Annotated in this window: 49 protein-coding genes (1 of these 49 running past the window's edge); 19 read left to right on the forward strand and 30 right to left on the reverse strand. The window is 73.3% G+C overall.

Annotation, left to right across the window (positions count from 1 at the left end; translation table 11 throughout):
• The 5 genes from AB0M99_RS13445 to AB0M99_RS13465 form a co-directional block, all read right to left on the reverse strand.
• Positions 1-126 carry the 5' portion of an ATP-dependent DNA helicase gene (locus tag AB0M99_RS13445; protein WP_365919705.1) on the reverse strand. Its footprint begins 1,845 nt before the window's first position, so the window shows 126 of its 1,971 coding nt (coding positions 1-126); the start codon lies at positions 124-126; its stop codon lies beyond the left edge, outside the window.
• Between the two features lie 52 nt (positions 127-178).
• A complete protein-coding gene (locus AB0M99_RS13450) occupies positions 179-2,020 on the reverse strand; it encodes an IucA/IucC family siderophore biosynthesis protein (RefSeq protein WP_365919813.1) in 1,842 nt (613 codons plus the stop codon).
• 208 nt (positions 2,021-2,228) lie between these two features.
• Positions 2,229-2,915 (reverse strand): GNAT family N-acetyltransferase, encoded by a 687-nt coding sequence (locus tag AB0M99_RS13455; protein WP_365919707.1) that lies wholly within the window; start codon positions 2,913-2,915, stop codon positions 2,229-2,231.
• A gap of 31 nt (positions 2,916-2,946) precedes the next feature.
• Positions 2,947-4,980, reverse strand: a complete 2,034-nt coding sequence (locus AB0M99_RS13460; RefSeq protein WP_365919815.1) for an IucA/IucC family protein — start codon at positions 4,978-4,980, stop codon at positions 2,947-2,949.
• Between the two features lie 444 nt (positions 4,981-5,424).
• Positions 5,425-6,831, reverse strand: coding sequence for a diaminobutyrate--2-oxoglutarate transaminase family protein (locus tag AB0M99_RS13465; RefSeq protein ID WP_365919709.1), 1,407 nt, complete (start codon positions 6,829-6,831; stop codon positions 5,425-5,427).
• Positions 6,832-7,074: 243 nt separating this feature from the next.
• Here AB0M99_RS13465 and AB0M99_RS13470 point away from each other — a divergent pair, with 243 nt between their 5' ends.
• On the forward strand, positions 7,075-8,241 hold the full coding sequence (locus tag AB0M99_RS13470; protein ID WP_365919711.1) for a hypothetical protein: 1,167 nt from the start codon (positions 7,075-7,077) through the stop codon (positions 8,239-8,241).
• A gap of 87 nt (positions 8,242-8,328) precedes the next feature.
• Here the strand turns inward: AB0M99_RS13470 and hflX are convergent, their stop codons facing one another.
• The 6 genes from hflX to miaA form a co-directional block, all read right to left on the reverse strand.
• Positions 8,329-9,834: a GTPase HflX gene (gene hflX, locus AB0M99_RS13475; RefSeq protein WP_365919713.1), complete on the reverse strand. Its 1,506-nt coding sequence runs from the start codon at positions 9,832-9,834 to the stop codon at positions 8,329-8,331.
• A 188-nt stretch (positions 9,835-10,022) separates the two neighbouring features.
• Positions 10,023-11,504 carry a M1 family metallopeptidase gene (locus AB0M99_RS13480; RefSeq protein WP_365919715.1) on the reverse strand — a complete coding sequence of 494 codons (1,482 nt, stop codon included), beginning with the start codon at positions 11,502-11,504 and terminating at the stop codon, positions 10,023-10,025.
• Between the two features lie 84 nt (positions 11,505-11,588).
• Complete coding sequence (locus tag AB0M99_RS13485) at positions 11,589-13,739, reverse strand: HD domain-containing protein (RefSeq protein ID WP_365919717.1); 2,151 nt, start codon at positions 13,737-13,739, stop codon at positions 11,589-11,591.
• A gap of 140 nt (positions 13,740-13,879) precedes the next feature.
• Positions 13,880-14,755 (reverse strand): diaminopimelate epimerase, encoded by an 876-nt coding sequence (gene dapF / locus AB0M99_RS13490; protein WP_365919719.1) that lies wholly within the window; start codon positions 14,753-14,755, stop codon positions 13,880-13,882.
• A gap of 84 nt (positions 14,756-14,839) precedes the next feature.
• Positions 14,840-15,394 (reverse strand): hypothetical protein, encoded by a 555-nt coding sequence (locus AB0M99_RS13495; RefSeq protein ID WP_365919817.1) that lies wholly within the window; start codon positions 15,392-15,394, stop codon positions 14,840-14,842.
• Positions 15,395-15,526: 132 nt separating this feature from the next.
• Positions 15,527-16,465 carry a tRNA (adenosine(37)-N6)-dimethylallyltransferase MiaA gene (miaA, locus tag AB0M99_RS13500; RefSeq protein ID WP_365919720.1) on the reverse strand — a complete coding sequence of 313 codons (939 nt, stop codon included), beginning with the start codon at positions 16,463-16,465 and terminating at the stop codon, positions 15,527-15,529.
• A 195-nt stretch (positions 16,466-16,660) separates the two neighbouring features.
• Between miaA and AB0M99_RS13505 the strand changes: the two genes are divergently transcribed.
• On the forward strand, positions 16,661-16,876 hold the full coding sequence (locus tag AB0M99_RS13505; protein WP_365919722.1) for a gliding motility protein: 216 nt from the start codon (positions 16,661-16,663) through the stop codon (positions 16,874-16,876).
• Positions 16,877-16,899: 23 nt separating this feature from the next.
• Positions 16,900-17,145 carry an antitoxin gene (locus AB0M99_RS13510; protein ID WP_365919724.1) on the forward strand — a complete coding sequence of 82 codons (246 nt, stop codon included), beginning with the start codon at positions 16,900-16,902 and terminating at the stop codon, positions 17,143-17,145.
• 76 nt (positions 17,146-17,221) lie between these two features.
• Here AB0M99_RS13510 and AB0M99_RS13515 read toward each other — a convergent pair whose 3' ends face one another.
• The gene (locus AB0M99_RS13515) at positions 17,222-17,929 is read right to left on the reverse strand and encodes a class III extradiol dioxygenase subunit B-like domain-containing protein (protein WP_365919726.1); all 708 of its coding nucleotides are present in this window, start codon (positions 17,927-17,929) and stop codon (positions 17,222-17,224) included.
• 34 nt (positions 17,930-17,963) lie between these two features.
• Complete coding sequence (miaB, locus tag AB0M99_RS13520; RefSeq protein WP_365919728.1) at positions 17,964-19,469, reverse strand: tRNA (N6-isopentenyl adenosine(37)-C2)-methylthiotransferase MiaB; 1,506 nt, start codon at positions 19,467-19,469, stop codon at positions 17,964-17,966.
• Positions 19,470-19,561: 92 nt separating this feature from the next.
• Between miaB and AB0M99_RS13525 the strand changes: the two genes are divergently transcribed.
• Positions 19,562-20,557, forward strand: a complete 996-nt coding sequence (locus tag AB0M99_RS13525; protein WP_365919730.1) for a TAXI family TRAP transporter solute-binding subunit — start codon at positions 19,562-19,564, stop codon at positions 20,555-20,557.
• Here the strand turns inward: AB0M99_RS13525 and AB0M99_RS13530 are convergent.
• From AB0M99_RS13530 to AB0M99_RS13540, 3 genes are all read right to left on the reverse strand, one after another.
• Entirely contained in the window at positions 20,547-21,491 is a 945-nt protein-coding gene (locus tag AB0M99_RS13530) for an ROK family protein (RefSeq protein WP_365919819.1), read from the reverse strand. The genes AB0M99_RS13525 and AB0M99_RS13530 overlap by 11 nt on opposite strands.
• An 89-nt stretch (positions 21,492-21,580) precedes the next feature.
• Positions 21,581-22,615, reverse strand: a complete 1,035-nt coding sequence (locus AB0M99_RS13535; RefSeq protein WP_365919732.1) for a LacI family DNA-binding transcriptional regulator — start codon at positions 22,613-22,615, stop codon at positions 21,581-21,583.
• 8 nt (positions 22,616-22,623) lie between these two features.
• Positions 22,624-22,836, reverse strand: coding sequence for a hypothetical protein (locus tag AB0M99_RS13540; RefSeq protein WP_365919734.1), 213 nt, complete (start codon positions 22,834-22,836; stop codon positions 22,624-22,626).
• Between the two features lie 163 nt (positions 22,837-22,999).
• On the opposite strand from AB0M99_RS13540, the gene AB0M99_RS13545 reads away from it, so the two are divergent.
• Positions 23,000-24,259 carry a glycosyl hydrolase gene (locus AB0M99_RS13545; RefSeq protein WP_365919736.1) on the forward strand — a complete coding sequence of 420 codons (1,260 nt, stop codon included), beginning with the start codon at positions 23,000-23,002 and terminating at the stop codon, positions 24,257-24,259.
• Between the two features lie 150 nt (positions 24,260-24,409).
• Positions 24,410-26,524 (forward strand): endo-beta-N-acetylglucosaminidase, encoded by a 2,115-nt coding sequence (locus AB0M99_RS13550; RefSeq protein WP_365919821.1) that lies wholly within the window; start codon positions 24,410-24,412, stop codon positions 26,522-26,524.
• Between the two features lie 56 nt (positions 26,525-26,580).
• Here AB0M99_RS13550 and AB0M99_RS13555 read toward each other — a convergent pair whose 3' ends face one another.
• Together AB0M99_RS13555 and AB0M99_RS13560 are read right to left on the reverse strand one after the other, a co-directional pair.
• Positions 26,581-27,993 carry a HAMP domain-containing sensor histidine kinase gene (locus AB0M99_RS13555; protein WP_365919738.1) on the reverse strand — a complete coding sequence of 471 codons (1,413 nt, stop codon included), beginning with the start codon at positions 27,991-27,993 and terminating at the stop codon, positions 26,581-26,583.
• Between the two features lie 11 nt (positions 27,994-28,004).
• Positions 28,005-28,724: a response regulator transcription factor gene (locus AB0M99_RS13560; protein ID WP_365919740.1), complete on the reverse strand. Its 720-nt coding sequence runs from the start codon at positions 28,722-28,724 to the stop codon at positions 28,005-28,007.
• Between the two features lie 308 nt (positions 28,725-29,032).
• Between AB0M99_RS13560 and AB0M99_RS13565 the strand changes: the two genes are divergently transcribed.
• From AB0M99_RS13565 to AB0M99_RS13580, 4 genes are all read left to right on the forward strand, one after another.
• Complete coding sequence (locus tag AB0M99_RS13565) at positions 29,033-29,818, forward strand: amino acid ABC transporter ATP-binding protein (protein ID WP_365919742.1); 786 nt, start codon at positions 29,033-29,035, stop codon at positions 29,816-29,818.
• A 126-nt stretch (positions 29,819-29,944) separates the two neighbouring features.
• Positions 29,945-30,868 carry a glutamate ABC transporter substrate-binding protein gene (locus AB0M99_RS13570; protein WP_365919744.1) on the forward strand — a complete coding sequence of 308 codons (924 nt, stop codon included), beginning with the start codon at positions 29,945-29,947 and terminating at the stop codon, positions 30,866-30,868.
• Between the two features lie 95 nt (positions 30,869-30,963).
• A complete protein-coding gene (locus AB0M99_RS13575; protein ID WP_365919746.1) occupies positions 30,964-31,611 on the forward strand; it encodes an amino acid ABC transporter permease in 648 nt (215 codons plus the stop codon).
• On the forward strand, positions 31,608-32,450 hold the full coding sequence (locus AB0M99_RS13580; RefSeq protein ID WP_365919748.1) for an amino acid ABC transporter permease: 843 nt from the start codon (positions 31,608-31,610) through the stop codon (positions 32,448-32,450). Before AB0M99_RS13575 ends, AB0M99_RS13580 begins: the two co-directional genes overlap by 4 nt.
• Positions 32,451-32,675: 225 nt before the next feature.
• Here the strand turns inward: AB0M99_RS13580 and AB0M99_RS13585 are convergent, their stop codons facing one another.
• Complete coding sequence (locus AB0M99_RS13585; RefSeq protein ID WP_365919750.1) at positions 32,676-32,993, reverse strand: hypothetical protein; 318 nt, start codon at positions 32,991-32,993, stop codon at positions 32,676-32,678.
• Between the two features lie 1,389 nt (positions 32,994-34,382).
• Between AB0M99_RS13585 and AB0M99_RS13590 the strand changes: the two genes are divergently transcribed.
• From AB0M99_RS13590 to AB0M99_RS13605, 4 genes are read left to right on the forward strand one after another with little or no spacing between them, the layout of a single operon-like run.
• Positions 34,383-35,981, forward strand: a complete 1,599-nt coding sequence (locus AB0M99_RS13590) for an FAD-dependent monooxygenase (RefSeq protein ID WP_365919752.1) — start codon at positions 34,383-34,385, stop codon at positions 35,979-35,981.
• A gap of 32 nt (positions 35,982-36,013) precedes the next feature.
• Positions 36,014-36,100, forward strand: a complete 87-nt coding sequence (locus tag AB0M99_RS13595; RefSeq protein ID WP_311318651.1) for a putative leader peptide — start codon at positions 36,014-36,016, stop codon at positions 36,098-36,100.
• A gap of 56 nt (positions 36,101-36,156) precedes the next feature.
• Positions 36,157-36,738: a cysteine dioxygenase gene (locus AB0M99_RS13600; RefSeq protein ID WP_365919754.1), complete on the forward strand. Its 582-nt coding sequence runs from the start codon at positions 36,157-36,159 to the stop codon at positions 36,736-36,738.
• Positions 36,735-37,145 (forward strand): rhodanese-like domain-containing protein, encoded by a 411-nt coding sequence (locus AB0M99_RS13605; protein WP_365919756.1) that lies wholly within the window; start codon positions 36,735-36,737, stop codon positions 37,143-37,145. Before AB0M99_RS13600 ends, AB0M99_RS13605 begins: the two co-directional genes overlap by 4 nt.
• A 66-nt stretch (positions 37,146-37,211) precedes the next feature.
• Here the strand turns inward: AB0M99_RS13605 and AB0M99_RS13610 are convergent, their stop codons facing one another.
• The 5 genes from AB0M99_RS13610 to AB0M99_RS13630 all read right to left on the reverse strand — a co-directional run bounded on the left by AB0M99_RS13610 (position 37,212) and on the right by AB0M99_RS13630 (position 43,147).
• The gene (locus AB0M99_RS13610) at positions 37,212-39,764 is read right to left on the reverse strand and encodes an ABC transporter permease (protein ID WP_365919758.1); all 2,553 of its coding nucleotides are present in this window, start codon (positions 39,762-39,764) and stop codon (positions 37,212-37,214) included.
• A gap of 81 nt (positions 39,765-39,845) precedes the next feature.
• Positions 39,846-40,403, reverse strand: a complete 558-nt coding sequence (recX, locus tag AB0M99_RS13615) for a recombination regulator RecX (RefSeq protein WP_365919760.1) — start codon at positions 40,401-40,403, stop codon at positions 39,846-39,848.
• Between the two features lie 3 nt (positions 40,404-40,406).
• Entirely contained in the window at positions 40,407-41,516 is a 1,110-nt protein-coding gene (gene recA / locus AB0M99_RS13620; protein ID WP_365919762.1) for a recombinase RecA, read from the reverse strand.
• A gap of 177 nt (positions 41,517-41,693) precedes the next feature.
• Complete coding sequence (locus AB0M99_RS13625; protein WP_365919764.1) at positions 41,694-42,278, reverse strand: hypothetical protein; 585 nt, start codon at positions 42,276-42,278, stop codon at positions 41,694-41,696.
• Between the two features lie 188 nt (positions 42,279-42,466).
• Positions 42,467-43,147, reverse strand: a complete 681-nt coding sequence (locus tag AB0M99_RS13630; RefSeq protein ID WP_365919766.1) for an MBL fold metallo-hydrolase — start codon at positions 43,145-43,147, stop codon at positions 42,467-42,469.
• 139 nt (positions 43,148-43,286) lie between these two features.
• Here AB0M99_RS13630 and AB0M99_RS13635 point away from each other — a divergent pair, with 139 nt between their 5' ends.
• Both AB0M99_RS13635 and AB0M99_RS13640 read left to right on the forward strand, forming a co-directional pair.
• The gene (locus tag AB0M99_RS13635) at positions 43,287-44,195 is read left to right on the forward strand and encodes a helix-turn-helix domain-containing protein (protein WP_365919823.1); all 909 of its coding nucleotides are present in this window, start codon (positions 43,287-43,289) and stop codon (positions 44,193-44,195) included.
• Positions 44,196-44,251: 56 nt separating this feature from the next.
• Positions 44,252-45,163, forward strand: a complete 912-nt coding sequence (locus AB0M99_RS13640; RefSeq protein ID WP_365919768.1) for a TIGR04222 domain-containing membrane protein — start codon at positions 44,252-44,254, stop codon at positions 45,161-45,163.
• 49 nt (positions 45,164-45,212) lie between these two features.
• Here the strand turns inward: AB0M99_RS13640 and AB0M99_RS13645 are convergent, their stop codons facing one another.
• On the reverse strand, positions 45,213-45,755 hold the full coding sequence (locus AB0M99_RS13645; RefSeq protein WP_365919769.1) for an HPP family protein: 543 nt from the start codon (positions 45,753-45,755) through the stop codon (positions 45,213-45,215).
• 94 nt (positions 45,756-45,849) lie between these two features.
• Here AB0M99_RS13645 and AB0M99_RS13650 point away from each other — a divergent pair, with 94 nt between their 5' ends.
• Complete coding sequence (locus AB0M99_RS13650; RefSeq protein ID WP_365919771.1) at positions 45,850-46,599, forward strand: Clp protease N-terminal domain-containing protein; 750 nt, start codon at positions 45,850-45,852, stop codon at positions 46,597-46,599.
• Here the strand turns inward: AB0M99_RS13650 and AB0M99_RS13655 are convergent.
• The gene (locus AB0M99_RS13655; RefSeq protein WP_365919825.1) at positions 46,559-47,653 is read right to left on the reverse strand and encodes an AI-2E family transporter; all 1,095 of its coding nucleotides are present in this window, start codon (positions 47,651-47,653) and stop codon (positions 46,559-46,561) included. The genes AB0M99_RS13650 and AB0M99_RS13655 overlap by 41 nt on opposite strands.
• Positions 47,654-47,862: 209 nt before the next feature.
• The gene (locus AB0M99_RS13660; RefSeq protein WP_365919773.1) at positions 47,863-48,057 is read right to left on the reverse strand and encodes a DUF3046 domain-containing protein; all 195 of its coding nucleotides are present in this window, start codon (positions 48,055-48,057) and stop codon (positions 47,863-47,865) included.
• Between the two features lie 80 nt (positions 48,058-48,137).
• Here AB0M99_RS13660 and AB0M99_RS13665 point away from each other — a divergent pair, with 80 nt between their 5' ends.
• The gene (locus tag AB0M99_RS13665) at positions 48,138-49,157 is read left to right on the forward strand and encodes a hypothetical protein (RefSeq protein ID WP_365919775.1); all 1,020 of its coding nucleotides are present in this window, start codon (positions 48,138-48,140) and stop codon (positions 49,155-49,157) included.
• Here AB0M99_RS13665 and AB0M99_RS13670 read toward each other — a convergent pair.
• The 3 genes from AB0M99_RS13670 to AB0M99_RS13680 form a co-directional block, all read right to left on the reverse strand.
• Positions 49,126-49,434: an AzlD domain-containing protein gene (locus tag AB0M99_RS13670; protein WP_365919777.1), complete on the reverse strand. Its 309-nt coding sequence runs from the start codon at positions 49,432-49,434 to the stop codon at positions 49,126-49,128. The two genes, AB0M99_RS13665 and AB0M99_RS13670, sit on opposite strands and share 32 nt — an antisense overlap.
• Positions 49,431-50,132, reverse strand: a complete 702-nt coding sequence (locus tag AB0M99_RS13675) for an AzlC family ABC transporter permease (protein ID WP_365919779.1) — start codon at positions 50,130-50,132, stop codon at positions 49,431-49,433. The genes AB0M99_RS13670 and AB0M99_RS13675 overlap by 4 nt, the downstream gene beginning before the upstream one ends.
• 158 nt (positions 50,133-50,290) lie before the next feature.
• Positions 50,291-51,124: an AraC family transcriptional regulator gene (locus tag AB0M99_RS13680; protein WP_365919781.1), complete on the reverse strand. Its 834-nt coding sequence runs from the start codon at positions 51,122-51,124 to the stop codon at positions 50,291-50,293.
• A gap of 80 nt (positions 51,125-51,204) precedes the next feature.
• On the opposite strand from AB0M99_RS13680, the gene AB0M99_RS13685 reads away from it, so the two are divergent.
• A complete protein-coding gene (locus AB0M99_RS13685; RefSeq protein ID WP_365919783.1) occupies positions 51,205-55,794 on the forward strand; it encodes an ATP-dependent helicase in 4,590 nt (1,529 codons plus the stop codon).
• The last annotated feature ends 445 nt before the right edge of the window (positions 55,795-56,239 follow it).

Below are 56,239 nucleotides of genomic sequence, written 5' to 3' on the forward strand. Positions count from 1 at the left end.
CCGGTGGGAGTTGTCGTCGATCGCTTCGGCGACGGCTTCGGCCATGGCCACCTGGCCGGGGCGCTCCGTGCCGCCGACGGCGGATACGGCGGCGTGCAGCAGGTCGGGGAGGGAGGGCTTCGTCATAGCACTGCCAACCCTACGGGGCGCCACCGACAGCGACCGCACCGACGAGGCGTCACGGCCGGTACAGGGGGTTGGGCACGGTGCCGTACTGCACGGCGTGCGGGCGGTCGGGGCGGTCCCGGTAGCCGTCCTCGTAGAGCCGGTTCCGGTTCAGGCAGAGCCGGCCGATGCGCTCGCCGAGCAGGTCGAAGAGCTCGTAGCGGTCCTTGAGCTCGGGGAACCGGGCCTGGTGGCGGACGATCTCCGCGCGTACGAGGGACCAGAACTCGTCCTCCGCGACGCCGAGGCGGTCCTCGCAGAGGGCGGACAGGTAGCGGAAGACGCCGACGAAGAGACCTGAGTGGATGAACTGGGGCAGGAAGTCGGCCGGCTCGGTGAGGAGCACGGCCCGGACCTCTGCGGGCATCGCGGCCAGCTCGGGCAGCGGCTCGTCGCTGATGTTGACGTCGTCCACGAAGTCCTTGACCGCGAGCCTGACCGGGACGTCGTGCTCGTCGAAGATCACGATCGCGTTCTCGCCGTGCGGGGAGAAGACGGTGCCGTAGCGGTAGAGGAAGTGGAGCAGTGGGGGCAGTAGGGCCGCGAAGAGCCGCTGGAGCCAGACGGCGGGAGCGAGACCGGAGCGGGCGACGAGTTCGGCGGTGAAGGACCGCCCGCGGGGGTCGGTGTGGAGGAGGGAGGCGAGCGTGCGGGCGCGTTCGCCGGGGGCGAGGCGGCCGGTCAGGGGCTCGCGCCAGATCGCTCCCAGGAGCTCCTTGTACTGGTAGGGGACTTCGGGGAGCTGGTCGTAGACGGGGTGGCGGACGGTGACGGAGGCGACCTCGCCGAGCAGGATCACCCCGCATTCGTCGCGGAGGAAGGGGTCGGAGTCCCGGATGGAGTGGATCCACGCGGTGACGGCGGGCGCGGCGAGCGCCAGGTCGGAGGGCAGCCCGCGCCAGACCATGGTGTTGAGGACGGAGAGCGGCAGCTTGACGCTGTGCCGCTCGGGGTGGGTGAGGTTCAGGAAGGTGCGGATCGACTGCTGCGGGAGGCGTACGTCGGGGTCCGCGGGGAGCGGGACCAGTGCACCGGAGGCGAGGGCCGGGGCGAAGAGGGGGAGTACGACCTCGTCCCACTGCCAGGGGTGGAGGGGGAGGTAGAGGTAGCCGCGCGGGTCGAGGCCGCGCTCGCGCAGGGCCCGGTCGAAGGCGGCGCGGGTGGCGGGGTCGAGCTCGGCCGAGTAGAGGCGTGCGGGGTCTTCGAGGCCGGACGTGCCGCGATAGGTCGCGAGGGCGGTGTGGGCGGCGAGCCAGGGCAGGCGCTGCGGGGTGCGGGCCTCGGGCGCCCAGGCGGCGGTGTCGGAGGCGGACAGTCCGATGCGGCCCTTGTTGAGGACGAGCCAGGGGTGGCCGGTCTGGTGGCCTTCGAGGGAGGCGTAGTCGAGGTCGGCGAGGACGTCTGCCGTGAGGGCGGTGTGCTCGATGCGGGCGTCCGCGGCGAGGGTCGCGCTGAGCTCGCGGACCAGGTGGCCCAGGGTCGCGCCGTCGATGCCGAGGAGGCGGCGGGTCCGGACGAGGAAGGCGTACGGGTCCCCGAAGGCGGTCGGGGGATCCGGGGAGGGGTGCGGCGGTGTGAGGGTGATGGTGTCGGGTGTGACGTGCCAGCTGCCGTACGAGCGGCGGCGGGCCCGGAAGCCGAGGCTGCTGCCGTCGTCGAGGGTCAGGGTCCAGGCGTCACCGGCGGCGGCCGGGGCCGGCACGGGGCTGATGATCTCCTCGTACGCGAACTCGCCGAGCAGCTTGGCGAGCAGTCGGGCGGAGGCGGATTCCCAGGTCGCGCGGTTGATCTCGGGCGGTGTGCAGGGGTGCGAGGGGTGCGAGGGGTGCGGGTGGTGCTGGGACGGCGGCGGCACGGGGGGCGCGGCGGAGCCGGGGCCCGTGGCGTCGGGGACGGCGGGGAAATTCGGCACGGCACTCCTCGGAGATCGGGAACTTTGCTGCGCGACGCAGAGTTTTCGAGGTGAGAGGCGTGAAGCGGTGAGGAATGGAGGGGACGCGGGACGCGGGACACGGAAGACGGGACGCGAGCGTGGAGGTGGGATGCGGGATGCGGGGCGGCACTCAGAGGAGATTGCGCAGCGCCCGCTCGCGGATCATCAGAGCGGCTCGCTTCTCGGGCAGGTCGATTTCCGCGGAGCAGCGGAAGCCGGAGTTCAGGAAGGCTGATACGGAGGGGGTGTTGCGAATGTCCGGTTCGGCGATGACGCGTGTGCAGCGAGGACGGTTGTCGAACACCAGATGGGTGACGGCGCGCAGCAGTGCGGTGCCCAGACCCCTGCCGCGGTTCGTGCCGTCTCCGATGAGCAGGTGGATACCCGTGTCGTGGGGGCGCGCCGGGTAGTGGCGGGCGATCGGGTCGAGGTCGGCCCGGTAGATCTCCCAGTAGCCCATCGGAGCGCCGTCGAGGATGCCGAGGCAGGGGATGCTGCTGCTGTCCCCGTCCAGTTGCGCCCGCAGGTGGGCGGCGGTCACGGCGGCGGGGCCGGCGAGTTCCCAATAGGCGGCCACCTCCGGGTCGTTCATCCAGCCGGTGAGGAGCTCCAGGTCCCGGTCGAGCCGTACGGGTTCCAGGCGGAAGGCGCCCGCATGTGTGGTGACGGAGCCCCAGCCCGCCGGGGAGTCGAGGAGGTCCGCCTCGGCGAGCAGCGGCAACAGCTCGGCGTTGAGGCGCAATTCGCCGTTGGCGTCCGGGACGCCGGCTGCCCGGCCGGCGGCATCGGTGTGGGATTCGGTGGAAGTGGAGGGCATCGGGGCTCTTCTCCGCGTCCGTGCGGACGCGTCAATCGTGAAGGGGGTTGGTGATGGTGACGTAGACGGACTGGGTATCGACGGGACCGACGAGTTCGTCGAGGCCGCCCAGGCGGGTGAGCAGATTCGCCTTGCAGCGCAGGGTGGGTGAGTCGAGCAGCTGCGCGGGGAGCGGGCCGAGGCCCGCGGCCTTGCCGAGGAAGCGGCGGAAGGCGGCGAGCAGGACGCGTTCGTCGGCGAGCCGTTGGGATCCGAAGGCGCCGATGAGGCCGAGCACGTTGTTGATGCCGAGGTAGTAGGCGAAGCGTTCGTTGGTGACGGCGTCGGGGACGAAGGTGTCGCTGACGCTGCCGATGCCCGGGAGCCGGCGCTCCAGTTCCGCGCGGTGGGAGTCGCGGAAGTAGTAGCCCTGGTTGTCGCGGTAGCGGCCGCCGACCGGCCAGCCGGCCGGGTCGAGGAGGACCAGCGTGTTCTGTTGGTGCGCCTCGAGGGCGATGCCGGCGAGCGCGTCGAAGGCGAGGACCGGCAGGACGACGTGGTCGAGGTAGCGCAGGAACCACTCGGCGGAGACCGCTGCGGTCGTACGTCCGGTGGCGGCGGCCAGCCGCGAGACGGTCTCGGCCAGGCGGGAGCGCATGGCGGTCCGGCCGGGCCACGGGCAGGGTGCGGTGAGTGCGGCGATGCACAGGGCGTCGTCGCCCGAGCGGAAGGGGTTGTGGCGCAGCATGACGTCGAGTCCGGGGACGGGGCCCCCGTCCGGGGCGTCGACGGCGAGCCAGGCGGGGTCGCGGACGATGTCGAAGCCGGGGTAGGACGCCTGCCACTGCTCGGCGAGGCCGGTGCGGAGCAGCCGGTGCACCTCGACGCCTCGGTGGAGCTCCTTGCGGAGGTTCTCGCGGCGGGAGTTGGTGATGCGCAGGCCCAGGGACAGCTTGAGCATCGCGGGGGCGCCGGGTCGGTGGGCGGTGCGGATGGAGGAGGTCGGATACCAGGGCTCGCCGTACGGGCCCAGATCGTGCAGGAGTCCCGCGTCGCGGAGGGCGGCGACGGCGGGGCGCTCAAGGAGGTCGCGGGCCTGCCAGGGGTGCAGGGGAAGGGGGGTGGTGCCGGTGGGCAGCGGGAGGCCGGGGGCGAGCCGCCCGAGCAGTTGGGCGGCGGGGATCGGGCGGCCGCGCTCGGTCCAGGCCGAGTCGGTGGCGAGAACGGAGGGCGCGATGGCCATCCAGTGCAGGGGGAAGGAGCCGTGGAGTTCGGGTGAGTAGCGGCGCACTTCGGCCGCGGAGAGTTCCTCGCGGCTCTTCGGGGTCGGGTGCAGCGGGTGACCGAGGAGGAGGGACTGTTCGGCGCTGAGGAAGCGGTCCAGGGCGATGGGGACGGGGGTGGTCGGGCGCCGGCGTCGGTCGGCGATGAACTCGGCGGTGCGGTGGACCGAGTCGGCGACCCGGCCTACGAGGTCGCAGGCACCGGTGGCGGTGGCGGCGGTGCCTGCGCTTGTGCCGGTGCCCTCGCGGGAGATCAGTGCGGCGAGGGTGACGGCGTCGACGGCCGGAGCGTCGGCGGGGGTGCCTTCGAGGCGTACCTGGGCGAAACGGTGCCAGCCCGCGGGAGACCAGTAGCGGACGGCGACGAGCAGGGCCGCGCCGGATGCGGGAAGGGCGATGCGGAGCACGGGCCCGGCGGGTTGACCGAGTCCGGTCTCGCGGACCCAGCACCGCAACAGGTTCTCCACGGCCGCGGCCTCGGCGGCGACCTCGGGGTCGGGATGGTCCAGCGGGTCGGGCAGTCCGGCGCCCTCCGCCGCGGCTGTCCGCGGTCTGGCGGTGCCGTCCTTCTGCCGCGGCACGGTGGCCGCCTCCGGCTGCGGCGCGCTGCCTGCGGGTGCGGCGTGGGCGGGCGGATCCGCCGGGGACGGCTCGGCGGCTGCCCGGGCGGGGCCGGCCGGTGACACGTCGGCGGCCGGGTCGCAGCCCGAGTCCGGCCGAACCGGGCTGCCCGCCTGCGGGTCCGGGGGGACGTGGCCGGAGCCCGTCGGATCCGTCGGGCACGCCGCGCCGACCAGAGGCACGGGCCCCGCCGCCTGCGGCGCCGCCGCAGGGCTGACCGGCGCGACGAAGTCGAGCGCGGGTGACGAGGCGGGCGGCTGGGGGTGAGCGGGCCTCGGGGCAAGCCCCGCGACCGGTACGGGACCCGGGTCCGCGACAACGCCGGCCCGCAGGGCCCCAGCCCCCTCCGGGGAGGCGGCGGCCGCGGCGCCCGCGGAGGCAGCAACGGGCAGCGGCGAGGCGCCGGACCCCGGCGCGGGGGAAGGCGACGGCGGGGAGGCGATGGGGGCCGGGCCGAGGGGAGACGGCGGCGGGGAGGCGGCGGAGCCCGGTGCCAGGGACGACGGCGGGGGCGAGGCGGCGGAGCCCGGTGTGGGGGACGGCGGTGGGGTGGGGGCGGGGTGCGGGGCGAGGGGCGGCGGGGTGGGGCCCGGGGTGGGGGGGTGCGGGTCGGGCATCGGGGGTCCTTAGCGGCGGGTGGCGGCGGGGATGGCGTCGGCCAGGCGGTCCAGGACGGCCGCGGCCTGTTCGTCGGTCAGGGTCAGCGGGGGGAGCAGGCGGATGACGCTGGCGTGGCGGCCGCCGAGCTCGACGATCAGGCCGCGGTCCAGGCATTCCTGGCGGACGGCCGCCGCGAGGGCGGGATCGGCGCCGCCGGTGTCGGGGTCGACCAGTTCGACGCCGATCATCAGGCCGCGGCCGCGGACGTCGCCGATGCAGGGGTGGTCGGGGACCAGGCCGCGCAGGGAGGCGAGCATGCGCGCGCCCAGTTCGGCCGCGCGCTGCGCGAGCCGGTTCTCCCGGACGTAGGCCAGCGTGGCGGTGCCCGCCGCCATGGCCAGCTGGTTGCCGCGGAAGGTGCCGGCGTGGGCTCCGGGGGCCCACAGGTCCAGCCCGGCGCGGTACACGATCACCGCGAGCGGCAGGCTGCCGCCGATGGCCTTGGACAGGACCATCACGTCGGGCACCACCCCGGCGTGGTCGACGCCCCAGAAGGCACCGGTGCGGCCCACCCCCGTCTGGACCTCGTCGGCGATCAGCGGGATGCCCCGGGCCTCGGTGATCTCCCGCATCCGGCGCAGCCAGGCGTCCGGCGCCGGGTTCACCCCGCCTTCGCCCTGCACGGACTCGACGATCATCGCGGCCGGCGCCGCCACCCCGCCCTTGGGGTCGTCGAGCAGGCTCTCCGTCCACCGCGCGGCGAGCCGGGCGCCCTCCGCGCCGCCGACGCCGAACGGGCAGCGGTAGTCCTGCGGGTAGGGCAGCCGGGTCACGCGCACGTCCGAGGCTCCGCCCGAGGCCTCCAGCGCCCCGGCGGTCATCCCGTGGTACGCCCCGGTGAAGGCGAGCAGCCCCGAGCGGCCGGTGGCGGTGCGTACCAGCTTGAGCGCGGCCTCGACGGCGTCCGTCCCGGCCGGACCGCAGAACTGGATCCGGGCGTCCGCCGCCAGCCCCGGGGGCAGGCTGGCGAACAGCTCGGTGGTGAAGGCGTCCTTGACGGGGGTCGCGAGGTCGAGGACGTGCAGCGGAGCTCCTGAGTCGAGCACTCCCCTGATCGCTTCCAGCACCACCGGGTGGTTGTGCCCCAGGGCGAGGGTGCCGGCGCCGGAGAGGCAGTCGAGGTAGCGCCGCCCGTCCGCGCCCTCGATGGTCAACCCCCGGGCGCGCACCGGCACGATGGGCAGGGAGCGGGCGTACGTCCGGGCGGCGGACTCCCGTTGGGCCTGCCTGCGCAGGATCGCTTCGCCGCCCGCTGCGGATCCCCGGCCCGTTTGCGGCGGGACGTGCGTCGCAGCCGCCGCGGCCTGCTCGGTCAAAGCCACGAGTGTCGGTCCTCCCGCACGGATTGCTCCTTCGGAGTGCGCCTCGAACATGAACGCTGCTCCCCCATCCCCCGTACGTACCAACGACGGTGACGGCGGCGGATCACGGGTGGGCCCAAGATCCTTGCCCCGGCGGGACTTCGGCCCGGCGGCGACTTGGGGCTCTCCGCCCTGGAACCGGCGCCCCGGGCTGCGCCGTCCACCACGACAGCGGCATAGTGGGGGGCTGCAACCGGCGCCACGTACCACCACTTCACACGCGTCATTTCCAGAACCACCAGGGGGATTCACGACATGCGACCGATCCGACCGGTCATCGCGACCCTGTGCGCGGCCGCCCTCTCGCTGACCGCCGCGGCCTGCGGACCCGGCGACGGGGAGGCCGACGCCAAGCCGACCGTGGCGGCGAGCCTCCCCGGCGGGGTGGACGGGATCAAGATCCCGGACCAGCTCAAGGACAAGCTCAAGCAGCACGGCATCGACCTGGAGAAGTGGAAGGGGGGTGCGTGGAAGAACTGGAAGAAGGAGGACTGGCTCCGCGAGGCGGGCGACTACATCAACCCGATCATCGAGGGCCTCTGGGACCCGGACCGGATGCGTGACGCCGAGACCCCGCAGCCCCCGGCCGTCGACCCGGATGCCGGCAAGGACCAGGGGGTCACGGACCCGACCCCGGCACCGGTGACGGCCAAGCCCGCGAGCGCGCCGTACCACCAGAGCGTTCCGGCGTCCGGCAAGGTCTTCTTCGACGGCCCCGAGGGTTCGATGGTCTGCTCGGCGACCGTCGTCAAGGACCCGGCCCACCCCGGCAAGTCCAACATGGTCTGGACGGCGGGCCACTGCGTGCACGCGGGCAAGGCCGGCGGCTGGTACCGCAACATCGCCTTCGTCCCGTCGTACAACAACGCGGGCAAGCCGGCGGCGCAGCTCAAGGGCGCGCCCCGGGCGGAGGTGGCCCCGTACGGCGTGTGGTGGAGCGACTGGGCGCAGACTTCCGACCAGTGGATCTCGACCGGCGGTCCGACCGGCGGCGCGGGTGCCCCGTACGACTTCGCGGTGCTGCACGTGACGCCCGAGGGGGGCGGCGGCAAGTCGCTGGAGGAGACGGTCGGTACGGCGCTTCCGGTGGAGTTCAACGCGCCGGTGGTGGCGAAGGTGTCGAGCATGACGGCCACGGGATACCCGGCGGCGGCGCCGTTCGACGGCCAGAAGGCGTACCAGTGCACGGACAAGCCGGGGCGGCTGGCGCTGAACCAGACGGACCCGGTGCTGTACCGCATCGGCTGCACGATGACGGGTGGTTCGTCCGGCGGCGGCTGGGTCGCGGCGGGTGCGGACGGCAAGCCGGCGCTGGTCTCGAACACCTCGATCGGCCCGGCCAAGGCGGGCTGGCTGGCCGGGCCCCGGCTGGGACCCGAGGCCAAGGGGATCTTCGACGCGGTGAGCGGCAAGTTCAAGTAGCGGTCGGCCCCGGCTGGTTCCGGGAACCGTGACCGCATGAGTGAGGGCCCCCTGCACCGCAGGGGGCCCTCACTCGTGTGTCGCGCGTTACCGCTTGGCGGGTACGTACGGGGCCAGGTCCGCCGCGAGTTCCTGGTGGACCCGCGCCTTGAGCAGGGTGCCCTCCGGGGTGTGCTCCTCGGAGATGACCTCGCCCTCGGCGTGCGCCCGTGCGATGAGGGAGCCGCGCGTGTACGGCACCAGGGCCTCCACCTCGACCTCGGGCCGGGGCAGTTCGGTGTCGATGAGCGCGAGGAGTTCCTCGATGCCCATGCCCGTGCGCGCCGAGACGGCGATGGAGTGCCGTTCGATGCGCAGCAGGCGCTGCAGTACCAGCGGGTCGGCCGCGTCCGCCTTGTTGATCACCACGATCTCGGGCACGTTGACCGCGCCGACCTCGCGGATGACCTCGCGTACGGCGGCCAGCTGCTCCTCCGGCGCCGGGTGCGAGCCGTCCACGATGTGCAGGATGAGGTCGGAGTCGCCGACCTCCTCCATCGTGGAGCGGAACGCCTCGACGAGGTGGTGGGGCAGGTGCCGGACGAAGCCGACGGTGTCGGCCAGGGTGTAGATCCGGCCGGACGGCGTCTCGGCCCGGCGCACGGTCGGGTCGAGGGTGGCGAACAGGGCGTTCTCCACCAGGACGCCCGCGCCCGTGAGGCGGTTGAGCAGCGAGGACTTGCCCGCGTTGGTGTAGCCGGCGATGGCGACCGAGGGCACCTTGTTGCGGCGCCGTTCCTGCCGCTTGATGTCGCGGCCGGTCTTCATCTCCGCGATCTCCCGGCGCATCTTCGCCATCTTCTCGCGGATCCGTCGCCGGTCGGTCTCGATCTTGGTCTCACCGGGGCCGCGGGTGGCCATGCCGCCACCGCCGCCGCCACCCATCTGCCGGGACAGCGAGGCACCCCAGCCGCGCAGTCGCGGCAGCATGTACTGCATCTGCGCGAGCGCGACCTGTGCCTTGCCCTCTCGGGACTTGGCGTGCTGGGCGAAGATGTCGAGGATGAGGGCGGTCCGGTCGACCACCTTCACCTTGACGACGTCTTCGAGGGCGATGAGCTGGCCGGGGCTGAGCTCGCCGTCGCAGACGACGGTGTCGGCGCCGGTCTCCATGACGATGTCGCGCAGCTCGCGCGCCTTGCCGGAACCGATGAAGGTGGCCGGGTCGGGCTTGTCGCGGCGCTGGATGACGCCGTCGAGCACGAGGGCGCCGGCGGTCTCGGCGAGGGCGGCGAGCTCCGCGAGGGAGTTCTCGGCGTCGTTCACCGTGCCGGAGGTCCAGACGCCGACGAGGACCACGCGCTCCAGGCGGAGCTGGCGGTACTCGACCTCGGTGACGTCTTCGAGCTCGGTGGAGAGTCCGGCCACGCGGCGCAGGGCCGCGCGCTCGGAGCGTTCGAACTGCTCGCCGTCCCGGTCTCCGTCGATCGCGTGGCTCCAGGCGACGTCCTCTTCCATCAGGGCGTCGGCCCGAAGGCTCTCGGTGAAGCTCTGCGGGTCCGGCACGTCCTGTGCGTCCCGCGCGTCCTGGGAAGGGGAAGAAGAGGAGGTCATTGGATCCTTACGTCGATTCGATTCGATTCGTTCCGTTTGTGTCCGCGTCGGCGTCGGCCGGGCGGAGCCAAGGCCAAAACTACTGCCACGCGTGACATCACACTGTCACGTCCAACGTGTGGCACAGCCGGACGATTCCCGGAACCCGGAACGGCCTCGTCGATGGTGGCATGCCCGTTCCCTGCCCGTCACACCCTTTTCCCGGCCCCCGAGCCCTTCTTCGCCGCGCCGGCCGGCGCGCCGCCCCATTCCGGGTGGCCCGGCATCGCCGGGGTCGTCTTCCCGTACAGCCACGGCTGCAGGAAGGCCGTCAGGTCCCTGCCCGCCTCCTGCGAAGCCAGGCGTACGAAGTCCTCCGTGCCCGCGACCGCGTCCCGGTGCTCGCTCACCCAGCGCCGCTCCACCCGGTCGAAGGCCGCGGCGCCGATCTCCTGGCGCAGGGCGTAGAGGATCAGCGCGGCCCCGTCGTAGACCACCGGCCGGAACAGCCCGATCTTCTCCCCGGGCGCGGCCGCCTTCGGCGCTGCCGGGGGCCCGCCGGCCGCCCGCCACTGGTCCGAGCGCTGGTACGCCTCGCGCATGCGCCGCTCCAGGGAGTACTTGCCGAGGCCGTCGGCGTACAGGGCCTCGTACCAGGTGGCGTGCCCCTCGTTGAGCCAGAGGTCCGACCAGGTGCGCGGGCTCACGCTGTCGCCGAACCACTGGTGGGCGAGCTCGTGCACCATTACGGACTCGACGTACCACTCCGGGTAGCCCTGGCCGGAGAACAGGCCGCTTTCGAACAGCGAAAGCGTCTGCGTCTCCAGCTCGAAACCGGTCCTGGCGCGCGCGATCAGCACCCCGTAGTTCTCGAAGGGGTAGCGGCCGACGCGCTGCTCCATCCACTCGATGTGCCCCGCGGTCTTCTTCAGCCAGGGGTCCAGCTTCTCCCGGTCCGCGGTCGGGACCACGTCGCGCAGCGGCAGCCCGTGCGGTCCGGTGCCGTGCACCACGGTCGAGGCGCCGATCGAGACCTGTGCGAGCTCGGTGGCCATCGGGTGCAGCGTCCGGTACGTCCATGTCGTGGCGGCGCCCGCCCGGGGTGCGGGAAGCGCGCCCGGCACGCCGTTGGCGACGGCCGTCAGCCCGGTCGGAGCGGTGATCCGGAAGGTGAAGAACGCCTTGTCGGCGGGATGGTCGTTGCACGGGAAGACCCGGTGCGCGGCGTCGGCCTGGTTGGCCATGGCGAGGCCGTCGTCGGTGGGCACCCAGCCGCCGTCGCCGGCGGCGCGCGGGTCACTGGTGTGCCGGACGGTGATGTGCAGGGGCGAGTCGCCGGTCAGGGGCCGGGCGGGCGTCAGCACGAGGTCCTCCCCGGCGCTCTCGAACCGGGCCGGCTCCCCGTTCATTTCGACCGACGCCACCGTTCCGCGGGCGAAGTCCAGGTTGACGCGGTCCAGCGGCTGCCGGGTGCGGGCGTCGATGGCGGTGACCGCGTCGAGCGGGGTGCGGTTGTCCTTGTAGGTGAAGGACAGGTCGTACGAGAGCACGTCGTAGCCGGGGTTCCCCAGCTCGGGGAACAGCCGGTCGCCGATGCCCAGCGCCGTCGGCGGGGGCAGCACGGCGGCGACGAGGGAGAGGGAGGCCGCGGCCAGCAGGGCGGCGCGCAGGCGCGGGGAGGTGAGCTGCATCCACCACCGCTTACCAGCGCCCGCCGCGCCGCGGCGAACGGCGCGCGACGGGTCCACCCGAACGGGGACACCGCGCGCGGTCGGCTACGCCCGGCTGACGTCGTACACGCCGGGTACGTCGCGCATGGCGCGCATCAGCGCCGGCAGCCCGGTGGCGTCGGGCAGCTGGAGGGTGTAGGTGTGCCGGACGCGCTGCTCGACGGGCGGTTCCACGGTCGCGGAGACGACCTCGACCCCCTCGCGGGCGATGGCCTCGGTCAGGTCGGCCAGCAGGTGGGGACGGCCGAACGATTCGGCGAGCAGCGTGACCCGGCAGTCCGCGGTCGCCCGCCAGTGCACGGCGACGGAGGTACGGCCCACCGCGCGCATCTGGGCCACCGTCGTGCAGTGGATGCGGTGCACGGTGACGGCCCCGCCCCGTACGACGAACCCCGCGACCGCGTCCGGCGGCACCGGGGTGCAGCACCCGGCCAGCCGCACGGTGGCGTCCGGGAGGTCGGCGACGGCGTTGCCCCCGCCGCCGCGGGCCCCGATCACGGACAGCGGCGCCCGGGGCACCGCCGCGGCGGGCCCGGCACCGTCGGGATGGGACTCCAGCCAGCTGCCGATGGCGATGCGGGCGGCGGGGGTCCGGGCGTGCTCCAGCCAGTCGGCGGCGGGCCCGGAGGAGGCGTCGTGCGCGAGGAGGAGCTGGACGGTGTCCCCGTCGGAGAGCGGGGAGGACAGGGAGGTGAGGCGCCCGTTGACCCGGGCGCCGATACAGCCGTGGGCCGCCTCGCCGTGCTGCGCGTAGGCGGCGTCGATGCAGCTGGCGCCGGCCGGCAGGCCCAGCGTCCCGCCGTCGGCGCGGAAGACGGTGATCTCCCGGTCCTGCGCCAGTTCCGAACGCAGCACGTTCCAGAAGGTGTCGGGGTCGGGCGCCGACTGCTGCCAGTCGAGCAGCCTCGAAAGCCAGCCGGGCCGCGTGGGGTCCACGCGCTCCTCGTCGCACTCGGCGGGCACACCCGGCTCACCCGCCGCGACGGCGCCCGCGGCAGCCCCGCCGGCAGCGCCCGCGGCGGTGGCGGCGCCCGTGGCCGTGGCCGTGACGTACGGATTGCCCAGCGCCACCACCCCGGCCTCCGCGACCCGGTGCATCTGCCGGGTCCGCACGATCACCTCGGCGACGTACCCCTCGGGCGAGGCGACGGCGGTGTGCAGGGACTGGTAGAGGTTGAACTTCGGGGCGGCGATGAAGTCCTTGAACTCCGAGACGACCGGGGTGAAGCAGGTGTGCAGCTCCCCCAGCACCCCGTAGCAGTCGGCGTTCTCGCCGACGAGGACGAGGATGCGCCCGAAGTCGGAGCCGCGCAGTTCGCCGCGCTTGAGGGCGATCCGGTGTACGGAGACGAAGTGCCGGGGCCGTACCTGCACCTCGGCGACGATGCCGGAGTCGCGCAGGACGGCGCGTACGGAGTCGGCGATGGCGGGCAACGGGTCGCGCTCGCCCGCGTGGGCGGCGATGAGGGCGCGGGTGTGCTCGTACTCCTCGGGGTGCAGGATCGCGAAGACGAGGTCTTCCAGCTCGGTCTTCAGGGCCTGGACGCCGAGCCGTTCGGCGAGCGGGATGAGGACGTCGCGGGTGACCATGGCGATGCGGGCCTGTTTCTCGGGGCGCATCACGCCCAGGGTGCGCATGTTGTGCAGCCGGTCGGCGAGTTTGATGGACATCACGCGGACGTCGTTGCCGGTGGCGACGAGCATCTTGCGGAAGGTCTCGGGTTCGGCGGCGGCGCCGTAGTCGATCTTCTCGACCTTGGTGACGCCGTCCACGATGAAGCAGACCTCGTCGCCGAACTCCTCGCGGACCTGATCGAGGGTCACGTCGGTGTCCTCGACGGTGTCGTGGAGGAGAGAAGCCGTCAGGGTGGTGGTCTCGGCCCCGAGTTCGGCCAGGATGAGGGTGACGGCGAGCGGATGTGTGATGTACGGCTCACCGCTTTTTCGCATCTGACCGCGGTGCGAGGTCTCCGCGAGCAGGTACGCGCGCCGCAGGACGGACAGATCGGCGTCCGGATGGTGGGCGCGGTGCGCCTCGGCGACATGGCCGATGGCGTCCGGAAGCCGGTCGCGGGACGCGGGTCCGAGCAGGGCGGCGCGCCCGATCCGGCGCAGATCCAGCCTGGTCCGGCCACGTCTGCGGAGTTCAGGACGCGCTTCGGGGTGTGCTTCGGGGTTCGTGGCCTCTGCACTCATGGGCACCTCCGGCGGCTTCGACCGGCGGTGGTGGGCATGGGGTGAGCCCTCAGGGCCGGTGCCTGATGCTACCGACCCCACCACGTGGCGCAGTCCACCTCTCGCTCAGCGTGAAATGGATCACCCATTAGAGGGAAGCTTCAGGCGAAAGCCGTTTCGGTGAGCCAGGCCGGATCGAACTCGCCCGTGGCGACGATGACGGCCGGTCCGGTCATGTCGATCTGCCCGTCGGGGTGTTCGGTGATGACGAGGGTGCCGCCGGGTACGTCCACGGTGTAGGTGACCGGCTCGCCGCCGAGCGCCGGGTCGGCGCCGTCGCGCCGGATGGCGGCCACGGCGACGGCGCAGGCGCCGGTGCCGCAGGAGCGGGTCTCGCCCGAACCGCGCTCGTGGACGCGCATGGCGACGTGCCGGGGGCCGCGGTCGACGACGAACTCGACATTGACACCCGTCGGGTAGGCGGATGCCGGGCTGTACGGGGGCGGGGTGTACAGGTTGCCGGCATCGTCCAGGCTGTCAACGAAGGCGACCGCGTGCGGGTTCCCCATGTTGACGTTGCGGGCGGGCCAGGAGCGCTCGCCCACGGAGACGGTGACCTCGCCCTCCGGGAACGCGGCGCGCCCCATGGACACCGTGACGTTGCCCGCCTTGTCGAGGTGGACGCGCTTGACGCCCCCGCGGGTGGCGACGGCCAGGTCGCCGGGCTCGACGTGCCCGGCGTACTGGAGGTAGCGGGCGAAGACGCGGACGCCGTTGCCGCACATCTCGGCGACGGAGCCGTCGCTGTTGCGGTAGTCCATGAACCACTCGGCCTCGTCGGCCATGTGCGCCGCGTCGGCGTGCGCGGCGGTCCGCACCACGTGCAGCACTCCGTCCGCGCCGATCCCCGCCCGCCGGTCGCAGAGCTTCGCGACCGCGGACGCGGGCAGCTCGATGGCGTTGTCCGGGTCCGGGACGATCACGAAGTCGTTCTCGGTGCCGTGGCCCTTGAGGAAGAAGATGCTGGTCTGCGTCACGAGGCCATGGTAACGAGGGGGCGCCGGGCCCGACCGGCGCGACTGACCCGTGAGACGCCCGGGGCGCCCCCGCGCCCCGTCGGCCTACCGGAGCCGGGCCACCCGGTACACGGCGAGCGCTACGACGGCCAGCGCGACCAGCGCGTACAGCGCCGCCACCCGCCAGTCGGGGCGCAGCCCGGAGCCGCGGGCCGGGAGTCCGGGCAGGGCGTAGCCGACGCGGCGCGCGGCCATCATGCCCCAGCCGCCGGCGCAGCAGCAGATGAGGAAGCCGAGCATGGCGACCACCGCGCCGCCGTCGCCGAACTCGAAGGCGAGCGGGAAGGCGAACATGAGGGAGCCGGAGGCGGCGAGCACCACGATGGGGGCGATCTGCCACAGCCGCAGTCGGCGCTGCGGGCGCAGCTCCACTTCGAACTCGGGACCCGAGGCGGCCTGCGCCTCGGCGGGGTCCGGTACGTCGGGGCCGTCGGGGCTCAGCCGCGTCGGCTCGGCGGGCAGTCCCAGCCCGTCGGCGGCGCCGTGGGCGTCGCGCAGCGCGGGACCGCCGTCCGGGCCGGACGCTGGCCCGCCCAGAACCATCGGGTCCGTTTCCCGCCGGGTCTCGTCCCGCCCGGTGTCTCGAGGGCCGGCCTCCATCGCCACGCGCCCTCCCCACTCGGACTTCGTACGCCGCCGTTCACCGCCGGTGACCGCACCGGCTGGAGTTTGATGATGGCACGCCGTCGGGCCCCGAACGGGCGCCCGGGGCGTCCCGATGCCATCACGTGATCAGGCTGTGACCGCTCGTTCGACCAACGACTGCGCGAGTCCGGCGAGTTCCGGCCGGTCCGCGAGGGCGCCGCTCAGCCAGTGCACGCGCGGGTCGCGGCGGAACCAGGAGTCCTGCCTGCGGGCGAACCGTTTCGTTGCGCGGACCGTCTCGGCGCGGGCCTCGTCCTCGGTGCACTCCCCGGCCAGCGCGGCCAGCACCTGCTGGTAGCCGAGCGCCCTGGAGGCGGTGATTCCGTCGCGCAGTCCCCGGGCCTCCAGCGCGCGGACCTCGTCCACCAGTCCGGCCTCCCACATCCGGTCCACCCGCAGCGCGATCCGCTCGTCGAGTTCGGGCCGGGCCACGTCGACGCCGATCTGCACGGTGTCGTAGACCGACTCGTGACCGGGGAGGTTGGCGGTGAAGGGGCGCCCGGTGATCTCGATGACCTCCAGGGCGCGCACGATGCGGCGGCCGTTGCTGGGCAGGATCGCCTGGGCCGCGGCCGGGTCGGCGGCGGCGAGGCGGGCGTGCAGGGCGCCGGGGCCGCGGAGGGTGAGCTCGTGCTCCAGCCGGGCCCGTACCTCGGGGTCGGTGCCGGGGAACTCCATCGCGTCGAGCGCGCCGCGCACGTAGAGGCCGGATCCGCCGACGAGGACGGGTGTGCGGCCCTGCGCGAGCAGCTTGTCGATCTCGATGCGGGCGAGGCGCTGGTACTCGGCGACGTTGGCGGTGTCGGTGACGTCCCAGATGTCGAGGAGGTGGTGCGGTACGCCGCCGCGTTCCTCCGTCGTCAGTTTGGCGGTGCCGATGTCCATCCCCCGATACAGCTGCATCGAGTCGGCGTTGACGACTTCGCCGTCGAAATGGCGGGCCAGGGCTACGCCCAGGTCGGACTTTCCGGCGGCGGTGGGACCGACGACGGCGATGACCCGCGGGGCGGGGGCTGCTTTCCTCACCGCCCCAGTCTCGCAGCCCCCGGTCAAGACACCGCCATGTACCCGATCGAGTTACGTGACGGGCCACGGACGGAGTCGTTGCCCTTGCGAGGTTCCGGCTGGCGTGCGCTCGGCGCACGGTCGGCGCGTATGTGGCGGACGCCGGTCCGGCCAACGCGGAACTTCACTCACACGAGTAACGTTACGGGAGTAGACATGGGCATTTTTGACCGGTTTTTTCGCAACAAGGATGAGGTCGCGCAGGAGCAGGACGCGGCCGAGCCCCTGACGGCGGAGTCCGAGGCGGCCGAGGAGGCCGAGGCCGGGCCGGCTGTGGCCGAGGCACCCGCGGCGGAGGCCGTGGAGATCCCGAAGCAGCAGTCGGCGGAAGCCGCCGCGGACAGCGAGGCCGGTGAGAGCGCCCGTACGTAGCCACCGCCAATGGAAGGTGACCCATGGGCCTGCTGGACAATCTGAAGGCCAAGCTCGCGCCGGCGAAGGACAAGGTCGGAGACCTCGCGCAGCAGCACGAGGGCAGGATCGGCCAGGGTCTGGACAAGATGGCGAAGGCCGTGGACTCCAAGACCAAGGGCAAGTACCACGGCCAGATCTCGAGCGGCACGGACAAGGCGAAGGACGCCCTGGGCAAGATCGCCCACAAGGACACCCCCGGCGGGCCGACTCCGCCGGCCGCCTCCTGAGGCGATCCCGTAGAACAGGAAGGGGGCGCGGGACCACACGGTCCCGCGCCCCCTTTCCCGTACGCACGGAAACCGCTCAGGACCAGGCGGCGACGAAGTACCCGACCCCGTACGGGGCGTCCTCGTACAGCAGCCGCCCGTCCAGCCCGGCGCCCTCCGCGGCGCCCGCGAGGACCTGCCAGGGGGCCCGTCCGGCGGCCTTGAGCTCGTGCGCCAGCCCGGCGTCCAGGGCACCGAGGGCGGCCACGTCGGCGGCGCCGAGGGCCCGGCCGGTCGCCGCGTCGAAGGCGGCGGCGCGCTCGTCGAGGTAGCCGGGGGCCTTCAGGGTGCGGCAGGCGCTGCCGTCGCCCATGACGAGGAGGGCGACCCGCGCGTCGCGGGCGGCGAGCTCCCGGCCGACGTACAGGCACCGGGCGGTCTCCAGCAGCTCGGCGACCCCGAGCCCCTCCACGGGTGCGGCGCCCCAGCCTGCGCGGCCGAGCAGCCAGGCCCCCACGGCCAGCGAGGTGGGCAGCAGGCGCGGCCCCTCCTCGCCCGGACCCAGTTGTACGTCGGCCCCGACCCCGAACCCGCGGAAGCTGCCGCGCGCTCCCTGGGGGTAGGGCCCGGAGTGCTCCAGATCGGCGGCTCCGACGACCACGAGCAGGTCCGGCCGTGAGGCGGCCAGCACGGCGAGCGCGTCGGAGCATGCGGTGCGGGCATCGCCGAGTTCGGCGGCGGCCCCCGCGGCGACCTCGGGCACGAGCATCGGCGGGGCGGGACAGACGGCGGCGGCTACGAGCATGATCCGCAGCCTAGCCGCCGCGGTCCTCCGGCGGTCAGTCGATCGCGCAGCCCGAGGTGGCGACGGGCAGCGGCGCGGGCACGCCCAGGGTGGGGATGCCCAGCATGACGCCCGCCGGCTGGGCCGGGGCGGCGTTGCGCTTCTCCCAGGCGTCGCCCGCACGGGTGCGGCGCACCTCCTGGGTGGGGCCCTCGGCCAGCAGGTGGTGCGGGGCGGCGTAGGTGATCTCCACGGTCACCACGTCACCCGGACGGACCTCCGCGTCGGGCTTGGTGAAGTGCACCAGGCGGTTGTCGGGCGCGCGGCCGGAGAGGCGGTGGGTGGTGCCGTCCTTGCGGCCCTCGCCCTCCGCGACCATGACCTCAAGGGTGCGGCCGACCTGCTTCTTGTTCTCCTCCCAGGAGATCTCCTCCTGCAGGGCGACCAGGCGCATGTAGCGGTCCTGGACGACCTCCTTGGGGATCTGCCCCTCCATGTCCGCGGCGGGCGTGCCGGGGCGCTTGGAGTACTGGAAGGTGAAGGCGTTCGCGAAGCGGGCCTCGCGCACGGTGTGCATCGTCTGCTGGAAGTCCTCCTCGGTCTCGCCGGGGAAGCCCACGATGATGTCGGTGGAGATCGCCGCGTGCGGGATCGAGGCGCGGACCTTCTCGATGATGCCGAGGAAGCGCTCCTGGCGGTACGAGCGGCGCATCGCCTTGAGGATGGTGTCCGAGCCGGACTGGAGGGGCATGTGCAGCTGCGGCATCACGTTCGGGGTCTCGGCCATCGCCGCGATCACGTCGTCCGTGAAGTCGCGCGGGTGCGGGGAGGTGAACCGGACCCGCTCGAGGCCCTCGATGGCTCCGCAGGCGCGCAGCAGCTTGCTGAACGCCTCGCGGTCGCCGAGGTCGGAGCCGTACGCGTTCACGTTCTGGCCGAGCAGGGTGATCTCCGAGACGCCCTCGGCGACCAGGGCCTCCACCTCGGCGAGGATGTCGCCGGGGCGGCGGTCCTCCTCCTTGCCGCGCAGGGCCGGGACGATGCAGAAGGTGCAGGTGTTGTTGCAGCCGACGGAGATCGAGACCCAGGCGGCGTAGGCGGACTCGCGGCGGGTCGGCAGCGTGGAGGGGAAGGCCTCCAGCGACTCGGCGATCTCGATCTGCGCCTCTTCCTGGATGCGGGCGCGCTCCAGCAGGACGGGCAGCTTGCCGATGTTGTGCGTGCCGAAGACGACGTCGACCCAGGGGGCCCGCTTGACGATGGTCTCGCGGTCCTTCTGGGCCAGGCAGCCGCCGACGGCGATCTGCATGCCCGGGCGCTTCGTCTTCATCGGGGCGAGCCGGCCGAGGTTGCCGTACAGCTTGTTGTCGGCGTTCTCCCGCACGGCGCAGGTGTTGAACACGACGACGTCGGCGTCGCCGTCCGCGCCCTCGGGGGCCCGGACGTACCCCGCGCCCTCCAGCAGACCGGAAAGTCGCTCGGAGTCGTGCACGTTCATCTGGCACCCGTAGGTGCGCACCTCGTACGTCTTCAAAACAGCAGCCTCGCCCTCGACACTCACCCGACAAGGGTAAGGCTTGGCCCCGGGCCCCGGTCTCGGCCGCCGTCGGGCGGCCCGTGACAGGACGGCGGGCGGGTGGCAGGATCGCGGACATGCCTCTCGTACCGCCCCGGATCAGCAGGCGCCACGCCCTGCGGGCCCTGGTGGCCGTACTCGTCGTGCTCGGAGCGCTGGTGTGGTGGCTGCGGCCCTTCGGGGAGCCGGAGCTGAAGGGCGACCTGGTGTTCAGCACCGGTGTCCGTACGGGCGTGTACCACCGCTACGGCCAGCTCCTGCAGCCCGAGCTGGCGCGCGACATGCCAGGGGTGGACGTCCGGCTGGAGACCAGCGAGGGCTCCCAGCAGAACCTCCAGCGGGTGGCGGCCGGGGAGGCGGACTTCACGGTGGCGACGGCGGACGCGGTCGCCAAGTACCGGCTCGACGGGAAGCCGGGCGCGGAGCGGCTGCGCGGTTGCGCTCGGCTGTACGACGACTACGTGCAGCTGGTGGTGCCCGCCGGGTCTCCGGTGCAGTCGGCGCAGGACCTGCGCGGCAAGCGGGTCGCGGTCGGGCAGGACGGTTCGGGGGTGCGGCTGATCTCGGAACGGCTGCTGACGGCGGCGAAGCTGGACCCGCACCGGGACGTCGTCCCGGTGTCCATCGGCATCGACACCATGCCGACGGAGCTCCAGGCCGGCCGGATCGACGCGTTCTTCTGGTCCGGGGGCCTGCCCACCAACGCGGTGCGGGAGCTGTCGGAGCGGTTCGAGATCCGGCTCGTCCAGCTCGGGGACCTGGTGGAGCAGCTCCAGGCCGGCGGGAGCCCGGCGCGGTACTACCGGGCCGCGGTGATGCCGCAGGACGCGTACGCGCGGGCCCGCAACACCTCGTCGGTGGCCACGCTGGCCGTACCGAACCTGCTGGTGACCCGGGAGGACACGGGCGCCGAGCTGACCGAGCAGTTCACCCGCACCGTGATCCTCAGCCGTGACCGGATCGGGCACGAGGTGCACGCGGCGCAGCTGGTGGACCTGCGGACGGCGATCTACACCGATCCGCTGGACCTGCACGAGGGCGCGATGCGCTACTACCGCTCGGTCAAGCCGTAGCCGCGGACTCCGCGGGCAGCAGCATCAGGGCCGCGGCGGCCGCGCCGATCAGGCCCGCGTGGGTGCCGAGGCTCGCCGGGACCACCCGCAGGTCCTGGACGAAGGACAGGGTCGCGTACGAGGCCAGGTGCCGCCGGACCGGTTCGAAGAGGGTGTCTCCGCTGGCGGCGACCCCGCCGCCGATGACCGCGATGTCGGTCTCCACGAGGGTCGCGGTGCCCGCGATGGCGGCGGCCAGGGCGCGGCCCGCGCGGTCGTAGGCGGCCAGCGCGACCGGGTCGCCCGCCTCGGCGGAGGCCGCGACGCCGGCGGCCGTGGGGTCGGGGCCGGTCCACCCCTGGGCGAGGGCCCAGCCGGCGATGGCGGTGCCGGAGGCGATGGACTCGACGCAGCCGCGGCCGCCGCAGACGCACGGCTCCCCGTCGAAGGCGACGCTCATGTGGCCGATGTGGCCGGCGTTGCCGGTGGGGCCGGGGTGGAGCTGGTTGTTCAGGATCAGTCCGCCGCCCACACCGGTGGAGACCACCATGCACAGCGCGTTCGCGTGCCCGCGGGCCGCGCCCAGCCAGTGCTCGGCGGCGGTCATCGCCACCCCGTCGCCGGCCAGGACGGTGGGGAGCTTCGCCCCGTGGCGTGCCAGCTCCGCCTCGACGCGGGCCCGCACCGGGAACTGGCGCCAGGCCCCGATGTTCACCGGGCTGACGGTGCCCCGGGCGGTGTCCACCGGGCCCGCGCTGCCGATGCCGCAGCGCACTGCCGAGGACCACAGGGGGCTCGCGGCGAGTTCCCCGACGACCTCGGCGACGGCCGCGAAGACGGTGTCGCCGTCCGCGCCGCGCGGGGTCGGGCGGCGGGTGGTGGCCGTCATCGTGCCGTCCGGGTGCACCAGCGCACCGGCGACCTTCGTGCCGCCGATGTCGATCGCCACCGTCAGGCCCCCGGCCGGGGCGGCGGCTCGCGGTGCGGGGAAGGCGGAGGTGGGGGCGGGCGTGGTCACGGTGGCGGCTCCAGGAAGGGTTGATCTCAGTATGCCGCCGCCGATGGCGGAGCCGTACTCTCGCGGGGCTCCAGCCGGGGCCGCTCGCTCTCCCGGGACCGCGGCGGGCCGCCGGCCAGAGCCGCGAGGAGTTCCTCGGCGGCGAGCCGGCCGAAGCCCGCGGTGTCCCGGACCAGGGCGGTCAGCCGGGGGTGGGTGACCCGGCAGAGCGCGGAGTCGTCCCAGGCCACGATCGACAGCCGGCCCGGCACCGGGATGCCCAGCTCGGCGGCGACGGCGATGCCGGCCACCGCCATCACGTCGTTGTCGTAGACCAGCGCGGTCGGCGGCTCGGGTTCGGCGAGGATCCGCCGGGTGGCGGCCGCGCCCTCGGCGTCGGAGTAGTCGGTGAGCACCGAGCGGACCCGGTCCGGGCCGAGTCCGCGCCGCTCGGCCTGCGTGCGCAGCGACTCGATCCGCCGGGCGGTGTGGGCGAGGCCGGGCAGTCCGGCGACGTGGGCGATCCGGCGGTGGCCGAGCCCGTACAGGTGGTCCAGGACCTGGGCCATGGCGCCGGCGTCGTCCGCCCATACCGAGGTCAGGGCGGAGGGCGGGTCGCTCTGCCCCACCGTGACCGCGGGCAGGCCCAGCTGTTCGAGGAGGGCCGGGCGCGGGTCGTCCGTACGCGGGTCCACGACGAGGACCCCGTCCACGCGCCGTTCGGCCCACCACCGGCGGTAGACGGCGCATTCGGCGTCGAGGTCCGGGGCGACCTGGAAGAGCAGGGCGGTGCGTTCGGCGGCCAGGACCTCCTGTATGCCCGAGACGAGCTGGAGGAAGAAGGACTCGACGCCGAGGGTGTGCGCGGGCCGGGCGAGGACCAGGCCGACGGCGCCGGAGCGTTCGCCGGAGAGGGCGCGGGCGGCGCTGTTGGGCTGCCAGCCGAGCTCCTCGGCGACGCGGCGGATCCGGGCGCGGGTGTCCTGGGACACCCCCGGCCGGTCGTTGAGCGCGAAGGAGACGGCGCTCTCCGACACCCCGGCCCGGCGGGCGATGTCCTTGATGGTGGGTCTGCGGGCCATGGCCTGCCTCAACCTCCGGTGATGCGAACGGCGTTGGCCGGACCGTACGCGATATCGCCCTGACGCATCGCCCTGACCTCCGCCATGGCCACCGCCTTGACCACCGCCTTGACCACCGCCTCGACCACCGCCCGGTACTCCCGGGTGAAGCGGCCGGGGGAGCCCGGGAAGTGGTGGCCGGCGTGACCGAAATACCACTGTCCATTTCTGTGCAGTTCCAAGAACTAAACCGCATTAGCTCTATCAGCCTCGGCAATCAGAACCCTTCTGTCAACGGGACTGAAGCGCATAAGTAGCCACTCCCCCGAGGCCCTGTTGACTTCCCCCGGCGGGCGGTGCAGGTTAGCCGCGTCCGGCGAATTCCCCTGAACTCCAGGACCTTTCATGCACCACGCCCCCAGAACCCTCCGCTTCGGCGCGAATTACACCCCGACCCGGGGCTGGTTCCACCACTGGCTGGACTTCGACCTCGACGAGGTCAGGGCCGATCTGGACTCGATCGCGGCGCTCGGCCTCGACCACGTCCGGGTGTTCCCGCTGTGGCCCGTCTTCCAGCCGAACCGGACGCTGATCCGCCCGCGCGCCGTCGAGCAGCTCGTCGCGCTCGCCGACGCCGCCGCCGAGCGCGGGCTCGACGTCAACGTCGACGGACTGCAAGGGCACTTGTCGAGCTTCGACTTCCTGCCTGCGTGGACCGGGACCTGGCACCGGCGCAGCATCTTCGGCGACCCGGACGTCGTGGCCGGGCAGGAGGAGTACCTGCGCACGCTGGCCGCCGCCCTCGCCGACCGGCCGAACTTCCTGGGCATGACGGTGGGCAACGAGGTCAACCAGTTCTCCGACGACCCGCACCCCTCCCCCGACCGGATCACGCAGGAGCAGGCGGGCCGTTGGCTGGAGCGGATGCTCGCCGCCTGCGAGGCGGGCGCGCCCGGGCGGTTCCACGTGCACGCCGAGTACGACGCCGCCTGGTACCGGGACGGGCACCCCTTCACCGTGGCCCAGGCCGCCCGGCTGGGCGCGGCCACCGCCGTGCACTCCTGGGTGTTCAACGGCACCGCGCAGCGCCACGGGCCGACCGGGACGGCCACCGAGCACCATGCCGCGTACCTGGTCGAGCTGTCCAAGGCCTGGGCCCGTGACCCGCACCGCCCGGTGTGGCTCCAGGAGGTCGGCGCCCCGGCGCCGCTGATCCGGCCGGAGCGGGCGGCGCGGTTCACCGAGGCCACGGTGGCGAACGCGCTGGACTGCCCCGACCTGTGGGGCGTGACCTGGTGGTGCTCGCACGACGTGTCCCGGGAGCTGGCGGACTTCCCGGAGCTGGAGTACGGCCTCGGCCTGCTCACCAACGACCGCGAGACCAAGCCCGCCGGCGAGGCCATCGCCCGCATCGCCGAGCAGTGGCGGGGCCGGGAGCACCGCCCGGCCGTACGGTCCACCGCGCTCGCGGTGGACGTGGGCGGGGCCGAGGCGGCGCCGAGGCGCTCGGTGTGTGCGCCGGGCGGGGCGTTCTTCGAGGCCTGGGCCGCGCTCACCGCGGCCGGGGTGCGGCCGGCGGTGGTGCTGGCCGAGCTGGCCGAGGACCCGGCGCACCTGTCCGCGCGCGGCATCACCGAGGTGCTGCGCGTATCCGAGGTCACCTGACCGTCCGTACCGAAGGAGCCCTGCGTGTCCGAGCCCGGCAGCGAGACCCGTAATGAGACCCGCAACGAGACCGGCAACGGCGTCGACCCCCGTCCGTCCGCCTCCGCCGCGGCCCCCGCCGCCCACGCGGCAGGACCGACCCGGCGCGGGCTGCTGCTCGCGGCGGCCGGGGGCGCGGCCGTCACCGCGCTGCCGGGGGCGCCCGCCCACGCCGCGGCCCCGGCCGCCGCCGTGCGGCCGACTCGCCCGGCCGTTCCGGCCGACCTGGCCCCGTACGCCTCCTACTGGTTCCCGGACTCGCTGCCCGGCGGCTCCCCGGGGCCGGGGATCACCTGGCGTTCGCTCCAGCAGTGGGCCCCCGAGTCCGATCCGGACCTCGCCCACAACACCGCGACGGTGCCGCTCGCCGAACGGTTCACGCCGGTCCCGCCGAACGCTTCCGCGCGCGCCGGGCAGGCCCGGATCTCCTCGCTCGTGTCGTTCGGTCCGACCGCCGGGAACCCGTCCCAGGGCTCCGCGACCGCCGACTACTACGCCCTCGGCCACTGGGCGTACATCGACGAGCTGGTGTTCTGGGGCGGCTCCGCCGGCGAGGGCATCGTGCTCGCCCCGAACGCGCCCGTGGTCGACGCCGCCCACCGCAACGGCGTGCGGGTGCTGGGCAACGTGTTCCTGCCGCCCGTGGCCTACGGCGGCGACCTCCAGTGGACCCGGGACCTGGTCCAGCGTGACGCCCTCGGCCGCTTCCCGATCGCCGAGCAGCTGGTCCGGGTGGCGACCGCGTACGGCTTCGACGGCTGGTTCGTCAACGCCGAGACCGACGGCGGGGACAGCGGACTCGCCGCCCGGATGCGGGAGTTCCTGCGCGCCTTGCGCGCCGCCGGGGAGCCGCACGGCCTGCGGATCACCTGGTACGACGCGATGGACTCCACCGGCCGGGTCCGCTGGCAGGGCGCCCTCAACGAGCTCAACCAGGAGTTCTTCGAGGACCGCCGGGGCCCGGTCGCGGACACGATGTTCGTGGACTTCCGCTGGACTCCTCGGACCCTGGCCGAGTCGGGTGCGCTCGCGGACCGGCTGGGCCGCTCCCGGTACGAGCTGTGGGCGGCCGTGGACACGGAGTCGCGTGGCTGGGATTCACCCGTCGACTGGGAGGCGATCATTCCGCGCGACCCCGGGCGCGACCACGTCGTCGGTTACGGCTTCTACCGGCCCGAATGGACCCGCAACCACCTCGCCGACCGCTCCCCCGGCGCCTTCCACCGCGCCGACGACCGGTTCTGGACCGGCGAATCCCTGGACCCCGCCCGTCCGGCCGACCCCGCCCGTCCGGCCGGCGCGGCCCGTCCGGCCCCCGCATCCGGCTGGCGCGCACCGGCCACCGCCGTCGCCGACCGCTCCACCGTGACCGCGCTGCCCTTCGCCTGCTCCTTCAACACCGGGCACGGCGAACGCTGGTACGAGCAGGGCAGGGCCGTCTCGGACACCCCGTGGAACCACCTCGGCCTACAGGACCGGCTGCCGGGCCGCCGCTGGGTCGTGGAAACTGCCGGCGAACGCCCCGAGGTCGCCCTCGACTTCGCCGCCGCCTGGCGCGGCGGTTCCAGCCTGCTCGTCTCGGGCCGCCTCACCGCCCCGGCCGCGGTCGGGCTGCACTGCACCCGCCTGCCGCTCACGCGCTCCACGGTGCTGGAACTGGTCCACGCGACCGAGTCGGGCACGGTCACGGTGGAGGTCGGCGTGGCCACACGTGAACCGGCCGCCCCGGGCGAACCGGTGCCGTACACCTGGCTGAGGGGCAAGACGCTCGCCGCCGGGCAGGGCTGGCGCACGACCCGGGTCCGGCTGTCGACGCCGGCGGGCGCGACCGCCCACGGCCTTGCCGTACGGATCACCGGGCGCGGTACGAAACCGGTGCGCTGGCGGCTCGGAGCCGTGACGGTGCGCGACGCGTCCCCGGGGCGGCGGCCGGGTGCTCCGGGCACGCCCGCCGTGGACGCCTCGGCCCAGCACGCCGGCCGGGCGGCGCTGCGGCTGTCGTGGCGCCGGGCAGCCGGGCCGGTCCGCCACTACGAGGTGTCGCGGGTGCTCCCCGACGGCACCCGCCGCTTCCTGGCCGGCACCTGCGGTACCGCGGTCCACCTCCCCGACGTGGCCCGCGCCGGGCGGGAGCGGGAGGCCGTCTTCGAGGTGCGGGCGGTGGACGAGCTCTACGCCGTCTCCGGCCCGGCCCGGACCACCCTGACCTGGGCCGAAGCCCCGTAGACCCCGGGCGGCACCCACGGCCGGGGCCTCGGCCCCGGCCGCCGGCCCCGCGTCCGTCAGGAGGTGTGCGGGTCCGTGCGCGGAACCGTCACCGTCACGCGCAGCCCGTGCGGCGGGTTCGCCTCGTAGGAGAGCGACCCGCCGCCCGCGGCGAGCAGCGCGCGGGAGATGGAGAGGCCGAGCCCGGAGCCCTTGATGTTCTGGTGGCGGCCGCTGCGCCAGAACCGGTCGCCGATCCGCAGGAGTTCCTCGTCGGTGAGGCCGGGCCCCCGGTCCGCGACGACGACGCGTACCGTGCGCCCCTCCACGGAGACCGAGACTTCGACCTCCTCACCCTCAGGGGTGAACTTCAGGGCGTTGTCGATGACGGCATCGAGGGCGCTGGACAGCGCGATGGGGTCCGCCCAGCCCGTGACGGCGGAGCGGCCCGTGCCGGTGATCCGGACGCCCTTCTCCTCGGCGTAGGGCCGCCAGGCCATGACCCGCTCGGCGGCCAGGGCCCCGATGTCGGTCAGGCTGATCTCCGCGGAGGCGTGCTCGGCCAGCGCCAGATCCAGCAGGTCGTCCAGGACCTGGGTCAGGCGCTTGCCCTCGGTGCGGACGGAGGCGATCTCCTCGTTCCCCTCGGGCAGTTCGAGGGCGAGCAGCTCGATCCGCAGGAGCAGTGCCGCGAGCGGGTTGCGCAGTTGGTGGGAGGCGTCGGCGACGAACGCCCGCTGCTGCTCCAGTACGTCTTCGACGTTGTCGGCCATCTCGTTGAACGAGTGGGCAAGCCGCCTGAGTTCCGGCGGTCCGCCGGCTGCCGCGACCCGGGAGTTCATCCGCCCGGTGGCGATGCCGTGGGCGGCCGCGTCCAGGGTCCGGACGGGCTTGAGTACCCAGCTGGTGAGCCGCAGCGCGGCGCCGAAGGCGACGAGCATGGCGGCCGCCAGCCCGGCGAGGATGAGCAGCCAGCCGCGCAGGATCCGGGCCCGCATCTGGTCGGTGGGCGATTCCGTGGCGACGACGGCGACGACGTCCCCGTCCAGGACGACCGGGGAGACGACGAGGAGTTTGCCGTGGGTCTGCCAGGGCCAGACCTGGCCGGGGTCGTGGCTGCGCCGCCCGGCGAGGGCGTCCGCGAAGGCACGGGAGCCCTCTCCCGACTTCGGGAGCTCCCACCAGCCGGGGGCCCGGGCCATCGCGTTGTCGTCGCGGTTGAAGATGCCGACCCGGATGCCGTACAGCTCCTGGTAGCGGGCGAGGTCGTGCTGGAGGGTCTCGCGGCGCTCGTCCGCGCCGGTGGCGTTGGAGCCCTCGGCGTCGATGACGAACTGGGCGAGGGCGGCGAAGCGGGCGCTGTCGTCGATCCGGTCGACCACCACACGCTGCTGCTGTCCGGCGGCCAGGCTCACGGCGAGCGGGAAGCCGAGCGCGAGCAGCGTGCCCGCCATGAGGATGACGAGCAGCGGGAGCAGCCGGGCGCGCACGGCGGGGTCCGCTAGGGGGCGGCGGGGGTGACGAGCCGGTAGCCCACCCCGCGGACGGTCTCGATGAGGGCGGGCATGCGCAGTTTGGACCGCAGCGAGGCGACGTGGACTTCGAGGGTCCGGCCGGTCCCCTCCCAGCTGGTGCGCCACACCTCGCTGATGATCTGTTCGCGGCGGAAGACGACGCCGGGGCGCTGCGCGAGCAGGGCCAGCAGGTCGAACTCCTTGCGGGTGAGCGGCACATCGGCGCCGTCGACGGTGACGCGGCGGGTGGGCAGCTCGACGCTGACGGGCCCGAGGCGGACGACGGACGGCGCTCCGGTCCCGGTGGCGGCGGCTTCCTCCGCCGGGGCTCCGGTGCGCCGGGCGACGGCGTGGATGCGGGCGAGGAGTTCGCCGGTGTCGTAGGGCTTGACGACGTAGTCGTCGGCGCCCATGTTCAGGCCGTGGATGCGGGAGCGCACGTCGGCCCGCGCGGTCACCATGATGACGGGCGTGGCGGTGCGCTTGCGGATCTTGCCGCAGACCTCGTACCCGTCCTGGTCGGGCAGCCCGAGGTCGAGCAGGATCACCCCGTACGGAGTGACGTGGGGCGGCGCTCCGGCGGGCAGCAGGGCCTGGAGGGCCTCCTCGCCGCTGCGGGCGTGGGTCACCTGGAAGCCGTGCCGGGACAGGATTGCGGACAGGGCGGCGGCGACGTGGTCGTCGTCCTCGACGAGCAGCAGTCTCATGGCGTCCCCCACTCCTGTTCCCGACATCCCGGCGTCCGGGCGATCCCGAACGTCCTGACGTCCCGGCATCCTGATCCGGGCCACCATGCATCCACGCCGATGGGGACGCCCACGTCAAGCGGGTTCCGCCGCGGCGCGTCTTCCGTTATGCACCCGGTACGAGCAATGGGGCCGATGCTCCCGTGCCCGTACGGAGCGTATCCGGGCGAGGCCGGATCGTTATGCTCAATTCTCCCTCAGATGTGATGACGGTGTGCGCACCTCGTCACTACTGTCCTCCCAACCGAGGAGGACGGAGCAAGAAGCCGATGAGCGGAGTATCAGTGACCAAGGACGTGCAGGACGCGGCCGGTGCCGCGGACGACCTGGTCGTACTGAGCAACGTCAACAAGCACTTCGGCGCGCTGCACGTGCTTCAGGAGATCGATCTGAGCATTGCCCGCGGTGAGGTCGTCGTGGTGATCGGCCCTTCGGGGTCGGGCAAGTCCACGCTGTGCCGGACCATCAACCGCCTGGAGACGATCGACTCGGGCACCATCACGCTCGACGGTAATCCGCTGCCCTCCGAGGGCAAGGAGCTGGCACGGCTGCGCGCCGATGTCGGGATGGTCTTCCAGTCGTTCAATCTCTTCGCGCACAAGACGGTGCTGCAGAACGTCATGCTGGGCCAGCTCAAGGTCCGCGGGACGGAATCGGGCGTCGCCCACACCAAGGCGATGGCACTCCTGGAGCGGGTCGGGGTCGCCTCGCAGGCGGACAAGTACCCGGCGCAGCTCTCGGGCGGCCAGCAGCAGCGCGTGGCGATCGCCCGCGCGCTGGCGATGGACCCGAAGGTGATGCTGTTCGACGAGCCGACCTCGGCGCTCGACCCCGAGATGATCAACGAGGTGCTGGAAGTCATGCAGCAGCTCGCAGCCGAGGGCATGACGATGGTGGTCGTCACGCACGAGATGGGCTTCGCCCGCTCCGCGGCCAACCGCGTCGTCTTCATGGCCGACGGAAAGATCGTCGAAGAGGCCACGCCCGAGCAGTTCTTCAGCAACCCGCGCAGCGACCGCGCCAAGGACTTCCTGTCGAAGATCCTGCACCACTGACCTTCGTGGTGATAGTGATCCGGTGACGGATCACCAGGTCGGCCCTACGGGCCGGCCCGTCCGGCCGGCGGTGCGTCGCACACGTCGCTCGTCGTTCAACAACGTCTCATCCGAGGGAAGTTCACCATGAAGCTCATCAAGGCCGGTGCGGCCGTGGCCATCGCCGTCACCCTTGCCCTGACCGCGACCGCTTGCGGTGGCAAGGAAGGCTCCGCAGGAGACCCCCAGGCGGTGAAGCCGGGTCAGTCCAACGCTCCGACCCTCCCCACTTATACAGTCGCGAGCAACGTCACGTTGGACTCGCCGGTCTTCGCGGAGGCCAAGAAGCGCGGCAAGGTCATCATCGGGTCCAAGGCGGACCAGCCGTACCTCGGCTTCGAGGACCAGGCCACGAAGAAGCGTTCCGGCTTCGACATCGAGATCGCCAAAATGATCGCCGCGGACCTCGGTTTCGGTGAAGACAAAATCGAGTGGAAGACCGTCGACTCGGGCGTCCGCGAGACGGCCATCTCGACGGGACAGGTCGACCTCTACGTCGGCACCTACACGATCAACGACAAGCGCAAGCAGCTCGTGGGCTTCGCCGGCCCCTACTACAAGGCCGGCGCCGACCTGCTCGTACGCAAGGACGAGACCGCGATCACCGGCCCTGACACCCTCCAGGGCAAGAACGTCTGCTCGATCGTCGGTTCCACGCCCCTGCAGGAGATCAAGAAGCCCCAGTACGGCGCCAAGACCACTGAGCTCGCCAAGTACTCGGACTGCGTACAGCAACTGCTGACGAACCAGGTCGACGCGGTGACGACGGACGACTCGATCCTCAAGGGCTACGCCGCGTCGAACCCCGGCAAGCTGAAGGTGATCGGCAAGCCCTTCACCCAGGAGCCTTACGGCGTCGGCATGAACAAGGACGACAAGGCTCTCCGGGACTTCGTGAACAGCTCCCTCGAGAAGCATGTCTCGGACGGCACCTACCAGAAGATCTACGAGGGCACGCTCGGCCTGTCCGGTTCCGCGTACGTCGCCCCGCCGGCCGTGGTGCGCTACTGACCCGCGCACCAAGGGCGTCCCGCTGATACGCGTGCGGGACGCCCGCCAGGCGCGCTCATTTCGATGAACAAAGACCCTGCCGCCGCGGAGACTTCATGAATGTACTGCTCGATAACTTCCCAGCCTTTCGCGACGGCTTTCTCGGGACGTTGTCGATCACCGCAGTCAGCAGCATCATCGCCTTGCTGCTCGGCTTGCTGATCGCCAGCTTCCGGGTGTCACCTGTACCTCCCTTGAGGTTCATAGGGGCGGCCTGGATCACGCTGCTCCGCAACACCCCGCTGACACTGCTGTTCCTTGTCTCGTTCTTCGTCATTCCAGAGATCCTCGTCCCGGGCATGAGCCCCTTCGTTCTCGGATCGCTCGCCCTGGGCTTCTACACGTCCAGCTTCGTCTGCGAGGCCGTACGGTCGGGAATCAACACCGTTCCGCTCGGGCAGGCAGAAGCCGCTCGGTCACTCGGTCTCACGTTCGTCCAGACGCTGCGGCTCGTCATCCTGCCGCAGGCCACTCGGACCGTGCTCCCGCCCCTCAGCTCCATCTTCATCGCGCTGACCAAGAACTCTGCAATCGCCGGCGCCTTCAGCGTTTCCGAATTGTTCGGATGGCAGAAACTGATGAGCGATCAAGGGTACGACATCGCGCCCGTCTTCATCTGGGTCGCTCTCGGCTACTTGGTGATCACGTTTGCCGTCAGCGCCGTCTTCAAGCTGCTTGAGCGCCGCATGGAGGTGGCCCGATGAGCGCGAACGTCCTCTTCGACGCACCGGGACCGAAAGCGATCCTTCGCAACCGCATCTACGCCGTTGTCGGCACCGTGGTTCTGATCTGCCTGATCGTTGCCAGTGTCGTCCGGCTCTCCGACAAGGGGCACCTGGCCCCCGAGATGTGGGACATCTTCAACTACTCGGGGATCCGCCAGAACATCCTCGACGGCCTGATCGCCACTCTGAAGGCTTTCGGTATCGCCGCGGTGGGCTCGCTCGTCCTCGGCGTGGTCCTGGCCTTGGGAAAGCTCTCCGACATCCGCCCGGTGAGGTGGACCGCGACGGCATTCGTCGAGATCTTCCGATCGATCCCGCTGCTGATCACGATCTACGCGGTGTGGGTCGGCTTCCTCACCGACTACTCGATGTGGGCACTCGCGCTCGGATTGTCGATCTACAACGGCTGCGTCCAAGCTGAGATCCTGCGTGCCGGCGTCAACTCCGTGCCTCGCGGGCAGCGCGAGGCAGCCTATTCACTGGGTATGACGAAAAGTCAGGTCATGGCGTACGTACTGCTTCCTCAGGCAGTGCGTGCGATGCTCCCGACCATCATCAGTCAGCTGGTCGTCACCCTCAAGGACACCTCGCTCGGCTTCATCATCCTCTATCCGGAGCTTCTCCAGACGGCCCGGCTCATCGCCGGCAATACCCAGGTCAACGGGCAGTACCCGTACGTCTCCACCATCGTGGTGATCGGTGCGATCTACATCCTGCTCTGCCTCGCGCTGTCGGGCCTGGCGACCTGGGTCGAGAAGCGCGGTCGCCGCGTGTCCAAGAGCGTCGAGCCGGAGACAGCCGCCCTTACCGCCGCGTGATCCCTCCGGACAGACTGAAGAGGGCTGCTGGTCTATGACCGGCAGCCCTCTTTTCGGCATCATGGCCGCTCACCTCTCGGCCCGTCATGCCCGGCGGATGCGGCGTCCCGTCCGGGAGACCCGATCGGACGCGGCAATCACCGGACCGCCCGCAGACGGTCGGCGTTCGATCCTGCACGTCCGCGGGGGCGCGGGCGAGCGGCTCGGCCCCACCTACAGGGCGGGCTAGTAGGACCGCGTCCAGAAGGAGCCGCCCACGACATCAGTCATCGGCGGGCAGTAGGCGACGGAGTAGCCGCTGCTGTTCCAGGCCACCGCATCGTGCTGGATGACCGGGGAACCGTTCCAGGGTGCGCACTTGGCGGACGCCTTCCACCTCCCGCCATTGCCGTTGTGGCAGATGGCCGTCCAGCCGTTGCCCGCCGGAGCCCTGAAGCTCTGGCAGTCCTCCGGCCAGCCCGTGGGGGACGCGGTGGCCGTGCCCTGGAGTCCGAGACCTGCCATCGCCGTAGCGGCGAGCAGCGTCACAAATGCCTTCTTCATTTTCCATTGGCCTCTCTGAGTCGATTCGACCGCGGTCAGGTGTTGTTGCGGGAGGACGAATCAATTCCCGCAGATGTGGCCCGGAAGGATCCCTGGCAGTATGCGGTGGAGATTCCCCGCTGCTTCCAGGGTCCGTAGAACCACTCCACCGCCCCGGACTCCGCTTCCTTGCATACGGCGACCGCCCGGTAGGAGCCGCCGTTGTGACTACTGCAGCTGGCGACCGACCCCCAACTGCCGGGAACCTCGTACCTGCAGCCGCTGGGGTGCGCCTGGGCGGCCGCCGATGCGGTGGATCCGGCCCCGAGCGAGAAGATGCCGGCCAGCAGGAGTCCAACCGCCGGAGTGGCGACAGCGCGAAGGCGAGTGCGCTTCAGCAACTTTCTTCACCTACTTCATCAGTGGAAAACACTTTATAGCGTCGATCAGAAACCACAGAGATTCCGACACCAGCTCTAGTGCCACGCCTCTCCATGCCCCCCCCTTGCGTACCGAGGACTTCCAACCCCGCCACGTCCATGACAATTCCATGCCCCCTCGACACAGGCAAGCCAATATTAATGTTCTGAGGTTTTTTTGAGGATGGAGATTCAAATAGATTGATCCTGGTCGAACTGACTGAATTTCGAAAGGAGAATTCTGGCCACTCTGACTGGAATTCACGCAATTGCCTGTGGGATCAGGTTCACCCCGGCTGCAATCCGACACCGCGTTCACCTACGGCGTGCCGCCGGCGCCCGGACCGGCCCAGTGCCGCAGCGGCATACCGCGTGGCCGCCGAAGGAGGGAACCGCGTCGGTCGGAGCCGCCCGGCAGCACCGCGGAGCGACCGGGTGGCGTGCGCAATGGCCGAGCCACGGAGATGCCGGCCTACGCCGCGCCGGCGGGCCCCACCCTCATCGACCGCAGCCTCCACCTGGCCGCCGCCCGAACCCGAGGACCGGCCGCGGCACCGACCGGCGGGGCTTCCTCCACCACGAACACCAGTCCCGCACGCTCGCCGCCCCTACGACCTGCCGCTGGTCGGCCCGCCCGGCAGCCCCGCCCCCGGAGCGAAGCCGATGCAGCGCATTGACCACCCGCCAGCGGACTGAGGAGGACGACGACGGCGAAGCAACTCGCCGGTCCACCTGAGCATCACGCTCGAACTCACGTCCAAGACACTGGAAGTGTCCGCCGTTGACCATGAGCCGGAGGCGTGCCGGTGCGCAGCCGACGGGCCGTTCCACGGTTCGGCGGTCCGTGCCTGTGGGGCAGCGCTGGGGGTAGGATCCCCACCAGGAGCCCTGGTTGCCGTCACCTCATAGCGGACCGGCGTCACTTGACGCAGGCACCTCCAGTGGGTTGCATACGTTCTGTGATCACATACCGGACACCGGGAGCCACATCATGGACCCGGTGATCGTCGTCGGCGCGGGGCCCGTGGGACTGTCCATGTCCCTCGCCCTGGCCGGCCAGGGCGTGCCCTGCGTCGTGCTCGACGAGGGACCCGGCAAGGACGAGGCCAGAACCGCCCGGACCGTGGTCCTGCACTCCGACACCGCGGCCATGGTCCAGCGGCTGGGCTGTACGACCCTGCGCTACGAGAGCGCCTACTTCGCGGCCTGGCGCACGATGCGGCGCGGGCGCGAGCACCGGCGGATCACCTTCGAGGACCGGCCCGCCCCCCTCCACCTGCCGCAGCACGCCCTGACGCGCGGGCTGCGCGACGCGGCCGTCGTCCACCCGCTGATCCAGCTCGTCACCGACAGCCGGCTCGACTCCCTGGAGCAGGACGACCACGCGGTCACCGTCCACACCCGCGGCGCCGAAACCACCTGGTGGCGCGGGAGTTACCTGGTCGGCTGCGACGGGGCCCGCTCCACAGTGCGCAAGCTCCTCGGCATCCGCTTCCCCGGCCGCACCGCCGTGGAACGGCACGCCGTGGCCGCCCTGCGCACCGAACTGCCCTGGCCCGGCGAGGCACTGCTGCACCGCGGCCAGGCGGGCGGCGTCGGCGAGGTCACCGCCCGGCCGCTGCCCGACGGCGTGTGGCGGCTGGACTGGCTGCTCCCGCCGCGCGGCGAACTCGTCACCCCCGACGCGCTCGTCGCCCTCATCCGCGACACCCTCGGCCTGTGGTGCGGGGGCACGACTCCCCCGTACGACCTCCTCGACACCGGCGTCCACACCCTGCACCACCGGCTCGCCAGGCGCTGGCGCGAGGGCCGGGCCTTCCTCGCCGGGGACGCGGCGCACCTGCTGGGGGCGCTCGGGACCCAGGGCGTCGAGGAGGGGCTCCGGGACGCGGAGAACCTCGCCTGGAAGCTGGCCCTCGCCTGGCACCAGGGGGCCTCCGAGGCCCTGCTCGACAGCTACGAGGGCGAGCGCCGCAGGGCGGTGGCGTCCCGGCTGCGCGCCGCCGACCAGGCGATGCCCGCGCTGCGCGCCGGCGGGGGCCTGCGCACGTACCTGCCCGGAGCGGCCCGTTCCGGCGAACTCCGGATCACCGACGGGCACTTGGGCCGGGGCCCGCTGGGCGCGGAGCCGACGTACGCCCCGCCCGTGGCCGTACGCGAGGTCCCGACGGACACCGAGCCGGGCGGCCCGGTGGCGAACGTCCCCGTGACCGCGCCCGACGGTGCGACCGTGCCGCTGCGCGACCAGTTGGGGCGGGGCCGGCTGCTGGTCGTCCTCGTCGCCCCCGGCACCGGGGTCTGGGACCGGCGGCACTGGCTGGGCGCCGGCCTGATGCCCCGCCTCGCGGCGGCCGTGAGCGCGCTCCCGGTCCGGACGGACCTGCTGGTCGCGGACGGCTACCCGGGGGCTCCCGCGCACACCGTGCTCCTCGTACGACCGGACGGGCACCTGGCCGCGACCTTCGCGGGGGTCCGTCCGGCGGAGCTGTACGAGGCCGCGGACGCCGTTCGGCACGGCCCGCCGCTGGCGGCCCTCTCGGGCGTGCCGGCGCCGGCTCCGACGCCGACGCCTGCACCAGTGATCGATTGACCCTCCAGTCGAGTCGTGGTTCACTCGCCGACATGACCGGCAACGACGTGCGCCTGTGGCGGAGGGTCCATATGGACCTGCTCCGCTATGCGGGCTGCGTGTGTCGCCCTTCCTGCTGATTCGCCTCCCTCCGCGCTCCGCGCGCACTTTCGCGAACCCCAGGACGGTCATCTCCATGTCTGCATCGACGCATGCCCCTGCGCACGCGCACGCTCCAGCACCTACGTCGGCGCCCACGCCTGCGCCCGCTCCCTCCCCCTCCGCTCCCGTGACGGCCGCCGAGCTCCTCGACTTCACGCGGCGCGTCGCCTCCGACGCCGAGCTCGTCGCCTCCCTCCCCCTCGATCCGGAGGGCCGCACCTGGGTCCGGCTGGACGGGCCGGGCGGCAGTGAGGCCTGGCTGATCGGCTGGCCCCCGGGCACCGGGACCGGCTGGCACGACCACGCCGAGTCGCGGGGCGCGTTCACCACCGCGCGGGGCCGCCTCACCGAACACTCGCTCGCGGTGCGCCTCCCCGCGGAGGGCTGGCAGTCCCTGGAACTGGCCCCCGACGTGGACCGCACGCGCAGCCTGGGAGCGGGCACCGGCCGGGCCTTCGGCGAGCACCACGTGCACGAGGTGCTGAACGCCTCCGGGTCCGAACACGCCGTCTCGGTGCACGCGTACTACCCGCCGCTCCCGCTGATCCGCCGCTTCAGCCGCACCGGCCCGCTGCTCCGGCTGGAGCACGTCGAGCGCCCGGCGGACTGGCAGTGAGCGCCCCGATCGGCATCGACGACCTGCTGGAGCGGATCCGCGCCACCTACACCCGCCTGGAACCGGAGCAGGCCGAGGCGGCCTCCCGGGCGGGCGCGGTCCTGGTGGACATCCGCTACCAGGCCCTGCGCGAGCGCGACGGCCTGATCCCGGGCGCGCTGGTGATCGAGCGCAACGAACTGGAATGGCGCCTCGACCCGCAGGGCTCGCACCGCGTCCCGCAGGCCACCGGCCACGACCTCCAGGTGGTGGTGATCTGCAACGAGGGCTACGCCTCCTCCCTGGCCGCGGTCTCCCTCCACAGCCTGGGTCTGCGCAACGCCACGGACCTCGCGGGCGGTTTCCAGGCCTGGAGGGCCGCGGGCCTCCCGACCACCGCAGCCACCGGAACCGCCGGAACCACCTGAGAGACGGGTACGGGGCACGGAGCCGCGCCCCGTACCCCGTACCCCGCGCCTCCTGCCGGCCCGCCCCTACGCCTTCGACGTCGCGACCTCCACCGGAGGCACCCGCAGCGCGACCCGCCCCGGCAGGGCGGTGGCCACCAGGGCCAGCAGCCCCGCGACCCCGACGACCAGCGCGTACGCGACCGGCATCACGGCCGGCGCGGCCGTCCCCGTCATCCCGACGCTGAAGGCGGTCAGGACCGCCAGCGCGATCCCCGACCCCAGCACCGTGCCCATCAGCAGCACCGACACCGCCTCGGTGCGCAGCATCCCGCGCACCTGGCGCCGCGTCGCACCGGCCAGCCGCAGCATCGCGAACTCCCGGAGACGCTCGGCCGTGGACATGGCCAGCGTGTTGGCCACCGCAATGGCGGTGAACGCGAGCACCAGTCCCATCGCCAGCAGGTTGATCTCCGCCCCAGCGGCCTGGCGTTCGGCCCGCACCCGGTCCGCGTCCTGCGCGCTCAGCACCCGGACCCCGGGGAAGCCCTGCACCGCGGCGGCCAGCTCCTCGCGCCCGGTGCCCGGTTCGGCCGCCACCAGCACGCTGCTCGCCAGCGGATTGTCGACGTGCGCGGCGACCAGGGCGTGCGGCAGGGTCAGGTCACCGAAGCCCAGCCCCCGCGCGTACACGGCCGATACGGTCAGCGTCACCGGAGTCCCGTCGCCCAGGGTCAGCTTCAGCGGGCTGCCGGGCCCGAGCCCCAGCTGGTCGGCGGCGAGCTCGCTCACCGCCGCGCTGCGGTCCCCGAAGTCCGCCAGGCTCCCGCCGGTCACCGCCGGGTCCCACGTCCGGGTCAGGCCGGCCGGGGTCACACCCTGCGCGGCGTACTTGGTCAGCCCCACCCGTACCGAGGTGTGCACGACCTCGGTGGCCGCCGTGACCCCGGGGGTGCGCCGGATCCGCTCGGCGGCGCCCCCGGTCACCCCGGGCCCCTGCCCGGCCAGGACCCAGCCGGCCTTGACCCCCTCGCGGGCCTGCGCCCGGGCCGCGTCGCCGAGCGTCGGCGTGGCGAGGAGCACGGTGCAGGTCATCCCGATCAGCAGCGCGAGCGGGGTGACGGCGGAGGCCATCCGGGTCGCGTTGCCGCGCAGGTTGGCGGTGGCCAGGTGGCCGCCCGTACCGGCCAGCTTCAGCGGCCCGGCGAGCAGCGCGGCAGCGCCGCGTACGACCAGCGGGCCCAGCAGGGAGACCGCCCCGGCCAGGACCACCACGGCCAGGAAGGTCACCGGGGTGGAGGCGGGCTCGGTGCGCAGCGTGCTCAGGACGGCGACCAGCACCGCCCCGGCGGCCAGCAGCAGTACGCCGGTGCCGATCCGGGCCCAGGCGGGCCGGGCCCGCTCGACGGCGGCTTCGGCGAGCGCCTCGGCGGGGCGGATCCGGGCGATCCGGCGGCCGGTGATCCGGGCCGCGGCCCAGGCCCCGAACAGGCTGGCGCCGACGGCGGCGAACATCGGGAAGATCCCGGCGGTGCGCTCCAGGTTGGCGGGCACGACCCCGCCGTCCACGAACCGCCCGTACAGCCAGGCGGCGAGGGGCAGTCCGGCGAACGCTCCGGCGACACCGGCGGCCAGGCCCACGAGCAGCGCCTCGCGGCCGATCATTCGGCGCAGCTGCTTGGGGGTGGCGGCGATGGCCCGCAGGAGGGCGAGCTCGCGGTAGCGCTGCTGGACCGACAGGGCGAAGGTGCCGACGACCACCAGGATCGCCACGAGGAGCGAGGTCCCGCCCATCGCGCCACCCATGGAGACGAGCTTGACCCGGGCGCCGGCCGCGTCGAGGAACTCGGCCGGTCCCCGCTCGTCGCCGGTGTTCACCTGTGCGGTGGTGCCCTTGAGGGCCTGCGCGACCTGCCCGGCCAGGCGGCCCGCGTCGACCCCGGGAGCGGGCAGCACGCCGATGGCGCTGACCTGGCCGTCGCGGGCGGCGAGCCGCTGCGCCTCGGCGTCGCTGAAGAAGAGCGCGCCCTGCCGGACGAGGTCGCCGCCGGGGGTCTTCGCGACGCCTCTGACGGTGTAGCTCTTCGGCTCGCCGGTGGCCTGCACGGTCAGTTCGGAGCCGGTCCTCAGCCCGGCCCGGGCGGCCAGTCCTCGGTCGATGACGACCTCGCCGGCGCCCTGGGGGGCGCGGCCCTCGGCGAGCGTGAAGGGGGTGAGCGCGGCGGAGGTCCAGGAGTGCCCGTACGAGGGGACCTCGGCGGCGCTGCCCTTGACGAGCGGGACGGCCTGGAAGGTGAGCTCGGGCACGGCCCGCTCGACGCCGGGCACGGTCCGGACCGCGTCCACGGTGGAGGCGGGGAGCCAGGCCCGCTCGGCGACGGGCTTGGCCTTGTGCTTCGTCTTGGTCTTCTGCGGATCGCCCTTCTTCTCCTTGACCGTGGTCTGGTGCACGTTCTGGTCGGCGGAGACGAGGACCGGTGTGGCCGCGTAGCGCTCGGTGCCGATCTTTCCGCGCAGGCCTGTTTCCAGGAGCGTGCCGCAGGCGGTGACGAGGGCCGCCGCGCACAGGAGGGCGACGAAGGCGCCGAGGAAACCGGCTTTGCGGTCCCGGACGGTCTGGAGGGCGTAACGCAGCATCATGTGGTCAACTCTGCCGCCGGGCCCGCTCGTTGACATTGGAGCGCCCCGGCGTCACCGCCGGGGGGCTACCCCCACCTCCGGCTACCCCGGGTACCCCAGGTCGTCGGCGTCCTCGCCCTCCGCCTCCAGTGCGCGGCGGACCACCCGCAGGGCCATGCCCTCGGGGTATCCCTTGCGGGCGAGCATCCCGGCGAGCCGCCGGATGCGCTTCTCCCGCTCCAGGCCCCGGGTGGAGCGGAGCTTGCGCTCCACGAGTTCGCGGGCGGTCTGCTCCTCCTGCTCGGAGTCCAGCTGTTCCAGGGCCTCCTCCACGAGGGTGGCGTGCACCCCCTTGGTGCGCAGCTCCTGCGCGAGCGCCCGGCGGGCCAGGCCCCGGCCGCGGTGCCGGGACTCGACCCAGGCCCCGGCGAACGCGGCGTCGTCGATGAGGCCCACCTCCTCGTACCGGGAGAGGACCGCCTGCGACACCTCCTCGGGGATGCCCCGCTTGTGCAGGGCGTCCGCGAGCTGCCGCCGGGTGCGCGGCATCCCGGTGAGCAGGCGCAGGCAGATCGCCCGCGCCTGCTCCTCGGGGCTCTGGGGCGGCAGCTCCTGGCGGCCTTCACGGCCGCCTCCGCCGCCCCGTTCCTGCTCGCGCACGGGTCAGCTCTTGGCCACGGCGGCCTTGGCCGTCGTCTTGGCCTTCGACGCGGGGGCGGGAACTGCTGCGGTCTCGGCGGGCGCAGCGGCGGCGGCCTCGTCCGCGGCGGCGTCCTTGCGGACGCCCACGCCCAGCTTCTCCTTGATCTTCCGCTCGATCTCGTCGGAGAGGGCGGGGTTGTCGCAGAGGAACTTCCGCGCGTTCTCCTTGCCCTGGCCGAGCTGGTCGCCCTCGTACGTGTACCAGGCGCCGGCCTTGCGTACGAAGCCGTGCTCGACGCCCATGTCGATCAGGCCGCCCTCGCGACTGATGCCCTGGCCGTAGAGGATGTCGAACTCGGCCTGCTTGAAGGGCGGCGCGACCTTGTTCTTGACGACTTTGACGCGGGTGCGGTTGCCGACCGCGTCCGTGCCGTCCTTGAGGGTCTCGATGCGGCGGATGTCGAGGCGCACCGAGGCGTAGAACTTCAGCGCGCGGCCACCGGTGGTGGTCTCCGGCGAGCCGAACATCACGCCGATCTTCTCGCGGAGCTGGTTGATGAAGATCGCGGTGGTCTTGGACTGGTTGAGCGCACCGGTGATCTTCCGGAGCGCCTGGCTCATCAGGCGGGCCTGGAGACCCACGTGCGAGTCGCCCATCTCGCCCTCGATCTCCGCGCGCGGCACGAGCGCCGCGACGGAGTCGATGACGATCAGGTCGAGCGCACCGGAGCGGACGAGCATGTCCACGATCTCCAGCGCCTGCTCACCGGTGTCCGGCTGGGACAGGATGAGGTTGTCGGTGTCGACGCCGAGGGCCTTCGCGTACTCGGGGTCGAGCGCGTGCTCGGCGTCCACGAAGGCGACGGTGCCGCCGGCCTTCTGCGCGTTGGCCACGGCGTGCAGGGTCAGGGTCGTCTTACCGGAGGACTCCGGCCCGTACACCTCGATCACGCGGCCGCGGGGCAGCCCGCCGACGCCGAGGGCGATGTCCAGCGCGGTCGACCCGGTGGGGATGACCTCGATGGGGTCGTTCGGCTTGTCGCCGAGGCGCATGACCGCACCCTTGCCGAATTGCCGTTCAATCTGTGCGAGCGCGGCGTCGAGAGCCTTCTCGCGGTCGGTGCCTGCCATGGGTTCCACCCGGTTTGCTTGAGTCGATCGCTTCACGCCATTGACGCTAACGCCTGCCACTGACAATGCGCTCCCACGCCCGGTTTGGCTGTGGATAACCCATAAGAATACGTGTTCGATTTCTGTGTCAAGCGCGCCACGCCAGCCCCAGGAGTTGGCCGGGCCGAGGGTTCGGCGTCAGGCTTCGGGGCGGGTCCAGAGGGTCAGGTCGCTGCTGGTGGCGACGGCGAGGGTGCGTCCGGACGGCGAGAAGCCGGCGGCGCGCAGTTCGGAGTAGTCGGAGTCGAAGACGTGCCACCAGCCTTCGCCGTGCGGTCCGCTGTGGGGGATGCCTCCGTCCACGGACAGCAGAACGCGGTGGTGCGGCCACTCGGGGCTGACGACCTCCAGGGTCCAGCCGTCCTCGGTGGTGGTGTGCAGGCCGCCTCCGAAGAGTCCCGCGATGCGTACTCGGGTCGCGGCGACGGGGCCGAGCCCCGGGCAGGAGAGATCCGGCACTGAGTCCGGGGTGCTGCCGTCGGGGGCAGGGTCGCGGTCCCGGGCGATCTTCTCGCCGGTGACGGCGTCGAAGAGCCCGTGGCCGTCGCGGGAGACCACCATGACCAGGTCGCGGCCGTCGTCGGGAGCGAGGGCGAAACCGATGCCGAGCAGGCCGCCGACGGGGATGCGTTCGCTCAGTACCGGGCGCCACGGGCCGGGCGGCGCAACGACGGGGACGGACAGGAACTGCTCGCGCAGACGCCGCTGGTAATCAGAGAGCAAGGTTCCTTCTCGTCTCGGCCGGGCGTTGACCGCCTTGAGGCGGTGACGGGAATCGTGCCGGATGCGCACGACAGTATGCCTCGCCTCCCGGGGGGGCTTCGTGCGCCTACTCCCCGAGGGCGGCCACTGCCGCCGCGAGACGACTTCTGGACTCGTCCATCCGGGCCCGTCGTGCGTCCTGCTCGGCTTCAGCGCGGCGTGGTGGCGTCCGGGGTGAAGGGGGCGCCGTGGCCGGGCACGATCAGGTCCGCGGCGGCCATCACCCGCAGCCGGGAGGCACGCAGGACCTCGCGGTCCGGGGCCACCGGGTCGTCCGCCGGTCCCGCCGAGTGCCACCACAGGTCGCCGGCGAACGCGACCACGCCCGTGTCCGTGCCGGCAAGCAGCGTGATGTCCTCGGCGCTGTGTCCCGGGGTGCGGATCAGCCGTAGCGACGGGGTGAGTTCGTACCCCTCCGCGTCGCGGTTCTTCCACTGGTCGCCCCGGTACTCCACCTTGTGGTCGTGGACCCGGGCACGGCCGAACAGGCCCACGTTCATGGTGTTGTCCGGGTGGTGGTGGCTGAGCACCACGTCGGTGATGTCGTCGGGACCGAGCCCCAGCTCCGCGAGCGGGCCGAGGATGTCGTCGTGGGCGGCCACCATGCCCGGGTCGAAGATCACGTGCCGGCCGGCGTCCGAGACGTAGGAGACGGTGGCGGCCACTCCGGGGCCGGTGGAGCCGACGTAGCCGGTGGTCAGGACCCGGTACACGGCGCTGCGGCCGAGCGGCGCGTCCGGCGTGGCCGGAGTCGTGGTCGGGGTCGAAGTCGTGGTCGGGGTCGAAGTCGTGGTCGCTATTGCCGTGTTCGCTGCCGTGTTCGTTGTCATGTCCTCAATACTTCCGGGCGGGGCGGCCACGTACGAGTGGCACTGCTGCCGCTGATCGCAGGATTCGTGCCAGGCGTGCCAGACTGCACGCGTGCCCCCCTTCGAGACCGTCGCCGCGTACGCCCCGCCCGGAGTCGGCATGCTCGCCGTGGGCATCGTCGCCGAGGTGTTCGGCCCGCACGGGGAAGGGCTGCCGGGCTTCGACTTCGCCCTGTGCGCCGACCGGCCCGGGCGGGTCCCCACCGACGTGGGCGTGCCGCTCACGATCGAGCACGGCCTGGACCGACTGGCCGCCGCCGACCTGGTGATCGCCCTGCCCTGGGCCGGTTTCCGTACGCCGCCCGCACCCGCCGTCCTCGACGCGCTGGCGGCCGCGCACGCGCGGGGCGCGCTGGTCGCGGCCCACTGCGTCGGTACGTTCGCGCTCGCCGCCGCCGGGCTGCTCGACGGCCGGCGGGCCACCACGCACTGGCGGTTCGCCGGGCTGCTGGCCGGCCGCCACCCGGACGTCGCAGTCGAGCCCGACGCCCTGTACGTCGACGACGGGCGGATCACCACGGGTGCGGGAGCCGCCGCGGGCTTCGACCTGTGCCTGCACCTGCTGAGGCGGGAGTACGGGGCCGCGATGGCCAACGCCGTCGCCCGCGACATGGTGCTGCCGTCGCACCGCGACGGCGGGCAGGCCCAGTACCTCGCCGCCCCCGTCCCCGAGGACTGCCAGGACGGGCGGCTCGCCGAGGTGCTCGCCTGGGCCCGCGAGCACCTCCACGAGCCGCTTCCCGTCGCGGAACTGGCCCGGCGCGCCGTGATGAGCAAACGGTCCTTCGCCCGCCGCTTCGCCGCCGCGACCGGCACCACCCCGCACGCATGGCTGCGGGGCCTGCGGCTGAGCAGCGCCGAGGAGCTCCTGGAGACCACGGACCTGCCGGTCGAGGAGATCGCCCGCCGGGTGGGGTACGGCAGCGCGGCCGTCCTGCGCGAGCAGTTCGTGCGCCGCCGGGGGGTGCCGCCCCGCTCCTACCGCCGCTCCTTCGCGCGCACTCCGTAGCGTCCGCGCCGACCTGACCATTGCTCCCGCCCCGGGGCGGGAGCCAGACTCGGGGCGTGTGGGTCTTCATATTCACGGGGGCGGGCGTGCCCCTGCTCGGCGTGAGCCTCGCCCGGGTGTGGCTGTACCGGAGGCTCTACCCCCAGGACCGGACGGGCCGGACAGACCGGTCCGGGCACCCCGACAGCGGGCCGATCGGCCTGTACGAGGCCGCGTACCTGGAGCGCGGCCGGCGCGGGGTCGCCGAGGTGGCCCTCTGCGCGCTGCACCTGGGCGGGAGCCTGACGGTCGCCGCCGACGGCCGGGTCACCGCGGTACGGGCCGCCCCCGAGCCGAACGGCGACGGCCCGGGCCGCGACCCCGTCCAGGCGGCCGCGCTGGCCCTGCTGGGCGGGGAAGCGCCGCCGCACGCGGCAACGTTCCGGACCGGGGTCGGCGACTGCCCCGCCGCCGTCGAGGTGGAGCGGTCGCTGGTCGGGCGCGGACTGGCGGTGGACCCCCGGCGGCGCGAACGGGCCGAGAACGCCGAGCTGGCCCAGGCGGTGTGCGTGCTGGTCGCGGTCCTGGCGACCGTCGCGGCATGCATCGTGGACTCCGCCACCGGGCAGGGCACGGGGTTGCGGCCGTTCCTCGCGTTCACGGTACTCGGGACGGTGACGGGGCTGGTCAGCCTGTTCGCGGGCACGGTGCGGTCCGACCGGCACGCGACGGCGGCCGGGCTCCGCCGGAGCCGCGAGGCCGCCGCCGACGAGACCTGGGCCCCGCCGCTGCCCTCCGGGGTCCCCGCCGCGGCCCGGGCCGCCCTGACGGCCGTCGCCCGCAACGGGCCCGGCTCGGGCGGCGTTCACGGCCTGGCTCCCCTCACGGCGCACCTCCGCCCCCGCCCGGCACCCGGGACGGCGTCCCCCGCCACGAGGGAACCCCCGAGCGTCGGCGGCTGCGGAGCCGGCTGCGGCGGCGGGATCTGACGCCGGACACGCGGGCCCGGCACTCACCACGCCTCCTGCGCCACCCGCCTCACCACCAGTACGCCGGGTACGCCACCGCACCCCGCCGCGCCCGGGACGCCGCCATCCCGGCCAGCACCAGCACCACGGCCGCCCCCGTCAGCAGCGGCAGGAAGACCAGCGGCCGCGGCGCCTGGAGGACCACCACCACGGTGGTCGCGGCGGCGGGCGAATGCGGGGTCCGGGCCAGGGTCATCACGCCGACGGCCACGCCCGCCCCGAGCGCCGCCACCCAGGCCGCACCGCCCAGCGCCGCCAGCGCCAGGTAGCCGACGGCCGCGCAGAGCAGGTGCCCGCCGATGACGCTCCGGGGCTGGGCCAGCGGGAGCGCGGGCACCCCGTACACGATCGCCGCGCTGGCCGCGATCGGCGGGATCAGCACCGGCTCGCGCAGCAGCGCACCGGCGCCGACGAGGGTCAGCAGGGCCGCGGCGGCGACGCCCCCGCTGTGCAGCGCGGTGATCGGCGCGGGCGCGGCGGGGGCGGGTGCGCGCCCGCGCAGGACGTGCGTGCGAGGCCGGGGCGCAGGGCTGGTGATCTCGTCGACGCTCATGGACACCAGGTGTACGAAACGCCCGCATTCCCCGCCTATATCGACTGACAACCCAGGGTTGACACCCATCCGACTGTCAACCTACGGTTGCGCTATGACGAACCCTTCGGTGGAACCCGTTCGCATGACCAACCCGGTACGCCTCGACGACCTCATCGAGGCCATCAAGAAGGTCCACACCGACACCCTGGAGCAGCTCAGCGACGCCGTCGTCGCCGCCGAGCACCTCGGCGAGGTCGCGGACCACCTCATCGGCCACTTCGTCGACCAGGCCCGCCGCTCCGGCGCCTCCTGGACCGACATCGGCCGCAGCATGGGCGTCACCCGCCAGGCCGCCCAGAAGCGCTTCGTGCCCAAGGCCGACAAGGAGGGCGACCCCGGCCTCGACCCGAACCAGGGCTTCGGCCGCTTCACCCCCCGCGCCCGCAACGTGGTGATGACCTCGCAGAACGAGGCCCGCGCCGCCGGCGGCACCGAGATCCGCACCGGGCACCTGGTCCTCGGCCTGCTGGCCGAGCCCGAGGGCCTCGCGGCGTTCGCCCTGACCGCCCAGGGGATCGCGGCCGACGACGTACGGGCGGCCGTGGCCGCCACCCTGCCGCCGGCCGCCGCCGAGGTCCCGGACCTCATCCCCTTCGACGCGTCCGCGAAGAAGGTCCTGGAACTCACCTTCCGGGAGGCCCTGCGCCTGGGCCACGGCTACGTCGGCACCGAGCACATCCTGCTCGGCATCCTCGAACTCGAGGACGGCGACGGCCTGCTGACCGGTCTCGGCGTCGACAAGGCCGCCGTCGAGGCGAGCGTCACCGAAGCCTTGGCAGCCGTACTCGGCGCCGACGGGTAGGACCGGGGTCCTCCTCGGCGGCCGCGCTCGTGAGCTCGTACCGCTTCACGTACGCGCCGAGGAAGGCCTGCAGCGTGGCGACGGCCGGGATCGCGATGAGCGCCCCGACCGCGCCCAGCAGGGCGGTGCCCGCGATGACCGATCCGAAGGCGACCGCCGGGTGGATGTCGACGGTCTTCGAGGTGAGCTTGGGCTGGAGCACGTAGTTCTCGAACTGCTGGTAGATCACCACGAATCCGAGCACGTACAGCGCGTACCAGGGATTGACCGTGAAGGCGATCAGAATCGGCAGCGCGCCCGCCAGGTAGGTGCCGATGGTGGGGATGAACTGCGACACCAGCCCCACCCACACGGCGAGCGCGGGCGCGTACGACACGTCGAGCACCACGAAGAGGATGTAGTGCGCGATGCCGGAGATCAGCGCCATCAGCCCGCGCGAGTAGAGGTACCCGCCCGTCTTGGTGACGGCGATCTCCCAGGCGCGCAGCACCTCCGACTGCTTCGCGGGCGGCAGTACGGAGCACAGCGCGCGCCGCAGCCGCGGCCCGTCGGCGGCGAAGTAGAAGGAGAACAGCCCGATCGTCAGCAGCTTGAAGAGCCCGCCGAGCACGGTGGCGGACACGTCGAGCACACCGGTCGCGCTGTTCTGCACGTACTTCTGGAGCCAGTCGGAGTGCAGCAGGCTGTCCTGGATCTCCAGCCGCGACAGCTCGGTGTGGAAGGTCCGGTTGATCGAGTCGATCACCGAGTCGAGCGTCCGCGGGAAGTTCGCCACCATGTCGACGATCTGTCCGGCGAGCATCGAGCCGAGCAAGGTCAGGAATCCGGCGGACGCGGCGAACACCCCGAGGAACACCAGGAAGGTGGCGAGCCCGCGGCGCATGCCGCGGGCCGCCATCCTGGCCACGGCCGGTTCGATCGCGAGCGCGAGGAAGAACGCGATCAGGATGTTGACCAGCAGCCCGATCAGCTGGTGGAAGGCCCAGCTGCCGAGCTGGAAGCAGGCGATCAGGGCCAGTACGAGGACCACCGCGCGCGGCAGCCAGCGCGGCATCCGCGCCGCGTCCCCCGCGGCGCCCCCCGCCGGGACGGTCCCCGGGGGCGGACCCCCGGGCTCGCCGGGCGCTTCTGAGGGCTGGTCGGTCGTCTCTTCGGTGGCTGCCACGCCGCCAAGTCTGGCCCACCGGCGGCCCGGACCACGAGGAGCGGCCCAAGCCGGCCGGTCCCGGCGAAGCGGCGCCCCTGCGGCCCCCTGCGGCCCGGTCAGCGCAGCGAGCCCGGCACGTCCATCGCCGAACACACCGCGCGCCACACGTCCTTGGTCTCCCAGCCCGCGTCGAGCGCCTCGTGGACGGTGCGTCCCCCGAGCTCCGTCATGACATGGTCCCGCGCGAAGGAGTCCGCGTAGCCCTCGCCGAAGTGCTCGGCCATCCGCTCCCAGAAAATCGTCAACCGCATGCCTCCAGTATCCCGCCCCGGAGAGTGCACCCGCCCCGTTCGCCCTGCGTCGGCGCACCACGGCCCCCTACGTTTCTCGCATGCCTGGAGACGAAGCTCCCCCGCCGGCCCCCGCGCCCGCGGTCCTGCCGGCTCCGCTGGCCCGCGCCGAGCAGTTCATCTGGCTCACCGCCCGGGTGCTGGAGCAGCGGCGGTTCGCGTTCCACTTCCTCGGCGGGGACGCCGACCCGGTGGACACCGCCCTCGCCTCGTACCTCAACGGCGACGGCGGCTACGGGCACGCACTCGACCCCGACCTGCGCGGACCGCTGAGCCAGCCCCTGCACACCGCGCACGCCCTGCGGATCCTGGACGGCCTGGGCCGCTGTGCCGGGCAGCGCATCGAGAAGCTCTGCCGCCACCTCACCCGGGTGTCCACCCCGGACGGCGCGCTGCCCGTGGTCTTCCCGGCCCCGCGCGGCTATCCCGCGGCCCCGTACCACCCCGTGCACGACGACCCGCCGAGCGAGCTGCTGACCACCGGCCCGGTCGTCGGGGTGCTGCACCGCAATCGGGTCTGGCACGCGTGGCTGTTCCGGGCGACGGACTTCTGCTGGGACCGGGTCGAGAACCTGCGCCACTCCCATCCGTACGAGGTCCAGAGCGCGGTGGCCTTCCTGGACGGCGTCCCCGACCGGTCGCGGGCCGCGGCGGCCGCGGACCGGCTGGGGCGGCTGGTGCGCGAGCAGCGCCTGGCCGTGCTGGAGCCGGGGCGGCGCGAGGAGTACCCGCTGCCCTCCGGGTACGCCCCCGGCGAGCACCTCTTCCCGCACGATTTCGCCCGGCGGCCGGAGTCCCTGGCCCGCGGCTGGTTCACGGACGCGGAGCTGGGCCGCTCGCTCGACCTCCTGGCCGCCGAGCAGCAGTCGGACGGCGGCTGGCCGGTGCGCCGCCGGGCATGGGCACCGGGCAGCTCCCTGGAGCGGCGGCCGATCGCCACCCTGGAGGCGCTGCTGACCCTGCGCGCGTACGGGCGCCTGCCGGCCGGTACCTGTCCGGCCGGAAGCGGGACCGGGCCCGCTCCCGGGGTCAGCCGCCCAGGGCCCGTACCCCCGCGGTGACCACGACGGCGGCCGCGACCACGAGCAGGAACGGCGCCCGCAGCAGCAGCGCGACCCCGGCGGCGGCGAGCCCGGCGGCGCGGGCGTCGACGACCAGGGCGGACCCGGTGCTGAAGGTCTGCTGGGCGGTGAGCGCGGCGAGCAGCGCGACCGGCAGCAGTGCGGAGAGCTTGCGCACTGCGGGCCGCTCCAGTGCCCCGGCGGGCACGAGCAGCCCGGCGAGCTTGACGGCGTAGCAGCCGAGGACGGTGAGTCCGATGGCGATCCAGACGTTCACGAGCGGCGTCCCTTCATCCACAGCACGACGGGCGCGGCCAGGGCGGCGATCAGCACCGGCACCCCGGCGGGCAGCACGGGCAGGAACCCCAGCCCCAGGACCAGCGCGAGCGCGGCCACGGCCCGCTCGGTGGTGGACTTCAGCATCGGCGCGAGCAGGGCGAGGAAGACGGCGGGCCCGGCGGCGTCCAGCCCCCAGGCGGCGGTGTCCCCGATGGCCTCGGCGCCGAGCGCACCCAGCAGGGTGGTCAGGTTCCACAGGATGTAGAGGCTCAGGCCGGTGACGGTGAAGCCGAGCCGGGCCGACTTCCGGTCGGGCTGGGCGAGGGCCACGGCGGTGGTCTCGTCGATCACCCAGTGCGCGGCGAGGGGGCGCACGGCGCGGGGCAGTGCGAGCAGCTGCGACAGCCGCAGCCCGTAGAAGGCGTTGCGGGTCCCGAGGAAGAAGGCCCCGGCTGCGGCGGTGAAGGGGTTCCCGCCCGCGGCCAGCGCCCCGACCAGCGCGAACTGCGAGGCCCCGGTGAAGACGAGCAGGCTCAGCACGCAGGCCTGCAGCACACTGACCCCGGACCCGGCCGCGGTCACCCCGAACGCGAACCCGGACAGCCCGACGGCCACCCCGACCCCGAGCGCGTCCCGTACGACGGCGGCCCTCGGCCGCCCTGCGACGGCCCCGCCGGGGGCCTGCTGTATCACCATCTGATGTTCTCCCACGCCCCGAAGCTACGCAGGCCGGGGCACCCGGGTCTTGTACGTTCTTGCGCGCCCCGCCGCGGGCGGTCTGGAGGGTCTACAGGGCGGGGGTCCGGCTTGGCGGGCGGGGGTCTGGCTGGCGGGCGGGTCTGGACGGCGGGGGTCTAGACCGCCCGCCCCCGCCGGTAGGCGCCCGGCGGGACCCCCACGATCCGGGTGAAGTGCCGGTTCAGGTGCGGCTGGTCGGTGAAGCCGACCGCGACGGCCGCCTCCGCCGGTGCGGTACCCGCGTCGAGCAGCCGGCGCGCCCGCCGGACCCGGGCGTCGGTCAGCCAGGTGTGCGGCGGCATCCCGTACTGCTCCCGGAAGGCCCGCAGCAGCGCGAACGGGCTCGTGCCCAGCTCCGCCGCGAGCTGCTCCAGCGACGGCGGCTCCGCCATCCGCTCCTCCAGTACGGCCCGGGCCCGCGCGGCGTCGGCGGCGCCCGCGCGCCGCGTCGTACGGGCGGGCAGCGGGCCCGCGTGCCGGCTGAGCATCCGCGCTACCACACCGCGCAGCAGCGTGTCGGCGGCCAGCGCGTTCCCCGCCTCGGCGGCCCGGTGCACCTCGGCTATGGCCCGCGAGCCCTGCGCGTCCGCGACCATGTCGGCGGTGAAGCCGGGGGTCCCGCGCAGGGTGCCGATCTCGGCGGCGACTTCGGTGATCAGCTCCCGGGAGGGGTAGAGGGTGGCGTACGCCCACCCCTCGGGCACCCCGGCGCGCGCGGAGTGCGGCACCTCGGGGTTGATCAGAACCACGCTGCCGGGTCCGGCCCGCACGGTGGTGCCGGGCAGACCGATCTCCTCGATGCCGCCGGTGACGGCCGCGATGACGTACCCGTCGTGCGCGTGGCGCGGGAAGGTGTGGCGTACGTAGTGGGCGCGGAGCAGGTCCAGCCCGGGCAGTTCCGCGTACTGCCAGTGCCGGGCCCACTCCCCGCGCCCCTCGTCCGTCCCCATCCCCCCATTCTGCGCCCCGCCCGGCGGGGGTGTTATCGCAGGTCCGGCCCGTTGTCAGTGGCCGGGTGCACGATGGGGGCATGTCCGGTACCGCGCTCGATTCGTTCTCCCCCGCGACCCGCTCCTGGTTCACGGGGGCCTTCGCCGGGCCCACGACCGCGCAGGAGGGCGCCTGGCTGGCGATCGGGCAGGGCTCGGACGTGCTCGTCGTGGCTCCCACCGGATCCGGCAAGACCCTGGCCGCGTTCCTGGCGGCCCTCGACCAGCTCGCCTCGACCCCGCCCCCGGCCGAGGCGAAGAAGCGCTGCCGCGTGCTGTACGTGTCCCCGCTGAAGGCCCTGGCGGTGGACGTGGAGCGCAATCTGCGCAGCCCGCTGACCGGAATCCGGCAGGAGTCGGTGCGCCTCGGGCTGCCCGAGCCGGAGATCCGGGTCGGGATCCGTTCCGGCGACACCCCGCCCGCCGAGCGCCGGGCGCTGTCCACGCGCCCGCCGGACATCCTGATCACCACGCCCGAGTCGCTGTTCCTGATGCTGACCTCGGCCGCCCGCGAGGCCCTGTCGGGGATCGAGACGGTGATCCTGGACGAGGTGCACGCGGTCGCCGGGACCAAGCGCGGAGCCCATCTGGCCCTCTCCCTGGAGCGGTTGGACGAGCTGCTGCCGCGCCCGGCCCGCCGGATCGGGCTGTCGGCGACGGTCCGTCCGGTCGACGAGGTGGCCCGGTACCTCGCGCCGCGCGGCAAGGTGGAGATCGTCCAGCCGCCGTCGGCCAAGGAGTTCGACCTGTCGGTCGTCGTCCCGGTCCAGGACATGGGCGAGTTGGGCGGCTCCCCCGCCACCGAGGGCCGCGAGGGCGGCGACAAGCCTTCGATCTGGCCGCATGTCGAGGAGCGGATCGCGGACCTCGTACAGGCCCACCGCTCCACCATCGTCTTCGCCAACTCCCGCCGGCTCGCGGAGCGGCTCTGCAACCGGCTGAACGAGATCGCGTACGAGCGGGCGATGGGCGAGAAGCTGCCCGAAGGCTCGCCGCCGGCCGAGATCATGGCCCAGTCGGGCGCCGCCCACGGCGCACCGCCGCTGCTGGCCCGCGCGCACCACGGCTCGGTGTCCAAGGAGCAGCGGGCGCTGGTGGAGGAGGACCTGAAGGCGGGCCGGCTGCCCGCCGTGGTCGCCACCTCCAGTCTCGAACTGGGCATCGACATGGGCGCGGTGGACCTGGTGGTGCAGGTGGAGTCCCCGCCGTCGGTGGCCTCCGGGCTCCAGCGCGTCGGCCGGGCCGGGCACCAGGTGGGCGCGGTCTCCACCGGGGTGGTCTTCCCCAAGTACCGCGGCGACCTCGTCCAGGCCGCCGTGGTCACCGAGCGGATGCGCACCGGCTCGATCGAGTCCCTGCGGATCCCCTCCAATCCCCTCGACGTCCTCGCGCAGCAGCTCGTCGCGATGACCGCGATGGACACCTGGCAGCTGGACGACCTGCTCGCGCTGGTCCGGCGGGCGGCGCCCTTCGCCGCGCTGCCGGAGTCGGCGTTCACTGCGGTGCTGGACATGCTCGCGGGCCGCTATCCGTCGGACGCGTTCGCCGAGCTCAGACCCCGGGTGGTGTGGGACCGCGTGGCCGGCACGATCACCGGCCGGCCGGGCGCCCAGCGCCTCGCGGTCACCTCCGGCGGCACCATCCCGGACCGCGGGCTCTTCGGCGTCTTCCTCGCGGGATCGGACCCGAAGAAGGGCGGCGGCCGCGTCGGGGAGCTCGATGAGGAGATGGTCTACGAGTCCCGCGTGGGCGACGTGTTCACCCTGGGCACCACCTCCTGGCGCATCGAGGACATCACCCGCGACCGGGTCCTGGTCACCCCCGCCCCCGGGGTGCCGGGCCGGCTGCCGTTCTGGAAGGGCGACCAGCTCGGCCGCCCGCTCGAACTGGGCCGCGCGGTCGGCGCGTTCCTGCGCGAGCTCGGCGGCCTCACCGCGGAAGACGCCCGGCTGCGCCTGCTGGCGGCCGGCCTCGACGCCTGGGCCGCGGAGAACGTACTGGCGTACCTCTCCGAGCAGCGCGAGGCCTGCGGGCACGTCCCCGACGACCGGACGATCGTCGTCGAGCGCTTCCGCGACGAGCTCGGCGACTGGCGGGTGGTGGTCCACTCCCCCTTCGGCGCGCAGGTGCACGCGCCGTGGGCGCTGGCGCTGGGCGCCCGACTCGCCGAGAAGTACGGCATGGACGCGCAGGTGATGCATGCGGACGACGGCATCGTGCTGCGCCTGCCGGACGCGGACCTGCTGTCCATGGACCTCCTGGACCACGACCCCGCCCACACGGCCACCTTCGAGTTCGATGACGAACAGGCCCCGCTGGGCGCGGCTGACGTCGCCTTCGACCACGGCGACGTCAGCCAGATCGTCACCGACCAGGTGGGCGGCTCCGCCCTGTTCGCCTCCCGCTTCCGCGAGTGCGCGGCGCGCGCCCTGCTGCTGCCGCGTCGCAATCCGGGCAAGCGCACCCCGCTGTGGCAGCAGCGCCAGCGCGCCTCCCAGCTGCTCCAGGTGGCCTCGGAGTTCGGCTCGTTCCCGATCGTGCTGGAGGCCGTACGCGAATGCCTCCAGGACGTCTTCGACGTGCCCGGCCTGACCGAGCTGATGGGCGACATCGAGGCGCGCCGGATCCGCCTCGTCGAGGTCACCACCGCGGAGCCCTCCCCCTTCGCCCGCTCCCTCCTCTTCGGGTACGTCGCCCAGTTCCTCTACGAGGGCGACTCGCCGCTCGCCGAGCGCAGGGCGGCGGCGCTGTCCCTGGACTCCCGGCTGCTGGCCGAACTGCTCGGCCAGGCGGAGCTGCGCGAACTGCTCGACGCGCAGGTGCTGGAGGACTTGGAGCGGGAGCTCCAGTGGCTGACGGAGGACCGGCGGGCCCGGGACGCCGAGTCGGTGGCCGACCTGCTGCGCCTGCTGGGCCCGCTCACCCCCGGGGAACTGGCCGCGCGCGGCGCGGACCCGTCCTGGGCGGAGGCCCTGTCGGCGGCCCGCCGGGCCATCCGGGTGCGGATCGGCGGCCTCGACCACTGGGCGGCGATCGAGGACGCGGGCCGGCTGCGGGACGCTCTGGGCACCGCCCTGCCCGTGGGGGTCCCGGAGGCGTTCACCGAGCCGGTCAAGGACCCGCTGGGCGACCTCCTCGCCCGGTACGCCCGTACCCACGGGCCGTTCACGACGGCCGCCGTCGCCGCCCGCTTCGGCCTGGGCGCGGCGGTGACGGACGGCGCGCTTCACCGGCTGGCGGCGGCCGGGCGGGTGGTCCAGGGCGAGTTCCACCCGGCGGGCATCGGCCAGGAGTGGTGCGACGCCACCGTGCTGCGCAGGCTGCGCCGGCGCTCGCTGGCCGCGCTGCGCCAGGAGCTGGAGCCGGTCCCGCCGACCTCGCTGGCCACCTTCCTTCCGCAGTGGCAGCACCTGGGCGGGGCGCTGCGCGGCATCGACGGCCTGGCCCGCGCGATCGAGCAGCTCCAGGGCGCCCCGGTGCCGGCGTCGGCGCTGGAGCGGCTGATCCTGCCGTCCCGGGTCGCGGGGTACTCCCCGAACCTGCTGGACGAGCTCACCGCCTCGGGCGAGGTGGTCTGGGCCGGTGCGGGCGCCCTGCCGGGCAAGGACGGCTGGATCTCCCTCTACCTGGCCGAAGCGGCACCGCTGCTGCTGCCGCCGGCGCACCCGCTGGAGCTGAGCCCGCTCCACCAGGCGGTCCTCGACTCCCTCGCCGGCGGTTACGGCCTGTTCTTCCGCCAGATCACCGATTCCGTCCGCGCCCGCCACCCGGAGGCCTCGGACCTGGACCTGTCCTCGGCCCTGTGGGGCCTGGCCTGGTCGGGGCGGCTCACCAACGACACCCTGTCCCCGCTGCGCTCCCTCCTCGGCTCGGGCCGCACCGCGGGCGCCACCGCCCACCGCGCGAGGCGTACGATCCCGCGCGGCCGCTACGGCACGCTCAGCTCGACCGTCTCCCGCACCGGGCCGCCCACGGTCGCCGGGCGGTGGTCCCTCCTCCCGGCCGCTGCCCCCGACCCGACCCATCGCGCGCACGCGCTGGCCCGCACCCTGCTGGACCGCCACGGCGTCGTCACGCGCGGGGCGGTCGCGGCGGAGGGGGTCGAGGGCGGCTTCAGCGCGGTCTACCGGATCCTGTCCGCGTTCGAGGACAGCGGCCAGGCCCGCCGGGGCTATGTGGTCGAGGGGCTGGGTGCGGCCCAGTTCGCGATGGACGGCGCGGTGGACCGGCTCCGGGCCGCGGAGCGGACGCCGCCCCCGCTCGCGGCGGTGGTCCTGGCGGCCGCCGACCCGGCGAACGCGTACGGCGCGGCCCTGCCGTGGCCGGAGCCCCCGGCGGGCGCCACCCACAAGCCGGGCCGCAAGGCGGGCTCCCTCGTCGTCCTGGTGGACGGCGAGCTCACCCTCTACCTGGAGCGCGGCGGCAAAACCCTCCTGGCCTGGCCCGAAGCCGACGACCCCCGCCTGACCGCGGCCGTGGCGGCCCTCGCGACCGCCTCCCGCGCGGGCACCCTCCCCGCCCTCACGGTGGAACGCATCAACGCCGCCCCCTCCCTCACCTCCCCCCTGGGCCCACCCCTGGAATCCGCGGGCTTCCACGCCACCCCCCGCGGCCTCCGCCTCCGCCCGTGACCTCCGGCGGTACCCCCGCCCACACCCTCCCGGCACGGGCACGCAGGGGACGGCACCAGCCGCCCCCGGCCCCACCGGGCCCCAGACCCGGAGACCCGGAGACCCGGGAGGCCCCCGGGGGGCGAGCTCCCCAAACACGGGCACACCAAAGGGCGGCACCAGTCACTTCCCGCCCGAGGCACAAGACTTCGGGCCCCAACCCGGGCAACCACACCCCGCCCCGCACAGAGCAACCCCGGGCCCGGGCACGCCAGGAGACGGCACCAGCCACCTTCGCCCCCGGGGGCCGGCACCACCACGCCGCTCCCGGGGGCGTACCCAAAGGCAGCCGGGTCCCGAGCCGCTGGGCTCCAGGGACGGCACCACCGCACCCCACCCGGGCACCGCCCCGCCCAGCGACCCCACCCCGACGGCCGAGGCACCACCCCGGGACCCGGCCCCAGGC

The sequence above is a fragment of the Streptomyces sp. NPDC051183 genome (assembly GCF_040682455.1).
GTDB lineage: Bacteria > Actinomycetota > Actinomycetes > Streptomycetales > Streptomycetaceae > Streptomyces.

Excerpts from the sequence above, each read along its gene's own strand:
- AB0M99_RS13650 (WP_365919771.1), top strand. The coding sequence starts at position 45,850 with ATGACGAACCCTTCGGTGGAACCCGTTCGCATGACCAACCCGGTACGC.
- AB0M99_RS13645 (WP_365919769.1), bottom strand. The coding sequence starts at position 45,755 with ATGAGCGTCGACGAGATCACCAGCCCTGCGCCCCGGCCTCGCACGCAC.
- AB0M99_RS13545 (WP_365919736.1), top strand. The coding sequence starts at position 23,000 with ATGCACCACGCCCCCAGAACCCTCCGCTTCGGCGCGAATTACACCCCG.
- AB0M99_RS13505 (WP_365919722.1), top strand. The coding sequence starts at position 16,661 with ATGGGCATTTTTGACCGGTTTTTTCGCAACAAGGATGAGGTCGCGCAG.
- AB0M99_RS13455 (WP_365919707.1), bottom strand. The coding sequence starts at position 2,915 with ATGCCCTCCACTTCCACCGAATCCCACACCGATGCCGCCGGCCGGGCA.
- AB0M99_RS13665 (WP_365919775.1), top strand. The coding sequence starts at position 48,138 with ATGCCTGGAGACGAAGCTCCCCCGCCGGCCCCCGCGCCCGCGGTCCTG.
- AB0M99_RS13610 (WP_365919758.1), bottom strand. The coding sequence starts at position 39,764 with ATGATGCTGCGTTACGCCCTCCAGACCGTCCGGGACCGCAAAGCCGGT.
- AB0M99_RS13510 (WP_365919724.1), top strand. The coding sequence starts at position 16,900 with ATGGGCCTGCTGGACAATCTGAAGGCCAAGCTCGCGCCGGCGAAGGAC.
- AB0M99_RS13570 (WP_365919744.1), top strand. The coding sequence starts at position 29,945 with ATGAAGCTCATCAAGGCCGGTGCGGCCGTGGCCATCGCCGTCACCCTT.
- AB0M99_RS13525 (WP_365919730.1), top strand. The coding sequence starts at position 19,562 with ATGCCTCTCGTACCGCCCCGGATCAGCAGGCGCCACGCCCTGCGGGCC.
- AB0M99_RS13660 (WP_365919773.1), bottom strand. The coding sequence starts at position 48,057 with ATGCGGTTGACGATTTTCTGGGAGCGGATGGCCGAGCACTTCGGCGAG.
- AB0M99_RS13565 (WP_365919742.1), top strand. The coding sequence starts at position 29,033 with ATGAGCGGAGTATCAGTGACCAAGGACGTGCAGGACGCGGCCGGTGCC.
- AB0M99_RS13675 (WP_365919779.1), bottom strand. The coding sequence starts at position 50,132 with ATGGTGATACAGCAGGCCCCCGGCGGGGCCGTCGCAGGGCGGCCGAGG.
- AB0M99_RS13575 (WP_365919746.1), top strand. The coding sequence starts at position 30,964 with ATGAATGTACTGCTCGATAACTTCCCAGCCTTTCGCGACGGCTTTCTC.
- AB0M99_RS13685 (WP_365919783.1), top strand. The coding sequence starts at position 51,205 with ATGTCCGGTACCGCGCTCGATTCGTTCTCCCCCGCGACCCGCTCCTGG.
- AB0M99_RS13495 (WP_365919817.1), bottom strand. The coding sequence starts at position 15,394 with ATGGAGGCCGGCCCTCGAGACACCGGGCGGGACGAGACCCGGCGGGAA.
- AB0M99_RS13470 (WP_365919711.1), top strand. The coding sequence starts at position 7,075 with ATGCGACCGATCCGACCGGTCATCGCGACCCTGTGCGCGGCCGCCCTC.
- AB0M99_RS13630 (WP_365919766.1), bottom strand. The coding sequence starts at position 43,147 with ATGACAACGAACACGGCAGCGAACACGGCAATAGCGACCACGACTTCG.
- AB0M99_RS13485 (WP_365919717.1), bottom strand. The coding sequence starts at position 13,739 with ATGAGTGCAGAGGCCACGAACCCCGAAGCACACCCCGAAGCGCGTCCT.
- hflX (WP_365919713.1), bottom strand. The coding sequence starts at position 9,834 with ATGACCTCCTCTTCTTCCCCTTCCCAGGACGCGCGGGACGCACAGGAC.
- AB0M99_RS13600 (WP_365919754.1), top strand. The coding sequence starts at position 36,157 with ATGTCTGCATCGACGCATGCCCCTGCGCACGCGCACGCTCCAGCACCT.
- AB0M99_RS13480 (WP_365919715.1), bottom strand. The coding sequence starts at position 11,504 with ATGCAGCTCACCTCCCCGCGCCTGCGCGCCGCCCTGCTGGCCGCGGCC.
- AB0M99_RS13580 (WP_365919748.1), top strand. The coding sequence starts at position 31,608 with ATGAGCGCGAACGTCCTCTTCGACGCACCGGGACCGAAAGCGATCCTT.
- AB0M99_RS13515 (WP_365919726.1), bottom strand. The coding sequence starts at position 17,929 with ATGCTCGTAGCCGCCGCCGTCTGTCCCGCCCCGCCGATGCTCGTGCCC.
- AB0M99_RS13655 (WP_365919825.1), bottom strand. The coding sequence starts at position 47,653 with ATGCCGCGCTGGCTGCCGCGCGCGGTGGTCCTCGTACTGGCCCTGATC.
- AB0M99_RS13585 (WP_365919750.1), bottom strand. The coding sequence starts at position 32,993 with ATGAAGAAGGCATTTGTGACGCTGCTCGCCGCTACGGCGATGGCAGGT.
- AB0M99_RS13535 (WP_365919732.1), bottom strand. The coding sequence starts at position 22,615 with ATGGCCCGCAGACCCACCATCAAGGACATCGCCCGCCGGGCCGGGGTG.
- AB0M99_RS13680 (WP_365919781.1), bottom strand. The coding sequence starts at position 51,124 with ATGGGGACGGACGAGGGGCGCGGGGAGTGGGCCCGGCACTGGCAGTAC.
- recA (WP_365919762.1), bottom strand. The coding sequence starts at position 41,516 with ATGGCAGGCACCGACCGCGAGAAGGCTCTCGACGCCGCGCTCGCACAG.
- AB0M99_RS13595 (WP_311318651.1), top strand. The coding sequence starts at position 36,014 with ATGACCGGCAACGACGTGCGCCTGTGGCGGAGGGTCCATATGGACCTG.
- AB0M99_RS13560 (WP_365919740.1), bottom strand. The coding sequence starts at position 28,724 with ATGAGACTGCTGCTCGTCGAGGACGACGACCACGTCGCCGCCGCCCTG.
- AB0M99_RS13590 (WP_365919752.1), top strand. The coding sequence starts at position 34,383 with ATGGACCCGGTGATCGTCGTCGGCGCGGGGCCCGTGGGACTGTCCATG.
- AB0M99_RS13635 (WP_365919823.1), top strand. The coding sequence starts at position 43,287 with ATGCTCGCCGTGGGCATCGTCGCCGAGGTGTTCGGCCCGCACGGGGAA.
- AB0M99_RS13465 (WP_365919709.1), bottom strand. The coding sequence starts at position 6,831 with ATGTTCGAGGCGCACTCCGAAGGAGCAATCCGTGCGGGAGGACCGACA.